The sequence below is a fragment of the Paenibacillus tundrae genome, assembly GCF_036884255.1.
GTDB lineage: Bacteria > Bacillota > Bacilli > Paenibacillales > Paenibacillaceae > Paenibacillus.
Map to the genome: position 1 here is coordinate 3,770,284 of NZ_CP145605.1, position 57,671 is coordinate 3,827,954.

Annotated in this window: 49 protein-coding genes and 1 riboswitch (2 of these 50 only partly in view); of the genes, 13 read left to right on the forward strand and 36 right to left on the reverse strand. The window is 43.8% G+C overall.

Translation table 11 applies throughout. The annotated features are described in order from the left end of the window. The 3 genes from V6W81_RS16860 to V6W81_RS16870 all read right to left on the reverse strand — a co-directional run. Window positions 1–2,570, reverse strand: partial view of a X2-like carbohydrate binding domain-containing protein gene (locus V6W81_RS16860; protein ID WP_338539833.1) — the 5' portion only. The gene continues 13 nt to the left of window position 1, outside the view; only the first 2,570 of its 2,583 coding nucleotides appear in the window; its start codon is at window positions 2,568–2,570; its stop codon lies beyond the left edge, outside the window. Between the two features lie 324 nt (window positions 2,571–2,894). Further along, a complete protein-coding gene (locus tag V6W81_RS16865) occupies window positions 2,895–3,920 on the reverse strand; it encodes an NAD(P)-dependent alcohol dehydrogenase (protein ID WP_338539834.1) in 1,026 nt (341 codons plus the stop codon). A gap of 150 nt (window positions 3,921–4,070) precedes the next feature. Beyond that, window positions 4,071–4,991 carry an ArsR/SmtB family transcription factor gene (locus V6W81_RS16870; RefSeq protein ID WP_338539835.1) on the reverse strand — a complete coding sequence of 307 codons (921 nt, stop codon included), beginning with the start codon at window positions 4,989–4,991 and terminating at the stop codon, window positions 4,071–4,073. A 228-nt stretch (window positions 4,992–5,219) separates the two neighbouring features. On the opposite strand from V6W81_RS16870, the gene V6W81_RS16875 reads away from it, so the two are divergent. Continuing rightward, window positions 5,220–6,710: a glycoside hydrolase family 43 protein gene (locus V6W81_RS16875; protein ID WP_338539836.1), complete on the forward strand. Its 1,491-nt coding sequence runs from the start codon at window positions 5,220–5,222 to the stop codon at window positions 6,708–6,710. A gap of 93 nt (window positions 6,711–6,803) precedes the next feature. Here V6W81_RS16875 and V6W81_RS16880 read toward each other — a convergent pair whose 3' ends face one another. Both V6W81_RS16880 and V6W81_RS16885 read right to left on the reverse strand, forming a co-directional pair. Then, window positions 6,804–7,181: a hypothetical protein gene (locus tag V6W81_RS16880; RefSeq protein ID WP_145048707.1), complete on the reverse strand. Its 378-nt coding sequence runs from the start codon at window positions 7,179–7,181 to the stop codon at window positions 6,804–6,806. A gap of 229 nt (window positions 7,182–7,410) precedes the next feature. Next, a complete protein-coding gene (locus tag V6W81_RS16885) occupies window positions 7,411–9,357 on the reverse strand; it encodes a glycoside hydrolase family 127 protein (RefSeq protein WP_338539837.1) in 1,947 nt (648 codons plus the stop codon). A gap of 116 nt (window positions 9,358–9,473) precedes the next feature. Between V6W81_RS16885 and V6W81_RS16890 the strand changes: the two genes are divergently transcribed. Then, a complete protein-coding gene (locus V6W81_RS16890; RefSeq protein ID WP_338539838.1) occupies window positions 9,474–10,343 on the forward strand; it encodes a helix-turn-helix transcriptional regulator in 870 nt (289 codons plus the stop codon). Window positions 10,344–10,530: 187 nt separating this feature from the next. Here the strand turns inward: V6W81_RS16890 and V6W81_RS16895 are convergent, their stop codons facing one another. From V6W81_RS16895 to V6W81_RS16930, 8 genes are all read right to left on the reverse strand, one after another. After that, on the reverse strand, window positions 10,531–11,385 hold the full coding sequence (locus V6W81_RS16895) for a cupredoxin domain-containing protein (protein WP_338539839.1): 855 nt from the start codon (window positions 11,383–11,385) through the stop codon (window positions 10,531–10,533). Window positions 11,386–11,613: 228 nt separating this feature from the next. Then, the gene (locus tag V6W81_RS16900) at window positions 11,614–13,713 is read right to left on the reverse strand and encodes a serine hydrolase domain-containing protein (RefSeq protein ID WP_338544015.1); all 2,100 of its coding nucleotides are present in this window, start codon (window positions 13,711–13,713) and stop codon (window positions 11,614–11,616) included. Window positions 13,714–14,041: 328 nt separating this feature from the next. Next, entirely contained in the window at window positions 14,042–14,974 is a 933-nt protein-coding gene (gene rbsB / locus V6W81_RS16905; protein WP_145048701.1) for a ribose ABC transporter substrate-binding protein RbsB, read from the reverse strand. Between the two features lie 14 nt (window positions 14,975–14,988). Beyond that, window positions 14,989–15,957 carry an ABC transporter permease subunit gene (locus tag V6W81_RS16910; protein ID WP_338539840.1) on the reverse strand — a complete coding sequence of 323 codons (969 nt, stop codon included), beginning with the start codon at window positions 15,955–15,957 and terminating at the stop codon, window positions 14,989–14,991. A gap of 1 nt (window position 15,958) precedes the next feature. Then, window positions 15,959–17,440 carry a sugar ABC transporter ATP-binding protein gene (locus tag V6W81_RS16915; protein WP_338539841.1) on the reverse strand — a complete coding sequence of 494 codons (1,482 nt, stop codon included), beginning with the start codon at window positions 17,438–17,440 and terminating at the stop codon, window positions 15,959–15,961. Between the two features lie 15 nt (window positions 17,441–17,455). After that, window positions 17,456–17,857, reverse strand: a complete 402-nt coding sequence (rbsD, locus tag V6W81_RS16920; protein ID WP_338539842.1) for a D-ribose pyranase — start codon at window positions 17,855–17,857, stop codon at window positions 17,456–17,458. Beyond that, window positions 17,857–18,735 (reverse strand): ribokinase, encoded by an 879-nt coding sequence (gene rbsK, locus V6W81_RS16925; protein WP_056690263.1) that lies wholly within the window; start codon window positions 18,733–18,735, stop codon window positions 17,857–17,859. The genes rbsD and rbsK overlap by 1 nt, the downstream gene beginning before the upstream one ends. After that, window positions 18,728–19,717, reverse strand: a complete 990-nt coding sequence (locus tag V6W81_RS16930; protein WP_338544016.1) for a LacI family DNA-binding transcriptional regulator — start codon at window positions 19,715–19,717, stop codon at window positions 18,728–18,730. The genes rbsK and V6W81_RS16930 overlap by 8 nt, the downstream gene beginning before the upstream one ends. A gap of 368 nt (window positions 19,718–20,085) precedes the next feature. On the opposite strand from V6W81_RS16930, the gene V6W81_RS16935 reads away from it, so the two are divergent. Both V6W81_RS16935 and V6W81_RS16940 read left to right on the forward strand, forming a co-directional pair. Then, complete coding sequence (locus V6W81_RS16935) at window positions 20,086–20,448, forward strand: TetR-like C-terminal domain-containing protein (protein WP_145048691.1); 363 nt, start codon at window positions 20,086–20,088, stop codon at window positions 20,446–20,448. Between the two features lie 142 nt (window positions 20,449–20,590). Continuing rightward, window positions 20,591–22,636: a methyl-accepting chemotaxis protein gene (locus tag V6W81_RS16940; RefSeq protein ID WP_338539843.1), complete on the forward strand. Its 2,046-nt coding sequence runs from the start codon at window positions 20,591–20,593 to the stop codon at window positions 22,634–22,636. Window positions 22,637–22,958: 322 nt separating this feature from the next. Here V6W81_RS16940 and V6W81_RS16945 read toward each other — a convergent pair whose 3' ends face one another. Further along, entirely contained in the window at window positions 22,959–26,138 is a 3,180-nt protein-coding gene (locus V6W81_RS16945) for a sugar-binding domain-containing protein (protein ID WP_338539844.1), read from the reverse strand. A 98-nt stretch (window positions 26,139–26,236) separates the two neighbouring features. Here V6W81_RS16945 and V6W81_RS16950 point away from each other — a divergent pair, with 98 nt between their 5' ends. Continuing rightward, window positions 26,237–27,091, forward strand: coding sequence for a helix-turn-helix domain-containing protein (locus V6W81_RS16950; protein WP_056690252.1), 855 nt, complete (start codon window positions 26,237–26,239; stop codon window positions 27,089–27,091). On the opposite strand, the gene V6W81_RS16955 is transcribed toward V6W81_RS16950, so the two are convergent. After that, complete coding sequence (locus V6W81_RS16955; protein WP_338539845.1) at window positions 27,075–27,593, reverse strand: GNAT family N-acetyltransferase; 519 nt, start codon at window positions 27,591–27,593, stop codon at window positions 27,075–27,077. The two genes, V6W81_RS16950 and V6W81_RS16955, sit on opposite strands and share 17 nt — an antisense overlap. A gap of 202 nt (window positions 27,594–27,795) precedes the next feature. Between V6W81_RS16955 and V6W81_RS16960 the strand changes: the two genes are divergently transcribed. Further along, window positions 27,796–28,428, forward strand: coding sequence for a class I SAM-dependent methyltransferase (locus V6W81_RS16960; protein ID WP_338539846.1), 633 nt, complete (start codon window positions 27,796–27,798; stop codon window positions 28,426–28,428). A gap of 123 nt (window positions 28,429–28,551) precedes the next feature. On the opposite strand, the gene ppsA is transcribed toward V6W81_RS16960, so the two are convergent. Both ppsA and V6W81_RS16970 read right to left on the reverse strand, forming a co-directional pair. Then, entirely contained in the window at window positions 28,552–31,149 is a 2,598-nt protein-coding gene (gene ppsA, locus V6W81_RS16965; protein ID WP_338539847.1) for a phosphoenolpyruvate synthase, read from the reverse strand. A 340-nt stretch (window positions 31,150–31,489) separates the two neighbouring features. Next, window positions 31,490–31,963, reverse strand: a complete 474-nt coding sequence (locus V6W81_RS16970) for an ASCH domain-containing protein (RefSeq protein ID WP_186380888.1) — start codon at window positions 31,961–31,963, stop codon at window positions 31,490–31,492. Between the two features lie 232 nt (window positions 31,964–32,195). Here V6W81_RS16970 and V6W81_RS16975 point away from each other — a divergent pair, with 232 nt between their 5' ends. Further along, complete coding sequence (locus V6W81_RS16975; RefSeq protein WP_338539848.1) at window positions 32,196–33,173, forward strand: DMT family transporter; 978 nt, start codon at window positions 32,196–32,198, stop codon at window positions 33,171–33,173. Between the two features lie 63 nt (window positions 33,174–33,236). On the opposite strand, the gene V6W81_RS16980 is transcribed toward V6W81_RS16975, so the two are convergent. The 3 genes from V6W81_RS16980 to V6W81_RS16990 all read right to left on the reverse strand — a co-directional run bounded on the left by V6W81_RS16980 (window position 33,237) and on the right by V6W81_RS16990 (window position 36,348). Beyond that, window positions 33,237–34,373 carry a serine hydrolase domain-containing protein gene (locus V6W81_RS16980; RefSeq protein ID WP_338539849.1) on the reverse strand — a complete coding sequence of 379 codons (1,137 nt, stop codon included), beginning with the start codon at window positions 34,371–34,373 and terminating at the stop codon, window positions 33,237–33,239. A 226-nt stretch (window positions 34,374–34,599) separates the two neighbouring features. Further along, on the reverse strand, window positions 34,600–34,788 hold the full coding sequence (locus V6W81_RS16985) for a hypothetical protein (protein WP_145047082.1): 189 nt from the start codon (window positions 34,786–34,788) through the stop codon (window positions 34,600–34,602). Between the two features lie 138 nt (window positions 34,789–34,926). After that, window positions 34,927–36,348 (reverse strand): glycoside hydrolase family 1 protein, encoded by a 1,422-nt coding sequence (locus tag V6W81_RS16990; RefSeq protein ID WP_338539850.1) that lies wholly within the window; start codon window positions 36,346–36,348, stop codon window positions 34,927–34,929. Between the two features lie 283 nt (window positions 36,349–36,631). Between V6W81_RS16990 and V6W81_RS16995 the strand changes: the two genes are divergently transcribed. Beyond that, the gene (locus tag V6W81_RS16995) at window positions 36,632–37,363 is read left to right on the forward strand and encodes a MurR/RpiR family transcriptional regulator (protein ID WP_338539851.1); all 732 of its coding nucleotides are present in this window, start codon (window positions 36,632–36,634) and stop codon (window positions 37,361–37,363) included. Window positions 37,364–37,398: 35 nt separating this feature from the next. Here V6W81_RS16995 and V6W81_RS17000 read toward each other — a convergent pair whose 3' ends face one another. From V6W81_RS17000 to V6W81_RS17010, 3 genes are read right to left on the reverse strand one after another with little or no spacing between them, the layout of a single operon-like run. Beyond that, window positions 37,399–38,067, reverse strand: coding sequence for a hypothetical protein (locus V6W81_RS17000; RefSeq protein ID WP_338539852.1), 669 nt, complete (start codon window positions 38,065–38,067; stop codon window positions 37,399–37,401). Between the two features lie 33 nt (window positions 38,068–38,100). Continuing rightward, the gene (locus tag V6W81_RS17005) at window positions 38,101–38,589 is read right to left on the reverse strand and encodes a hypothetical protein (protein ID WP_338539853.1); all 489 of its coding nucleotides are present in this window, start codon (window positions 38,587–38,589) and stop codon (window positions 38,101–38,103) included. A 1-nt stretch (window position 38,590) separates the two neighbouring features. Beyond that, a complete protein-coding gene (locus tag V6W81_RS17010) occupies window positions 38,591–39,205 on the reverse strand; it encodes a DUF1963 domain-containing protein (protein ID WP_338539854.1) in 615 nt (204 codons plus the stop codon). A gap of 254 nt (window positions 39,206–39,459) precedes the next feature. On the opposite strand from V6W81_RS17010, the gene V6W81_RS17015 reads away from it, so the two are divergent. Beyond that, complete coding sequence (locus tag V6W81_RS17015; protein ID WP_338539855.1) at window positions 39,460–40,131, forward strand: cyclase family protein; 672 nt, start codon at window positions 39,460–39,462, stop codon at window positions 40,129–40,131. Between the two features lie 56 nt (window positions 40,132–40,187). On the opposite strand, the gene V6W81_RS17020 is transcribed toward V6W81_RS17015, so the two are convergent. Next, a complete protein-coding gene (locus tag V6W81_RS17020) occupies window positions 40,188–41,060 on the reverse strand; it encodes a YitT family protein (RefSeq protein ID WP_056690207.1) in 873 nt (290 codons plus the stop codon). Window positions 41,061–41,203: 143 nt separating this feature from the next. Continuing rightward, complete coding sequence (locus V6W81_RS17025; RefSeq protein WP_056690205.1) at window positions 41,204–41,560, reverse strand: MerR family transcriptional regulator; 357 nt, start codon at window positions 41,558–41,560, stop codon at window positions 41,204–41,206. Window positions 41,561–41,672: 112 nt separating this feature from the next. Between V6W81_RS17025 and V6W81_RS17030 the strand changes: the two genes are divergently transcribed. Further along, complete coding sequence (locus V6W81_RS17030) at window positions 41,673–42,455, forward strand: SDR family NAD(P)-dependent oxidoreductase (RefSeq protein WP_338539856.1); 783 nt, start codon at window positions 41,673–41,675, stop codon at window positions 42,453–42,455. A gap of 124 nt (window positions 42,456–42,579) precedes the next feature. Here the strand turns inward: V6W81_RS17030 and nspC are convergent, their stop codons facing one another. The 3 genes from nspC to V6W81_RS17045 form a co-directional block, all read right to left on the reverse strand. Further along, on the reverse strand, window positions 42,580–43,707 hold the full coding sequence (gene nspC / locus V6W81_RS17035; protein WP_056690200.1) for a carboxynorspermidine decarboxylase: 1,128 nt from the start codon (window positions 43,705–43,707) through the stop codon (window positions 42,580–42,582). 1 nt (window position 43,708) lies between these two features. Further along, the gene (locus V6W81_RS17040; RefSeq protein WP_128101789.1) at window positions 43,709–44,947 is read right to left on the reverse strand and encodes a saccharopine dehydrogenase family protein; all 1,239 of its coding nucleotides are present in this window, start codon (window positions 44,945–44,947) and stop codon (window positions 43,709–43,711) included. A gap of 584 nt (window positions 44,948–45,531) precedes the next feature. Further along, entirely contained in the window at window positions 45,532–45,990 is a 459-nt protein-coding gene (locus tag V6W81_RS17045; RefSeq protein ID WP_338539857.1) for a nucleoside deaminase, read from the reverse strand. A gap of 650 nt (window positions 45,991–46,640) precedes the next feature. On the opposite strand from V6W81_RS17045, the gene V6W81_RS17050 reads away from it, so the two are divergent. Both V6W81_RS17050 and V6W81_RS17055 read left to right on the forward strand, forming a co-directional pair. Next, window positions 46,641–47,261 (forward strand): TetR/AcrR family transcriptional regulator, encoded by a 621-nt coding sequence (locus V6W81_RS17050; protein WP_145047102.1) that lies wholly within the window; start codon window positions 46,641–46,643, stop codon window positions 47,259–47,261. Between the two features lie 48 nt (window positions 47,262–47,309). Further along, window positions 47,310–49,640 (forward strand): MMPL family transporter, encoded by a 2,331-nt coding sequence (locus tag V6W81_RS17055; protein ID WP_338539858.1) that lies wholly within the window; start codon window positions 47,310–47,312, stop codon window positions 49,638–49,640. Between the two features lie 102 nt (window positions 49,641–49,742). Here the strand turns inward: V6W81_RS17055 and V6W81_RS17060 are convergent, their stop codons facing one another. Both V6W81_RS17060 and V6W81_RS17065 read right to left on the reverse strand, forming a co-directional pair. Beyond that, window positions 49,743–50,492, reverse strand: coding sequence for a gamma-glutamyl-gamma-aminobutyrate hydrolase family protein (locus V6W81_RS17060; protein ID WP_338539859.1), 750 nt, complete (start codon window positions 50,490–50,492; stop codon window positions 49,743–49,745). A 287-nt stretch (window positions 50,493–50,779) separates the two neighbouring features. Then, on the reverse strand, window positions 50,780–51,979 hold the full coding sequence (locus V6W81_RS17065) for an MFS transporter (protein WP_338539860.1): 1,200 nt from the start codon (window positions 51,977–51,979) through the stop codon (window positions 50,780–50,782). A 245-nt stretch (window positions 51,980–52,224) separates the two neighbouring features. Here V6W81_RS17065 and V6W81_RS17070 point away from each other — a divergent pair, with 245 nt between their 5' ends. Continuing rightward, window positions 52,225–53,082 carry a helix-turn-helix transcriptional regulator gene (locus V6W81_RS17070; RefSeq protein WP_338539861.1) on the forward strand — a complete coding sequence of 286 codons (858 nt, stop codon included), beginning with the start codon at window positions 52,225–52,227 and terminating at the stop codon, window positions 53,080–53,082. A gap of 201 nt (window positions 53,083–53,283) precedes the next feature. Here V6W81_RS17070 and V6W81_RS17075 read toward each other — a convergent pair whose 3' ends face one another. From V6W81_RS17075 to V6W81_RS17100, 6 genes are all read right to left on the reverse strand, one after another. Next, window positions 53,284–54,144: an HAD family hydrolase gene (locus V6W81_RS17075; RefSeq protein ID WP_338539862.1), complete on the reverse strand. Its 861-nt coding sequence runs from the start codon at window positions 54,142–54,144 to the stop codon at window positions 53,284–53,286. A gap of 116 nt (window positions 54,145–54,260) precedes the next feature. Next, the gene (locus V6W81_RS17080; protein WP_338539863.1) at window positions 54,261–54,575 is read right to left on the reverse strand and encodes a DMT family transporter; all 315 of its coding nucleotides are present in this window, start codon (window positions 54,573–54,575) and stop codon (window positions 54,261–54,263) included. Next, window positions 54,575–54,913 carry a DMT family transporter gene (locus V6W81_RS17085; protein WP_145047116.1) on the reverse strand — a complete coding sequence of 113 codons (339 nt, stop codon included), beginning with the start codon at window positions 54,911–54,913 and terminating at the stop codon, window positions 54,575–54,577. The genes V6W81_RS17080 and V6W81_RS17085 overlap by 1 nt, the downstream gene beginning before the upstream one ends. Window positions 54,914–55,007: 94 nt before the next feature. After that, window positions 55,008–55,108, reverse strand: a riboswitch (guanidine-I (ykkC/yxkD leader). 55 nt (window positions 55,109–55,163) lie between these two features. Beyond that, window positions 55,164–55,544, reverse strand: a complete 381-nt coding sequence (locus V6W81_RS17090) for a VOC family protein (RefSeq protein ID WP_338539864.1) — start codon at window positions 55,542–55,544, stop codon at window positions 55,164–55,166. Window positions 55,545–56,131: 587 nt separating this feature from the next. Continuing rightward, window positions 56,132–57,028, reverse strand: a complete 897-nt coding sequence (locus V6W81_RS17095) for an aldo/keto reductase (RefSeq protein ID WP_338539865.1) — start codon at window positions 57,026–57,028, stop codon at window positions 56,132–56,134. A gap of 79 nt (window positions 57,029–57,107) precedes the next feature. Further along, a protein-coding gene (locus V6W81_RS17100; RefSeq protein ID WP_338539866.1) for an SDR family NAD(P)-dependent oxidoreductase crosses the window boundary here: on the reverse strand, window positions 57,108–57,671 show its 3' portion. 210 nt of this gene lie beyond the right edge of the window; 564 of the gene's 774 nt are visible here — the last part of the coding sequence; the start codon falls outside the window, past its right edge — the gene reads right to left on this strand; it ends in the stop codon at window positions 57,108–57,110.

A 57,671-nucleotide genomic window follows, 5' to 3' on the forward strand; every position in this document is an offset into this window, starting at 1 on the left:
CCCCATACAAGCTCGTCGCCTACATAACCAGTAATCTGTTCATGGTTGGCAAACTGCGTGCCAGATGCCTTGAACGAGTAGTCATTAGACTGATTGTAATTCGACCAGTTATTTTTGGAGAAACGCGCTTGAATCTCTGCATTCTGACCTGCGTTCAACGTTCCGGCTGCACTTGTGAAGCCAACTTCCAGATAATGATCGGCTCCGGCAACCGGAGTTGCCAATTTGACGAATTTGCTTGTTACATTCGCACTGCCAACACTTGCCCAATCGGACCAGAAGGTCTGTGCCTCTTCCCCATCAATCGTATAGTAATACCGAAGCTTCACATCACTTAACTGAATTGCCGAATTACCTGAGTTGATTAATTTGAATTTGGGCGAAATTCCGTTGGTCGAAGAACTGGTATTGCCGTTAAATGCTTGAATGGTCAAGTCTCCAGTAGGCGGTACAATAACCGTACTGTCTACAACGTTCACGGTTAACACAGCATTATTTCCACCATTGAAGTGGAAGGTCAAGGAATTTTGACCGAGCGGCAGCGTTGTGAGATAGGATTGCTTCAACACCACCGTCGAGCCTGAAGCTGTATAATGCTGACCCGATACGAGTGTAGCATTCCCTTTTGTTATGCTTGTAAGCTGACGGCCATTCAGGTTAAGCGTAACGGAAACATCTTGCACTGCGTTCGTTGCTTTGTCAAATGTAGCATTCACAGGTGTGATGGTCGCATTGGAACTCGGCGTTGAATCCACAATTTTAACCTTTAACACCGGATCTTGCCCTTGATTAAAATCCAGTACAATCGAATGCTCTCCTACTGGCATCGTGGCAAGGTAAGCTTTATTTAGTAACAAGGTGTTTCCATTAAAGGTATAATCCGTTGTTGCGTTAAGCACAGTATTGCCTGCACGGACAGCAGTAAGCGTATTCCCATTGGCAGTCACCGTCACGGATTTGTCGTTTTGATTAGGTGTGTTTTTGTCAAACTCGACGGTTCCCGGTGAGATCGATGCACTCGGATTAGGATTGGTGACCTTTAGATCCGGCAGTTCATCCAATGTGATAACATAATCACTCTGATAAAGTGTGGTTAAGGTCGCTGGGTAATTAAATGCCGTGCTCATGAGGTGTTCGCCATACCAAGGGCAGAAGTACAGCCATCCCGCTCTCTCCTCTTTCAGATTTTGCACACTTGGAATCGTGTCGTTCTCTGTCATGGCAACCATTTTGCTACCATTCGTCAGATCCACAAGCTGATAGAAAATCGAAGTAATAGCGTCCTCATTCGGGACTCCAGACAAGCCGTCATACCGGTTATAGATCGTATTATATTTATCGTATCCAACCAGATCCACTTGATGATCGCCAGGATACCAAGCTGGAGATGTGCTATACACATAGCTGTTATAGGTCCAAATCAAGTTATGAAGATCGTACGTCTCCGTAAGCTCTGTGTAAATTAGATCCCACAGGTCTTTGTACACCTCTGCTCCTGCGGAAGCCCACCAGAACCATGCACCTTCCCCATTCAGACCACCGTTACCCTCAGCCTCATGATAAGGACGGAATATAACAGGCACATTGTTATCTTGGAGAATCAACAATTGTTCTGCCAGATCTTCGATTGTCATCATTACATATTGATATTCTTTCGTCCCTGGAATAACAGCATTGGCTGTATTAAAATTGGTTTCTGTCGGCTTGTACGTGGCTTCCTTCCAATCCACAAAATCTCCAAGCTGATACGTAATGAAATTACGTGGTACATTGATATGCCATGAAGCTGTTGCAATTCCACCTCGGTTATTAACCCAATCAATCATCCGATCCGTTGTGCCATCCTCCCAACCATAGAGCGGATTATAATTCATCAGATCGAAGCCGCGAATCGCTGGATATTTGCCAGTAAGATCATAAATCCATTCGAACTCTAGCTCTGTGTCTCCGTCATTCCCTCCTCCATAAATCTCCTGTTGACCTGAAATAATCTGGTTTCCGTATACCTCCGTTAAATAATTCATTAAAATTTGTGTTTCTGGTGTTGCCTCGGGATCGGTAAGAATCGGCTGTACATTTAATGGATCAAGATCCGCATGATCCACAGTAAAGGTATCAAAATATGCAAAGCCCCATCCAGACTTGATCTGGATTGTGTTGCTGCCTTTATTCAGCTTGTGAAAACCAAAGTCAAAGTCCGACCATGTTGTCGTGTACGGCAGCATATACGAACCCTTAGTCACACCGTTCACGTTTAAGTATTGAACTCTGCCATCCGCACTAAGCTCCTGCATGTATCGAGTAGAGATCGCGTACATGCCGGTCTCGGGAGCATTCACTGTAAAAGTTAACGTCCCTGAATTCTGCATCCAGACGAATCCGCTACCTGAATATCCAGGCTTGGGTTGTCCGTAAATCTCGGTGACTACTTGAAGATCCGAAGTGAGCTGAGCGTCTTCTGCTTCGATGGTGAAAAGTGCATTGTTTGCATGAACGGGCGCTGTCATCAATCCTAGTAGTAGAGCAAATGCCAGCATCATTGCGGTTGCCTTTCTAAGCCAATTTTCCATTTTCATCTTCCCTTCCGTTTGAGATATGATAATGAAATTTGTCAATGAACCCATTCATGATGGCGCTTTCAAAGTAAACATAGCATGTGCATCATTTTTTGTAAATATATGGTCATTGTAAATTTTCTTTCCCATTCATTGAGAAATAAAAAAGCCGCTAACATAGCGACTACGAGTATATCTATTATTTTACTTATCACCGAAACACCTCCAAAAAAATATCACGCAGGAGAAGTTCGGTACTTCTGTTATGACGAGCTATGCGCAGACCAATGGATGTATTTAAACTCAATAAAGCTTCGCTTCCATCGAAGTGTGAGCAGACTATTCTTTCATGATAATGATCGTTTTTCCTTTCACACGACCTGCTCCCATATCACGAAATGCCTGAGGTGCTTCACGTAATGGATACTGTTGATCGATGATCGGTATGACATGCCCGGATTCAACCAGCTCGATCCATTCACTCTGATCTTCGGCATTCGGTCTGTGCATAAGCACTGATATTTTCTTGTTTTCAAGCTTCGAAACGATTGGTGCCCACAATAGATTCATTACAATTCGCCCCATCGGGCCTCCAATCATTACATACCGACCGCCGCTACGCAGTGCTCGTTTCAAAGCTGTCACCTTACGATTCCCTATCACATCAAGAATTACGTCATACGTCATTCCCTGCGCAGTATAGTCTTCATTCCGGTAATCTATGACGTGATCCGAACCCAAAGCCTGTAACATCTCCAGCTTCTCACCGTGATCAACACAGGTCACTTCTGCACCGTGTAACTTGGCATATTGGAGAGCAAATGTTCCAACTCCACCCCCAGCCCCATTAATGAGAATTCGTTGCCCCTGTTGCAAAGTCCCGCGATTACGCAAACCCTGTAATGCAAGAACTGCCGCTTGAGGGATTGCTGCTGCCTGTACACAAGTGATTCCGGCAGGTATAGGCGTCAATGCCGTTTCACTGGCACACACATACTCCGCAAATCCACCCCAGTTACAGGCTGACAGATCGCCAAACACTCGATCACCAACTTGGAATTGCCCTGCTGCACCGCCAACCGCGACGACTGTCCCTGCTACGTCTGCACCAAGAATTGGATAACGGGGTTTGCGGACTGCGCCGATGCGTGTAACGAATGGTTGCCCCAGAAGGAGATCCCAGTCCCAAGAATTGATCGACGTTGCATGAACCTCAATTAACACTTCATGTTCCTTCGGAGTCGGAACGGTTACATCTTCCAAGCGCAAGACTTCCGGTGTACCGTACGTGTCATAGACTAATGCTTTCATTAGGTCTGGTACTCGCTTGCTGGATACTCCAATACGGCTCATATCTTCGCCCATGGTATCATTCTCCATTCGACAGATGTATGTGTTTGGATCACGCAAAGCCAACACTAGGATTAGAATGCCTCAACTCATCTAACCGAATTAACCATGCTTCTCCTGAATAACGGATACGTTGAATATATAGCGTGGTTTCACAAGGGTATATCAACCCTTATCTGCTCTAGGCTGTATCGTACGAATGATGATGTCTTGATTGTGGTTACCGAAGCCCGCTCCATACAGCGTCAAACCGCCCACATTTGTGGCATGCTCCTCCACGGAAAAACGAAGCGTCCAGAATAACTCCTCCAGCTTGATATCATTGATACCTACATCCGACAGCCATTCTCCATCTATTGTTGTGCCCTGATCATCCACTCGAATCGTCTTCAGTAGGCCATATTGGTTAACGTTTCTATGCCACCATGACGGCGTGTATTTTCCACGAGCAGCTCTCCCAAAGTCAGCAGGACTAGTCCATGTGCCAAGCTGCACCCCGTTAAATGAAAATGTGATATCCGAGGGCCAATCATCCCTTAAACCAGGCGCCTCCGAAGCAATTTCCATTGAGATCTCAATCGCACTGGGTGTATCCTCAGGCAGAAGATAATTAGGTGTTTTATATTCCACATACCCCCGACCAAACCACAGAATTGCTGCGTGAACACGCTCAGGATCAAGAAAATAGCGTGGATCATCCCATACGCCAATTTCTTTCTCATGCGTTCCCAGCCCACAGGTCGGATGTACTTCAAACGCTGTATAGTGACCCACTGAAATGCTTTGCTCTTTGATGTTTGCAAATGAACCCACCGAAGGCAATTCAATTTCAATTGCATCTTGTTTGAGAAAACACATTTTGTGTGTACCTCCGTTCAGTCGTACTCTATGACTGCCGATCAATTCCGCTTGCTCCAATTTACGAACATGCATCGTAACAATGGAAGGACTAAGCTCCAGCACATCAGCTAGATCTTTCACATTCATCTCTCCTTCAGAGAGATGGGACATTATTCTCCAGCGTACTTCGCTAGCCAGTGCTTCATACAGTGGCATGTATTTGGAATCTCCATTAGCTCTAATCATTCAGAATTTCTCCCAGTTCCAATTATTGAAATGCTATTTATGTTAATTTAACGGATTTTCATTGTTCCATCAAGACCATAATCATTGTAAATATTATTGCTATAGTGTTTAATTTTTGATGTGGAGATCATTCAAATATTGTTTTCACACTGTAAATTATGCCTGAGATCATTACCTGTTTAAGATGAATTCTTATAAATATGAATTTACAACGAGGTGCTCTAAAGAATGAAATATACTAATCCAGTCATCAAAGGTTTCTATCCTGATCCTAGCGTTTGCAAAGTTGCTGACACGTATTATCTCGTATGTAGCTCTTTCCAATATTTTCCTGGCGTTCCGCTTTTCGAAAGTAAAGATTTGATCAATTGGACACAGATCGGACATTGCTTAACACGGCCAAACCAGATTCAATTAGAGACGGTTAACAGCTCCGGTGGCGTATTTGCGCCAACCATCCGGCATAACAATGGCCGATTCTATATGACCACAACAAATGACACTACGCATCAGAATTTCTACGTATGGACGGACGATATCTATGGTGAGTGGTCTGATCCGATCTATGTCGATCAAGGTGGCATCGATCCAGATCTATACTTTGAGGATGGCAGAGCATTATTTATGAGTAATGGTACCGACGATAACGGCGTTGAAGGTATCATCCAATGTGAGATTGATATCGAAACTGGACGTAAACTAACTCCTGGGCGTATGATCTGGAATGGTACAGGCGGGCGCTATTTGGAGAGTCCCCATCTGTATAAAATAAACGGAACATACTATCTCATGGCTTCCGAAGGTGGAACCGAGTATGGCCATATGGTTACTTATGCGAGAGGGGATTCGCCATCAGGTCCATTTGAGGCTTACCCGCACAACCCTGTTCTGACCAATCGTAATTTGGGTGGTTATGAGCTTCAAGGCGCTGGGCATGGAGACCTTGTAGAGGATGAGAACGGCAATTGGTGGATGCTTCATCTTGGTTTCCGTCAAATCGGAAGATGGCAGACGTACCATCATCTTGGACGTGAAGTGTTTCTAACACCGGTAACATTTAATGAAGATGGTTGGTTTACCGCGGGGTATAAAGGCACCGTGCTTACGAGTTTTGAAACCGATCGAATCTCTGAGGCAACCGTTCAACAGGAGCGCAACGTCTATACGTTTGAAAATACCGATTGGAATCTAGACTGGTGTTATTTACGTCACCCTGCTAAGCAGCAGTATGAATTAGCTCGGAACAAGGTGATTCTAAGAGGTACAGATGTCACATTGGACACTCCATTGTCCCCTACTTTTATCGGCATACGTCAGAGAGATTTCAATGTAATGATCTCTTGTAATGTCACATTAACTGAAGGGGAAGCGGGTATTACGCTCTATATGGATGAAAATCATCATTATGATCTGGCTCTTCGCCAAGTCGATAACGGATATAGCGTTGTTAAACGTCTGAATGTTGGTGATATCAAGTCGATTGAACAGGAAGAGTATGTGGGGGTAAGCAATCAAGCTACGCTCACTATTCAATCCACTCCTGATCGTTATACTTTCATTATGAACTATGATGGTAAGGATATTTCGCTTGGAACGGCACAGACCAGATATCTATCATCCGAGGTGGCTGGCGGGTTCACAGGTGTGCTTATTGGTCTCTACGCTTCTAAGGTAGGATCTGTTGCTGAGTTCACTAACTTTACATGCACGTATACCTAAGTTGCGTTAGGAATAAACAAACCTACTGGAAAATAGAAATATAGTAAGCCTTGATTACAACACATATCGCTTAGGATTCGTGGGTGGCAGATGTTAGACGTCTGCTGCCTTTTTCGTTGACATGATCTGAATAGCTAGCTCAAAGGCTCTTATTCTTCTCTCTAACAACGTTTTTTGGGCACCGCCCACTTTGGCTTTAGCGTGCTGGGTCTCAAGAGAAGGGAATAAACCAGTTATTACATGTTGAGCTTCTCGTATTTCCTCATCAGTGTATGAATATGATTCGCCGTGCCACGTATGTTTAAGCATAGCTAATCCGATACGTAGCGCTGTGAGCCGTTTCTGTACTAAGGTTGTGTTTGTGCCCTTCTCCGTCATATTTATTAATGCATTTTCTGATTTATGAATGGTTGATTCAAAGGCTCTGATCGCTCCAGTCCGCTCTTCACTAGATATGTTCTCTAAACTCATACTGTACACTCCTCCCTTGTCTAGTGGTATGTTAATCATGATTATCTAACATGGCAGTCATGCATTACCGCCAATCAGATTCCACTAGTTATTCTATGCATCTAATTATCTTATCATATGAACAACAACAAACAGAGACCCTTAGTCACCAAGACTAAGGATCTCTACGTGTTATTTATTCATGAGGTCATTTGTTCTATGCATAATCGCTAACTCCTATAACATCCTTCTATGAATTACGTAACCAGACACTCATTTCCCCAGCCTCGCGGTTACCCCACAAATAATAAGGAATTGCGGTAAATCGAACCTTCTTCGGCTCAGCTGCCAATGGTTTGTACAATTCATTGGCCAACCATTCAGAGGTGTTCTCCCTTCTTGCCTCACCTTCAACAACGATACAGCCACCAAGTAAATCAGAAGCTTCGCGCTCAATTAATGAACTCTCTTCAGTAAGCGAAAGTGATGATAACAATACACCGTTATCTGCCTCCTCCACGCAATAGACAAGTGGTCCACGCTGAATAGCTACTTTGCCTGCGTTGGCTCTAATCTGTGGGTTAGCGGCAATTAACTTCGTCTCCACAGGTATCGACCACTCTACCACATCACCATCGTTCCAGATTCGACTGATTTGAGCATAGCCGTTCTTCACATCGTATACCTGCACCTCGCCGTTAATGCGAAGGACAGGCTGACCGCTCTGATGCCAGTTAGGAATTCTTAGCAACAGTGCAAAAGCAGTTCCACCCGCATGCTTCTCATTCAGTGATACGTTAAACTCCACCTTGCCCTGCCAAGGCAGCTCCGATCTCTGGCGAAGGGATACATCACACCCGTCTGCTGATGTGAATTGCAGATGACTACCAATGTATAAATGGACGTGAATCTCATTCTCTTCTGTAGATACATCGTAAATGTAATCATTCAGCGAGCTGAGTAAGCGTGCTACGTTGGGTGGACAGCAAGAGCAGCCAAACCATGCCTGACGAACGGGCTTAACATGCTGTTTATCCGGATTGCGCTTATTCGCCTCAGGCCATACTTCAAGTGGATTAACATAGAAAAAGTGCTTGCCATCCCGGGACATGCTGCCAAGTACGTTGTTATACAACGCCCGTTCCATAATATCCGCATACTCACTCTTTGCTTCAAGCTGAAGCATCCGCCGTGCCCAGAATATAAGCCCGATGGAAGCACAGGTCTCTGCATACACCGTATCATTCGGCAAGTCATAGTCAAAGGTGAAGGCTTCTCCTCGATGGGTTGACCCGACTCCACCCGTGATGTACATCTGCTTGCGTGTTGTATTCTCCCATAGCCGCTCACATGCAGCTTTCAAGCTATCGTCTTGTGTCAACCGAGCAAGATCAGCCATTGCTGTGTACATATAAACTGCACGCACGGAGTGGCCAACTGCGGTTGTCTGCTCACGTACAGGCAGGTGGGATTGGTACATCTCCAGATTAGGTTTATTATCTGACCAGGGACCTTTTCTACCGCGTCGCTCCCATTCTTCCTCAAAATAACTTGGAAGACTGCCACGTTGATCAATGAAATAACGACTGAGCTTCAAATACCGTTGCTCTCCCGTCGCATAGTATAACTTGACCAGAGCGAGTTCAATTTCCTGGTGCCCGCAATACCCCTGCTTCTGGCCAGCATCCAGCCCAAACAAACGATCGATCAGATCAGCAAAGCGGCATGCAATATCTAACAATCGACGTTTGCCAGTTGCTTCGGCATAGGCTACAGCGGCTTCAATCAGGTGTCCTGCACAATAGAGTTCGTGTTCATCATATAAATTCGTCCATTCTCTGCCCGGTTCCTTAATCGTGAAATACGTATTCACATATCCATCTTCTCGTTGGGCTTGGCCGATTAATTCAATGGCTTCATCCGCAATCTTCTCCAGCTTCGGATCAGGTTGAGAGCGTAGTGTGTAAGCAACCGCTTCCAACCATTTATATAGATCACTATCCTGGAACACCCATCCTCCAAATTCTCCCTCTTCGAGTCCAGCGGCGATGCGGAAATTACGAATAGCATAACTGGGTTCCGCTCCTTCTACACGGTCGTTTAATGCTTGCCATTGATACGGAATGACCGTATCTCTTACTAATGCAGAATAGTCTTCCCAGAATTTGTCCTCGATGCGTACATTTGTAGTATTCACTTCGTCATGCCTCCTATAGTAATTGACTCTCTATGTTCTTCATTATATGCTTGATAGAATCAGCTTAATAGGAATGGAATGAACCTTTTTCTATAAAAAATAACACAACATGAGGAGTGTTTCATCTGAGCGATAACACCTTAATCGAACTTGAATTGCCACCAATCCCTTATTTCCTCGGCGCAGGTCGAACAGCATATAGTACCGGAGATCACCATCCTCATCGAAGCAAGCTTGGCGTCTTCGATCTACTCATCGTTGCTGAAGGTGGCTTATTCATGGGCGAGGACGGTTCAGAGTGGCGCTTGTTGAGTGGGGATATGCTGCTGCTGCTGCCAGATGGCGAACATTATTCGTTTCAACCCTGCGCAGAACATACGTTATTTTACTGGATTCATTTTGAGCACGAAGCAAGGTATCGCACCCTGGCAACGGATGACACAAGTCTTAGTCCTGCGCTCAATGCGTCACGCCCTTTCGAAAATCCATACATGCTCCGGCTGCCTAAGTACCTACGCCTCCCAGATCCTCAGGCTGTGTACGACATTGTCGAGCAACTGCTGACTTTGCCGACGAACGCTACATTTTGGAGAGAGCAGCAACTGCTAGGCAACCTACTGAGCATACTTGAAGAGAGTGGCTCAAGAGAAACCGAATCGGTTGCAACCCGTCTGGCAGAACGCGCGGCTACCTACATTCAGGCTCATTACCGGAACAAAGTTACCAATGAAATGCTCGCAGAAGCCTTACATTTTCACCCCAATTATATTGTACGATGCATGAAATCCAGATACGGTTGCACCCCCTCGGACTATTTGCAGGAGATACGGCTCGATCGTGCTAGACGTTTGCTGGTGACCACCGATTGGTCCATTGACCGTGTTGCCGAAGAGGTAGGTTTTCGCTACTCCCCTTACTTCTCCGCGTGTTTCAAACGTAAGATGGGAATCTCTCCACTGCAATTCCGTAAGCAATATCTGAGATGACGGCAACCCTTACTTGAGATCATGAAATATGGATGTGACAAAGTTCCAGATTGGGCAGCCATGCAGCAAAAAAAGCCGCGTTTCCACGACTTTCTGTAGACTTCATTTTGGTTGATCACCATGTCTGAGATTAGGTGTTTCAGTTTACTTTTGAGGCTGAGTTTTGCAGATGCAATGATTGGTCGCTTTATACAACGGTGATGGTTCCATAGTACATATACATGCCACAATTAAAATGATACGTGCCAGGTTTCAAATCCTTTAACGTAATATAGTTGTCACCCTTCTCAAGATACACATCAAACCCTAAATCCGCGGATTCAATACTCTTAATACAAGTGTAGCCGGAGTGTTTAATAAAGTTAATCTGGGTTGGCACACCTGCTTGTACAACGATGTTATTTTGACTAAAACCGTTGGATTGTATATCAATTGGAATAACGTCATAGCTCACATTTTCTTGAACAAAGGTTTGTTCTTTCGTAGCTGCATGAACAGTAGGGTTCCGGCTATCTTGATATTGATTTAACAGAAGAACGCCAATCGAGACGATGCCGAAGGCAACAGTGACTACACCTGCTATAAACGATACACTTATTCCGTCCTTTTTGGGCGCTTTCGTTTCAGCTACACCTGACCCTATAATTTGCAGAACAACGCAGAAGATAAGGATAAACAAGATATCAACGAACAGTACCATGATATAACTGAAACCAAGCATAGAGCCCAGCATCGCTCCCATCATTCCACCCATAATACCTGCTAACATGCCATCCAACGAAGCGAGTACACTGATGGGCTTTCCTGCAAAATAACCCGTCCCGAGCCCCAATAAAATAGCGATCATTGAAGGTACTGCCAGATCGTGATTGAACAATACGCCTAGCTGAAATCCGAGACAAAGACTAGCCATCATACCTATACTCATGGCAATCATCATGCCAGGCATACCTGTGAGGTTCTCTTTTCGCTTATACGTGTTCAATATAATATATCCGGATAGACAAACAATGATGATGATGCTTAGTATGGAAAGTAACATATATGAACCTCCTGATATATAACATTTTAAATATATTCATACTACACATTGTAGTGTAATTGCTGGATCGAATACAATTCAAATTTTAAACATTCAATAATAATTCATAATCTTTCAAGCCATATCTTATAACACAAGATACGTTAAGAAAAAGAAGAACAAAAAAAGCCGCGTTTCCGCGACTTTCTGTAGGTTCAGATTGATTGATCACATACCTGAAACCAGGCGCTATTTTTTTAATGAGATTTCAAACGTCGAACCCGGCTCACCGGCAAACACAATGCTACCGTTGTCAGGCAACACAATTTCATTCTGACCGCTAACCACCGTGTGATTCACAGCTATACCTGCCTGGTTGTATACAGCAAACGCACCACTTGAAGGCATTTGAACCGTCATCGTTTTACCAGCAGCTGAGGCTGGTACCCTAAACCAACTGGAATGTCCATTTGCTTGAATGGTTGTCTTTGATTGATTTCCCGAATAGATCGGTCTCACAACCTCTTGACTGGCATAGACGTTTCCTCCTGCCGTAACATATTCAACACCATCTTCCATATAGAATTCAAAGTTCATCGTGTCACGACCAGCTAAGCCAGGAATTTGGAGTTGATTCACAGCTTGGTTCGCTCCAATGATTTTATTCGTATAGATATATCCTGGCCATTCGTTAAATGTATGAATGGGGATAACCGGAAGAGCAATGTTATACAGTGTTGATGTATGCTTCTCATTTACCAAGTAATATGTGTTGCCTTCTCGCTTCTGCCAAGCAGCTGCCACATCGTTAGGTAATTCATTTGTCTCTAACTTTTCAGCCTTGTATTCGGAAGAAGCAATCTGACCAAGACCAGGTACGGACTTATATGAGCGTGACCATAGATAAACTTTTCCATTGTCCTCATTAACGAACTGCAGCTTCTCCGTTCCCTCGTCATTAACAAATGAACCATCCGCAGTGTACGTATATTTCTGATCTGGATTGGTTGGAGCAGATGGAGTGGACACTGTTAATTGTCCGTTATCCTTCACATCCAACTTTATTACCAAATTGGCTCCGCCGCCATATATACCTGTATGACTCAACAACTCCTTCGGCATCGCTGCTGTTACAGGTGTGGAGAACGATTTCTCCGGCTTTTGCTCTGGAATGAGTTTCTTCTCTTCCAGCGCGCCCAGTAACAGTTCAGTCGCAAGTAGTTGATCTGTTGTGCTCGTGCCCCCCGAGGACGTTACAGCTGCTGCCATATTGAATTCGGGAAGCACAATTAACGATGAATGGTACGTTATGGTATTACCGCCTTTGGTAACTGCCTTGATCCCATAATCGTTGAACGGAAACAGATTAACACTGTCCCAACCTAGTCCATAGGCAATGGACGAATCGCTTTCTTCTGGCCATATACCCTTCTTGTATTCTTCTTGTTCCATCGCATCTACAGATTCACGTGAGAGAATACCTTCGACTTGTCCTGTGAAAATTCTCGAAAATTTCACTAGATCCTCCGCAGTCGAGTAGATACCTCCTGAAGCGATCATATTCGTGGTCTCTAATGGAAGTTGTTGTTTCGCATTCGTGGCAGAATAGGTTGCTGCCATTTGACTCAGATCCACCTGATCTTGAGGCGTCCGAGTATTATTCATATCCAGTGGCTCGGTGATGTAACGATGCATGAAAGTAGTAAAACTCATACCGCTAACCCTCTCCACCAGAATTTCAGCTAGTGTAAAACCATCGTTACTATACACGGAATAGGCGCCAGGATCTGCCTTCAGGTTTTGGTTAGCTAGTTGTTCCAGTAAAGTGTCATGTGCATACGTATCGTTATCTCCAAATAAAATGGCACTATTGCTCGACGTTCCAAGAAGCCCGGAAGAATGATTCAATAACATACGTGGTGTAATTTGCTGATAACGCTTGTCCTTCATTTTGAAATCCGGGATATAATGCACGATAGGTGTATCCAGATTCACCTTACCTTCATCGACGAGCTTCATTACAGCAGTCGTAAGCATCATTTTACTCGTTGACCCAATACCATACATCGTATCTGCCGTAAGAGGAATCTCTCCCTTGGGGTCGTTTACCCCTACTTGTCCAGAGAGTACGATCTTTCCCTCATCCATAAGCGCATACTGCACACTTGTTGTGCCATATGACTGGGTTAAAAGGTTAGCTTTCTCAATGACGGCTCTCTCCGTCGATCTGAAAGTAAGATTAGCGCTATTCCCCGTGTCCGAACTAGCTAAGGCATACGTGGGAGACAACATGGCAAGTACTAAGGTAATTGCCGTTATCGAAGTTCGTTTCTTACGTGACAATCTCATCATCTCCTGTTTTTCTGTGTCTAAGGATCATTGTGTTGGTACTGAATAAAGTGTAATGGGAGAAGATGTACTGATCGTGACGGCGATATGAACTGAACATGAATAAATCTGCACATTGGCTCTGTTGCAACGACTTCATGGTGTTCACTAAGGGTATTTTAGAATATTGCTTGTTGGAGAGTCTGTTGGGTTGGTTCAACTTGAAGTACCACTAAGTAATCTAAATAAAGAAAAAAAGTCGCAATAATGCGACTTTTAATCGATGGTGAATCTATCTACATCTCCATACTAATTATGATTTCAATTTCAATATAGAGAATAGAACTGTTTATTCATTTACATTTTCTTTCGTTACCAGCTTCAGTTCTGCTGGGATGGATTGCTCTACCTGTTTGCCGTCCAGCACATCCAGCGCTGCTTGCACTGCCAGACCACCAATCAACACAGGCTGCTGAGCAACTGTTGCTGTCAATTTACCGTCCTGAATGGATTTGATCGCATCATCATTACCATCGAATCCAATAACCGGGATGTCTTTACCTGAACTTTGAATTGCTTCAATCGCTCCAAGTGCCATCTCATCGTTATGGGCAAATACGGCTTGTACATCTGGATTACCTTGCAGCAGATTCTCCATAACATTCAACCCTTTGGAACGGTCAAAGTCTGCTGATTGCTTCGCCACCACGTCGAGTTTCTCATCAGCGACTTCATGGAAACCTTTGCCCCGCTCTCGTGTTGCGGAAGCACCTGGTACACCCTCAAGCTCAATTACTTTCGCGCCCTCACCAAGCTGTTCCACAAAGTATTCCGCTGCCATGCGTCCACCTTTGACATTATCCGAAGCCACCAAGGCTGCCACTTCACCTTTATCTGCGGAACGGTCGAGTGTAATCACTGGAACACCTACACTGTTCGCGGACTGAACCGCTGTAGAGATTGCCGCAGAATCGGCAGGGTTAATGAGCAATGCATCTACGCCTTGTTGAAGCAGATCGTCCACATCGTTCGTTTGTTTCGCCGAATCGTTCTGTGCATCAACGACGATCACTTGAATCCCCTGTTTTTGAGCTTCAGCCACGACCCCATCCTTCAGGGATACAAAGAATGGATTATTTAATGTGGAAATGGATAACCCAATTTTCTTTTGTCCTTTATTTCCGGCTGCGTCAGGCTTTGCCCAACCCGGAGGCTCCAAGGAGCAACCTGCCAGAATAATAATCATTAGCATGCTTATGAGTGTCAAAGTTATTTTTTTCATAGTCGCATCTCTCCTTATGCTGTTTTCTTGCGGTCTAGCAGGACTGCAATGGCAATGACAACACCCTTCACGACCATTTGGTAGAAGGAGTTAACTCCGAGCAAGTTCAATCCATTATTCAGTACACCGATAATCAGAACACCGATCAACGTACCAACAATGCGCCCTCTTCCTCCAGATAGGCTCGTACCACCGAGTACAACGGCTGCAATCGCATCCAACTCATAGGATGTACCCGCTGTTGGTTGTGCTGAATTCAACCGTGATGTCAGAATTGCCCCTGCCAGTGCTGCAAGCATACCGGCCAAGGAATAGATCATCACTTTAACACGTGTAACTTTGATACCTGAGATAATGGAGGCTTTCTCATTACCACCAATCGCATACGTTTTGCGACCAAAAGCTGTTTTATGCAGAATAATCCATAGAATCATAAACGTAATCAACATGGTGATGGCTGGTACCGGAATTCCCAACAAGTAACCTCGTCCAAACAATTGGAACAACAGGCTGTCACCAAGACCGGTAATTGGGTTACCGTTCGTGTAGACCAGTGTTAATCCTCTGAATATCGTCATCGTTGCCAATGTCGCGATAAACGGTGCCATCTTGCCTTTGGTTATCATGAGACCATTGACCATCCCCATGACACCGCCAAGTGCTACCCCGATAATGATGGACAAGATCGGATCCAAACCAGATAACATCATATTGGCAACAAAAGCACTGGATAAAGCGAGGATCGAGCCAACCGATAGATCAATTCCGCCGGTGAGAATAACAAATGTCATCCCAAAAGCAATCAGCGCATTAATCGAAACCTGGCGTAGTAGATTCAAGATATTAAGCGGTTCCAAGAAGCTAGGATTTAAGATTGAAACGATAAGAATGAGAATGATTAAGCCGAGTAACGGTCCTAATTTTTTTGTTACGTTCGAGAAACGGAAGCCGCTTTTGGCAGTTTTGTTGTCCATTGTTGTCATATCACTGTCCCCCTGTAGCCAATGTCATAATATTTTCCTGAGTGGCTTCTTCCTTAGACAGCACGCCACTAATGTGCCCTTCATGCACGACTGCAATTCGATCACTCATCCCGAGTACTTCGGGTAGCTCTGACGACACCATGATAATGGCGACGCCCCGGTCTGTCAGTTCATTCATGAGCTGATAGATCTCTCGCTTCGCTCCAACATCGACGCCTCGTGTAGGTTCATCCAGGATAAGCACACTTGGACCGATGCCGACCCATTTAGCGATAACCACCTTCTGCTGATTACCACCCGATAGATTGCGAGCGGCAGTTTCTGAAGATAGTGTTTTGATCTGCAATCGTTTGATCAGTGTATCCACGAATTCCTGTTCTTTTGCAGTCGAGATGAAGCCTTTGCTGGAGAAGCTGAACAGGTTCGGCAGTGCCATGTTCTCACGAATGGAGAAGTCGAGCACGAGACCCTCGTCCTTGCGATCTTCCGTAATAAAACCAATGCCATGTCTGACCGCATCTACAGGTTTGCGAATATTCACTTTTTTGCCGCGTATAATCACTTCACCATGATCCATCGTGTCGAGACCAAAGATCGTTCTCATAATTTCCGTTCGCCCAGAGCCCATAAGTCCTGAAAAGCCTAGAATTTCACCTGCTCTAACATGAAAGCTCACATCTTGAAATAATCCTTTGCTGCTCGCGTTTCTGACCTCCAAAACAATCTCACCATACGAGGGATTCCGAGATGGATAACGTTCCGTTAATTCTCGGCCGACCATTTTTCGAACGACTTCGTCAAAACTAGTCTGCGGAATCGATTGGGTATCTACGGTTCTACCATCACGCATAATCGTAATTCGGTCGCAGATTGTGAATATTTCCTCCATGCGGTGAGAGATGTAGACGATGGATACCCCATTTTTCTTCAGTGACGTTATGACTCCAAACAGCTTCTGAATCTCCCGCTCTGTGAGTGCCGCTGTCGGTTCGTCCATAATGATGACCTTCGCATCTGTCATTAGTGCCTTTGCGATTTCGATCATCTGTTGTTGACCAACAGAGCATTCGCCCGCAGGTCGATCAAGTGGAATGTCCACAGATAATTTGCTGAACTGCTCCTTGGCAAGCGCTTTCATTTGTCTCGTATTGAGCAACCCGAACGAGGAAGTGACCTCCTTACCGATAAAAAGGTTATCGAGCACCGTCATTTCAGGCCATACGTTCAGCTCCTGATGAATAAATGTGATGCCTAATTTCTCTGCCTCCTTCGGACTGGTGAAATATGTTTCCTTACCGTCTATCGTAATCGTGCCTTGATCCCGCCGATGAAGACCAATCAGAATATTCATGAGTGTAGATTTACCTGCTCCGTTCTCCCCCATTAGGGCGTGAACCTCACCTTCTTGCAGTTCAAAATCTACTCCGCTTAGCACCTGATTGGTACCAAACGCTTTGTGAATGTTGTGCATCTGAATATGCATAACGCAACCTCCTTTTTAACCAAAATGGACTCCTGCTTGTAAAATACAATTAGCATAAGGCGTAGCTTCACCGGTACGAATGACAGCCTTCACCTGCCCGGTTAACACCTTAAATTGTGCATGACTGATGGAAACAGCCACGTTGTCCTCTCCGAATCTGTCTATCATAAATTGCAGCGTCGTGGGGTTTCCCTCCCTAATCTCTTCAGCCACAATAACCTTTTCAATGACCATATCATCCGCAATCGTCTCTACGACTTCTCGAAAACTGGGGGTTCCCAGCTTCAGAGCGAGATCAATCTTACGTACTCCTTCCGGTACGGGAAGCCCGGCATCCGCAATCGCAATCAGATCCGTGTGACCGAGATCCGAGAGTATTTTGGAAATGTGACTATTGAGTATGCCATGTCTCTTCATTACAGACTCTCCTCCACTTCCGCTCGCGTTGGCATTCCGCCTTGAGCCCCGAACTTGGTCACAGACAATGAGGCAGCTCGATTAGCGAAGCGAATGCTATCTTGTAACGGCTTGCCTTCAGCCAGAGCGACTGCAAATGCGGCATTGAATGTATCTCCAGCGCCTGTTGTATCAACGGCCTTCACTTGGTACGTTGGCACAAGGACTTCCTTTTCACCATCATAATAACGGACTCCCTTGCTGCCTTCTGTAATAAACAATTTATTGGGATACTGCCGCAGCGACTCTGCCGGGCTGACACCTTGGAACAATATTTCTGCCTCATGTTCGTTCGGGGTAATGTAGGAGGCATTGTCAATGACCTCTTGCGATATCGTTCTTGCGGGTGCTGGATTCAATAACAGCGGAGTTCCAAACTTCGCGCACAGTGCACTAACGTGAACTACCGTTTCCTCAGGAATTTCTTGTTGGATCAATACGATATCAGCATTACGGATAACATCTACCGCCTCATCGACATAAGCGGGAGTCACTTCACGGTTCGCCGCCTCAACAACAACAATACTATTATCACCTTCCGCGAGAATGATATGAGCCGTTCCACTTTCTAAATGTGTAACCGGTTTCACATTTTGCGTATTTACACCATTTACTTCAAAGTTGTTCAAAATGTCCGTACCGAAAGTATCTTCACCTACCCGCCCAATCATATACACCTCTGCCCCCAATCTGGCAGCAGCAACAGCTTGATTTGCTCCTTTGCCGCCAGGGACTGTTTTGAAGCTCTCGCCAAGAACGGTTTCACCCGCTCCTGGTCTTCTTGAAGAAGTAACGACTAAATCCATAGAACTGCTACCAATCACGCAAATTTTAGCCATCTGTTCTCACCTTTCTCGTTGTCCCCCGCTCAATGAATCCAACAGGCAACTGTATGTTTTTATCCTCGATCGCATTTTGTTCCACAAGCTTGATAAGTAATCCCGCCGCTTCTCTACCCATCTCATATGCCGGTTGCCGAATGGTGGACAACGCTGGCGACAATAGACCACTCATCGGAATATCGTCAAACCCAATGACTTGTACTTCATCAGGAACTTTCCTTCCAATTCGCGCCGCCTCATGCAGTACGGCCATCGCGGCAATGTCATTACTCGCGATTACTCCATCCGTGTCGGCATATTTCTTAAATAACTCTTCTGCCCACACCCCTGCCTCGTTAAACGAAAATGAGGTTGTCTGGATAACCCGGTAATCAAGCCCTGCCGACCGAATGGATTCAATTGCTCCTTCAAAGCGATCCTGGGCTGGGCGAATATGTGTTGGTCCCTGCATAACCGTTATCCGGCTGCTACCCCGTCTGATGATCTCCTTGGCTGCTAGCCTTCCCCCTTCTCTACCGTCTGCATACACAGAAGGTCGATCTAATGAGGTTCTATCAAGAAACACCACAGGAATCTTCAGGTTTTCATATATTAAAGAATGAGGGTAGTTCGTTGAAGAGATTACACCAACCACGTTATTCTGAATGAACGTCTGGATGTAATCCTGCTCCTTCCGTTCATCCTCATCACTATTTCCGAATATCAGTCTATAATCCTGCTCCTGCATCCGATCCTCAACTCCACGAGCAAGCTGTGGAAAGTAAGGGTTTGCAATATCGGGCAGCAACAGGCCAATCAGTTTGGACTTGCGTTTATATAATGAGCGAGCCACTTCATTCGGGGAGAAGTTAAGGGCCTTCACGGCATCTTCCACTTTCTTGCGTGTATCCGCATGAACATATCCCCTGTCATTGATGACTCTTGATACGGTGGCTACTGATACGCCAGCCAGATTCGCTACGTCTTTGATCGTTTTCATCATCTGTTCTCCTTATGTGTAACCGGTTACAGACATAAATTATCACATTCTATTTCATTTGACAAGCATTTCATTACTTGAAATATATCCCAGTCGGTCGATCAAGTGTCTTAAACCATGTTTACTGAGGATGACTAGATCATTATCTGTTTACTCAAACTAAGCCAAATACCGCTACGAATTTAAAGCCAAAATGACAAGCTCGCGCTTAACACGACCCTGCCATTTTGGGATTTCACCTTATCCTTTACCCTTGTAACGCTCTTGCTTCCACAATGATATAATGCGACGACCGTTCCTGAATGAACCACTTCTCGTCTTGGCGAATATATACATCATGATAGTGCATTGAAGAAAACCTGAATCAAATGATCGCAGTAACAACGACAACGGGCACCAACGGAGAAACGATCGATCTCATCGAATCTTCATTTCTTCCAGTCATTCGTTATTTTGAAGAGAACCACACATTCTACTTCTCCATGCTCTCGAATAAAGGGATTCCCGCATTCCGCGACCGTATGCTGGAGCTTGCGACAACTCATATTAGCCTGAATATCCATATGGAAGGAGTCAATCTAAACTATAACAAAGAACTGCTTACTCAATTCATGGCCTCGGCGTTTGTCGGTATTATTGAATGGTGGATTCTGAATCATATGCCGATATCAGCAGATGATGTTGCACAGCAATTATGGGGTTTACTGAAGCGGAACGAAGTTATTAATTAGGGCTGTGCTATTCCTTATCCCGTTTTCATGAAAATTTTCAGCTATCTTTAAGTTTGAATTCATCGTACGCTCATCTGCATCATGCTTAATAGAGATTAAGCTTACATAAATTTTCATTACATAAGGATAAGGAGAAACACCTATGAAATTAAAGAAAAAACTTGGTACGGTCAGGAACCGTCTGGTATCCTCATTTTTGATTGTTTTGTTAATTCCCAGTCTGTTTATCGGCGGTTCCGCCTACTTTACCGCCAAACAGCAAGTAGATACACAACTTTCTACTATGACCGACACAGACATATCACTCGTTAGCAGCATGGTCAACCAATACATACAAGCTAAACAATCAGACGTGAGTCTATTATTCGAAACGATAACATCTACAGATCCTGAGACTGCACTTAAATCTTATATTAATAATCATACGGATGTTGAATCAGCTATTTTCGCGAACAGTGATGGACAGCATGTATACGCTTCTTCTAATCAGCCTGAACCGGATAACTATAAACCGCTTGAGAACGAATTCTACATCAAGGCTATTGCTGATCCAGAACAATTCGTGCTGACGGAACCGAACACTTCAGAGCAGTCGGGTAAGAGCGTTGTTACCTTAGCTAAAGCTTCCAGTGACAGCAAGTCCGTCGTTGGTATCACGCTGGATCTAAGTTCTCTGCAAGAGACTGTAGGTAAAATCAAAATTGGAGACAACGGTTTTGTCGTAATATTTAGTGCAAATGGCTCCATGATTGTTGCTCCTCCTTGGGGGGCTCAAGGTACACAAGCTGTCGAAGATGACGTAACGCAGTCTAATGGAGCGACTCAGGCCTCAGCCAACTCTTCCAATGATACAGAATTAGTCGATCCTCAACCCGTGGGAGAACCAGGAACAGCAATGTTTGATGGCGATTCTGGGCAAATTGAGCAAAGCTCACCTGAAGGAGAAACGCGAAAACTCATTTATATCACCAACCCACTAACAGGCTGGAAAATTGCAGGTGATCGCTCACCAATTGAGATCGTACAGGCGGCTAAGCCAATCTGGAACAATACTTTGATCGTCATCTCCTTGTTCGCCCTGCTAGGTATAGCAATGACAAGATTAATTGTGCGCTCTATCACCAAGCCCCTCCAAACCTTGAATGAAGTTTCGGGTAAAGTTAGTCGTGGAGATTTGAGTCACACCGTTGCGATTCCATCGCAAGACGAGCTTGGCCAGCTAGGTGATTCCTTCAATCTCATGGTAAGCTCCTTGAATTCCATAGTATCCGAGGTAAAGCATTCATCCGATCAGCTCGTCTCCTCCTCAGAGCAGTTATCTGCTAACGCTAGCCAAAGTGCGACGGCAACAGAGCACATTGCTGAAACGATTGAACATATGGCCGAAGGGTCAGACAGGCAGGTCGAGCTGGTTGAAGAAAGCTTGCAGACAATCCACCATATGGCGGAGCAGATCAGTCACATCGCCGCTAACGCCTCAGCAACTGTTACCGCCACAGAACAAGTTACGAAGAAATCAAGGGAAGGTGGACAGGCTATTACGGGAGCTGTTACGCAGATGGGAACCATTCATCATTCCGTTAACCGTGTGTCGGATGGCATTAACCATCTGGTTCAAATTTCGCTCGAGATTGGGCAGATTATCAAGGTCATTTCCGACATCTCCCGTCAGACCAATTTATTGGCTTTGAATGCATCTATAGAGGCTGCACGAGCAGGTGAGCACGGTAAAGGCTTTGCTGTCGTAGCCAGAGAAGTCGGTACACTCGCGGAGCAAGCAGCTAGTTCAGCGAAACAAGTCACGACATTAATTGGCAACATCAACGAAGGAATCCGACAAGCAGATCACTCTATGGTTGAGGCGGTGGGTGAAGTAACCAAGGGAATGAATGTGATGAATACGGCTGGTCAGCTCTTTGACGAAATCACCCTATCCGTTGATACGGTCAACACGAAAGTCAATGAGGTGTCCGCCATGGCCGATGAGATTGTTGAGGAGACGTCTCGCGTGGTAGTGAAAATCGAAGATATTTCAAAGGTTTCCCGGGATACGGCAGAAGGTGCTCAAACGGTATCTGCGGCAACAGAGCAGCAGCTTGCTTCAATGCAAGAGATTAGCTCATCTTCTACTTATCTGGCTCGTATGGCCTCACGCCTGCAAGAGATCACAGAAAAATTCAAAATTTAATTATGTGAATTAGTTTGGGAACCATACCAAACGTATACCGTTTTCGTAAAAACAACCCGGTACCGTAACAGGTACTGGGTTTGTTCTATATTGGACAAAGCTCGTAATCAAGCCGTAACTTCTCTTTCGTTTGCAGGTTGTGCAGTTTCACTACACCCCGTCGGATCTAGGGTCGTTAGAAATTTCAGGTGAACCTTGCTAACAATGGTGATCTGTTGACAAGCTCCTCTGTATCTGTAGTAGCGTTCCCATCCCACATACGCCATTTCTTCTCCATTTTCCCCACCGTTTGCTGAACTGTTGACTCATAGTCTCGTTCTAACTAGCTTCCATATACTTCAAATGCGCGGTGTCCCGCTCTAACCCCACTAGGCATTCCGTTATACACGATTCTTACATACCTTCCCTTCGCCTCAAAGCGGTCTACACGCGTCATTGCAGTCGATGTCTGACCGGTCTGATTCGAAACAACGCTCCATTGTTGACCATCACTTGAAACCTGAATCACATACAGGAAGTTACCTTCCTGATGAAACTCCACCTTCGTTCGTGTAACAGAATGTTCATGTAGCAGGTCAACCTGCCACCAGTGACCTGGCGCTTCATCTTCTGCTTGCCAATAGGTCTGACGCTTACCGTCGTTTCCGTACATTGCTTCATGACGATCGCCTTGGCTATCACTGGATGCGACCTGCATATGTGCAAGTTCATCATCTGAAATCGTCGAATCGGATGCTTCCTCGGCAGGTTGATCACTCTCAGCAAGTAATTGACGAAGCTGATGCAGCTCAATCCCTACTGTGGGTTCAAACGACTCCCCTGACACATAATTGATTAAACTTGTACGAAGCTGGGCTGCGACAGGTCGATGCTGTAGTTCATCTTCAATGTTGATGCCGCAGATCAATATCTTTCCCTGGCCAACGTGATATTCAGCAAGGTTCATCAGCTTGCGATTGTGATAGAAGTTGGGAATGACCTGAACAATTGGGTTGAATGGAATTCCTTCGTTCACTACAAGTGATACGGATTGATCTAACAAGTCTTGCCATGGATGCTCTGCATATTCTCTGGTCGGTAATCCGTTCAATGCAGGGTGATCCGTGTGAGCGATAATACCGCACGGTGCCTCCGTTGCAAAATGAGCCGGACTCCAGAACACGGGATAAAACTTCCCCGGGTTCGCATGTTGCAGCTTCTCTTTTTGCGCCAGAAACAGGACATGCCCTCCTGCTGTAAGATGCTGTTCCATCTCTTCATCCAGACTTCGTTTCACTATGACTGACTGCGGGAATTCACGATGCTTCTCTGGGGATTCATAAACCCAAAATGGCCATTCATTTCGCACATCGCTACCCAAAATTTCTAGTGAAATCGTTAATCTGTCACTCTTCTTGATGTACTGTGGTGCCAACGATACTATACTTCCTAGTGATTGGCCTGACCCATTCGAGATGATATCTGTTTGTAATGAGTCCTGGTCAAGAATGTGCCCATCACCACTCCTAATGACCCATTGGATGGAGGATGGCGGGATATCTGTTGCGGCAAAATGAGAAATATGGATCTCCGCATGGAATGGTTCCGTTTCAGTATAAATACGCTTCGGCATACGAAGCAGCAGCACTGTTGGTGCACAGAATTCGCGAAATTGATCTGGGTGTATCAAGCCTTTCGATTCCCAGAATGCATTTAGAATGCCAACCGTAGCCGTGCTCTGTCCTGGGAAGTCATGCAAGTCTAACAACTGGAACCCTCCAAGACACGGTGTGCGTAATGCAGCCTCGATCTCATCACGATATAATTGCAGGGCAAACATCCCCGTACCATCTACAAAGGAGCGAATATCCTCTGCTAATCCTCGTGTCTCCATGTCTGCGTGGATTGCCTCCAGGTTTACCGGACGTAGCACACCCGTGTATTTCGGTATTTCTTGCACGTCTGGATATACCGCGTACTGTCCCACTTCATGGGAGATGACGGGAACAGACCGTGCCGCTACGGCTTCTCGAAAATCAAGGTCTGTCGACAAGGCTAGCTTTTCAGGAAAATATTGTCCTCGAACACCAATGCCATCAACCGATTGGGCAATAAAAAGGTCATCTGCGGAATCAAGCGGTCGATCCCAATTCGTGGTGAGCGTGTACAATCGTCGATCATCGTTCACTTTCAGCTCTGCAACCATCTGATGCAACAGCTCAAAGTCACCATTCAGTTCATTGCCGTTACTATAAATGCAGAACGAAGGGTGGTTGCCGTACACTTCCACAATTCTACGAGCTTCTCGCGGTAAGTAGGTGTAATGCTCTGGATGCATACCAACAGCCATGTTCCACGTATCCATCCACATCGGAGATTCAACCTGCAAGTATATTCCCAATTGATCTGCTGCTTCAAATGCGACCTCCGGCGGGCACCAAGAGTGAAAACGAATGTGGTTTAATCCGTATTCCTTAGAAGTCTGAAAGATCTTCTGCCATGATCTAATGTCCATTGGAGGATGACCCGTATGTGGAAAAATGCAGCATTCCAAGGTTCCTCGCAAGAAGACTGCCCGACCATTCATTTTTAATATCCTGCCTTCACGATTGAAGTAGCGTAAACCAAAGGTTTGATGGGCTACGATGCGAACCGGGTTATGTCCATCTAATAAAATGGTTCCTTCAACCTTCATCTCATACAAGTTGGGCGTGAATTCGTCCCATAACAAAGGATCTTCACCCATAGGGTATTCATATTCAAAGTTCTGTGCGGATGAAGCGGGGATGTTCAATTGCTCTTTCCTCTCTTCCCCTACATGTGGAGCTGCTCCCTGCTTAATCGAAGCCCTTAAGTTTAATTGAAACTGAACCTCGGCATCTGTTGCATTATGACATGTGCCCTTTACGATAACAGAGCGCAGATCGGGACGAGGGTATATATGCACATTGTTGATCCAATAAGGCTCTAACGCGTGCAGCTCGATACGTCCAACGACGCCATTCCATATCGTTTGCGTTTCTTCCGTATAGGCACTCGAATGTGTACCCAGATTCTGTACATCTCGATTGTCGATCCGAAGCGTAAACCGGTTTACTGTTCCAGGTTGTATAAGCATACTCACATCATATTCATGAGGTGCTGACAGACTATCCTGCTGCCCAGCCAATTCCCCATTTACCCATAAGGTAGATTGAAACATTACGCGTTCAAGAAAAATAAAGAAGCGTCGATCGATCCAATCCGCAGGAATGTCGATTTCAGTTTCGTACCACGCTGCTCCGATGTAACGATATCGCTGACGTAGAGATCGGATTGACTCCCGATCCATTGTATCTCCCCATTTCTCAGCTTCACCTATTCCGTTAATGGTCAGTGTGCCTGGGAGTGATACGGTCTCGCCTGAACCTGGAACAAACGAATTGTACCACTGTTCTGATTCTCCGATATCCTCTGGGTCAAGCGTATATCTCCACGCTCCTGCAAGTTGAAGTATTCTCTTGTCCTTATGTTGCTCTGACATGCAGTTCACTCCTATTCCACATCTTAGTCAACGCTTTTATTCTAAGTAACTCTCGTATATTATTTTAGAATAAGGGCTACTCAGAAAGGAATGAGGATATGGCTAATAACCCTAACGATCCTGCTATGTTATTGACGAGGCAGCAGTATACACACCCTCCGGGAATTCTCGTATCCGATCATTACATCCAGCCCTATGGCTACGCTTGTTATCGAGAACAAGGAACCAAAGACTGGTTAATTATTTATACTCTATCAGGTCAAGGATGGATTAATAATGGAGGCAAAGGGTACTTAAGCTGTACACCGGGGACGTTAACCATGGTATCTCCTGGCACAATCCAGGATTACTTTACGGAAGAAGGGGAAGTCTGGGAGAAACTATGGGCTCACTTTATTCCCCGCCTAAGCTGGGCCGACTGGATGCCGACTAGCAATACAGACGGGCCTTTAATTCAACTTGATCTACTTAACGAGCATTCCCGACAAGCGATTGAATCAGCCTTGTGGAGAGTGATCTCCTATCGATTACACGGAGATGCTGCGTTGAGAGATGAGCTCACCTTAAATGCGCTTGAAGAAGTCATTTTGTTAGTCGCCAGCCAGAATCAGTCGCAGAAGACGTTAGACGCACGCGTACAGGAAGTACTCAACATCATAACTCAGGAATACACAGGACAACTCCTTATTGAGGATCTAGGTAAGCGCGTGTGTCTATCTCCTTCGCGATTATCTCATTTGTTCAAGGAACAAGTCGGCGATACCATTATGGGCACACTGATGAAGCATCGTTTGAAACAAGCCGAGAAGCTGTTAAAGTACACGCTTCGTCCCGTCACTGAGATTGCTCTATCTGTTGGTTTTCATTCACCCGATTATTTCTCGCGGCAATTTGCCACTCATTTTGGCGTCACTCCATCCAACTATCGGAAGGCGTCTAGGAATGTGTTTTGACCATAATAAAGTCCGTCTGCTTCTCATCCCCCATATAGAATGAATGGGATCCCTGTTGCACAAATCCCATTCTCTTGTAGAATGCGATCGCATTCTCATTTTTCTCCCATACACCAAGCCAGATGTTGTGTTTGTTTTGTTCGTTCGCAATTTCAATAGCTTTGTTGAGCAAATGTTTGCCTAGCCCATGCTTCTGGAATGCTTTTTTTACATAAATTCGTTCAATCTCCATCGCTTCTTCGCCCATACTTTCGGATTGAGCATCGTTCATATTAACTTTCAAGTATCCGGCAAGCTCTTCATGGAAATAGATGAAGTAGAACTGTGAAGAGCGGTTAGCCAGCTCCTTTTCTAATTGTGCCGCATTAAACGCTCGCTCCAAATACTCCCTCATATTCTCAGTTGAATTCTGATCTTTAAACGTATCATGGAACGTTTCAATACTGATATCTTTAAGTTGAAGCACTTCGTTAGGAGTGCACTTTGTAATTTTCACGCTCATGGATGAATTGCCCCTTACAAAAATAATGAAATTAAAATAAAACCTATGAAAGTTGTATCATCAATTTATATCAATTTTGTTGTAAATGCAACAAAATAAAAAAAGGGATTTACTATTTACAAAAAACGATACATATATTAGAGTTATTGAGGATTTCAAATATCTTTTATATACACATAATAAAAAAGGAGCTGACTGTGCTGTGGAATTCTGGGAATCCAGTTTTGTGGACAAACAAACGATGTGGGGATTCGAACCTACAGAATCGAGCATTCTAACCAAGGCGTTTTTCCTCGAAAATAACGTTAAAGACATCCTCATCCCAGGTGTTGGCTATGGCCGAAATGCCAAAACCTTCATTGATGCCGGAATCCAGGTCACTGGAATTGAAATTTCCGAAACCGCCATCCACTTAGCAAGGCAACAGGGACTTGATTTTCCGATTGCTCATGGCTCTGTAACCGACATGCCATTTGATGAGCATCTGTACGACGGTATATTTTGTTATGCGCTGATTCATCTATTGAACAGACAGGAACGAGAACAGTTTATTCGAAATTGTTACAAGCAATTAAAGCCTAATGGATACATGGTGTTTACAACCGTTTCCCCAAAAGCTCCGATGTATGGTCAAGGACAACAACTCGATCACAATTATTATGAGATCATGGAAGGGCTTAAGATGTTTTTCTATGATGATAAATCCATTCAAGAAGAATTCGGATCATATGGACAGATTGAAATCTCTGAAATAGCAGAGCCTAATAAAATCATGAAAAACAAACCTTCGATTCCATTTTTGCTTATTCGATGCAAGAAAGCTGAATTAGAATAATCATATATAGAAAAGTGATAGTTAAAAGGACGAACAACGTATGAACATACGTATCCGCCCTTTGTGTTAACAATAACTCAAAGCTTACGTAGCAGCTAGCCTCACTTCATTACCTGCTCGTGGTTAAGAAAGTATTTCGATGTAGCCTTCTGTTCCATTCACACGAATTCGTTGCCCGTCTTTGATCAATTGGGTTGCATTCTCTACACCAACAACTGCGGGTAACCCATATTCCCGTGCAATGACTGCACCATGCGTCATCAGTCCGCCTACTTCTGTCACTAGACCTTGTATAGAAACAAATAAAGGCGTCCAGCCAGGATCAGTAAACGAAGTCACTAAGATATCCCCAGCCTCCAGATCGATATCATTCATGTCCAAAATGACTCGTGCTCTTCCTTCGATTACACCTGAAGAAACAGGTAGACCTGCAATCGAACCCACGGGTAGATGTTCACGATTGTACTCCCCTGTAATGATCTCACCTTCAGATGTCATCACACGCGGAGGCGTAAGCTTTTCATATAATCGGTAGTCCTCTTTCCGTTGATCAATCATCTGCTGATCCAATTGGTTTGTGCGAACCACTTCGTGGAGCTCTTCATAAGCAAGATAATATATATCCTCTACATTCTGAATAAGCCCAGCTTGAACGAGTCGTTCAGCTTCTCTCAATAAAGCCTGCTTATAAATATAATAACGACTGACGATGCCGTACTTTGGATATTCGCGGTAACCGATGAACTTGCGGACGAGGTTGATCTTTTGCTTCGTTTCATGAGCTTTTTGCTCCCCGTCAGGTAATTGCTTCAAGCGATCTATTAACTCTTGTTCCTTCGCCATAGCTTCCTTCAGCCCTTGCTCAAATTTATGCTTACCTGCCTGTGGCTCAAAGTTCTTGATGTTACCCAAGATCATGGGAATCAGTGTTAATGGCTTTTCACTCCAACGAGTTCTTGTTATATCAATTTCCCCAGCACATCGCATGCCGTACTTGCTCAGAAACTGCTCAATTGCTTCCCGGCTTTCCCGTCCTCCATTCAGCTTAACGAGTTCATTTAGAAAGTTAGCATCTTCTGTTCGCTGCAAATAATGAATCACATCTGGATAAGGACGAATCACATCCGCGACATCCAACAACGCCAGACCCATCTCAGAAGTAATATTGCCCTCTACCGATAGCGTGAGCGTATCTGCTACATTCTTCTCACCTAGCCATTCATTCATGTTCTCATTAATCCATGTTGTCGCATTAATAGCAGCCATAAATACAGCCGTACTTTGCGGATCAAATAAATGCTTCTTCAGATCCTGCACATCTTCCAAAATAAAATCCAACAACTCTACTCCTGATTTATCTTGAATATTATGCTGTAGATTATCGATCGAAGTCTGACTTCGCCCTATCAATTCAGACACGATATTGGAATCTGGCTCGAATGGCGGCAGTGTATCTGTGTTACGTCTAGCAGGCGGTGCAGCTTCCTGATCCTTGGGTAGCACGGTTATAAAATCTCGCTCGATGATTGTCTTGAGCGCACCTACAATAAGTGGATCGGAGCTTAAATTATTCAATAAAGCTTGCCTGCCAGCTGTTGAAGACAGCATCGGTGCAATATCCACAAATAATCGGCCTCCGGCTTTACGCATCAGCGCAGGTGTAATCAACAGGTAAAAGGATAGGCCTAATGGTTTGATGGCATCGGTCATCATCTGCTGATGACCCACAGATAGATAGACGTGATTGTCGGCATCATCCACCTTAGGGATTGGGAACAACGTTGTGATGGGGCGACTCTGTACAATATAGAAGGTATCCTCAGCCAGACACCATTCAATATCTTGTGGGCAACCAAAGTAAGTCTCGATTTGTCTGCCGATGTGTGCCAGTTGTATCATTTGTTGATCCGATAGCGTTTGGTATCCCTGCTGATCATGCTCGATCTGCCGTGTTTCCGTTCCGCCATCTTCTAGGCCATAGATCGCCAGCTTTTTCGTGCTGATCATTTTATCGACAATGTGGTCTCCTTGGACTTTGTAATTGTCAGCGGAGACTATACCTGAGACCAGCGCTTCTCCTAGCCCAAAACTAGCGTCGATGGATATTACATTGCGATTGGATGTGACCGGATCAGCCGTGAACATAATTCCAGAAGCCTGTGGAAATATCATTCTCTGTACGACAACAGAGCAATACACATGCCTGTGATCATATCCATTTTGTATACGATAAAAGACTGCACGTTCGGTAAACAGTGACGCCCAGCATTTCCGAATGTGATGAAGGATTGCTTCTTGTCCAATGATGTTTAAGTACGTATCTTGTTGCCCAGCAAATGAAGCATGAGGTAAATCCTCAGCAGTAGCACTCGAACGTACCGCATAAGCTTGTTCCATGCCCTGCTTAGACAGGTGGCTTATAACTTCCTGTGTTACATCGGAAGGTATTGCTGTATCCATAATCGTTTGACGAAGCTTCAGACTTACTTCACCGATCTGTGTGCGATCCTGTAGAGTTAGCATCGCCAGTTGCTTCAGCAAAGTAGGATACGTATCGTTTTGTTCAAGCGCTAGTTGGAATGCACGTGTAGTCACACAAAATCCATCAGGAACATGAACTCCCTCTACTGTGGATAGCTTCCCTAGATTGAGCCCTTTACCACCAACAAGTATAAGCTGTGTTGCGTGCATTTCCTGAAAATCGAGAACGAATGAATTCATTCAGCCTCACTCCAATCCGCCTATTTTGAAAAAAAACATTTGACAAGAGTTAATCAGCATGATAAATTAATAATAGAAGATAGGTTTATTATGCTGATTAACAATTTTCAGAAATTTGTATTCCGATTATATCACCGGATTTATTTACATACAATAACCAAAAAGAACCTGATGTAGTCCATCAGGTTCTTTTTTATCGTTTATCATAGACTAGCCCTATTATTGCAAACACATGCTAGAACTCTAGTATGACACTATTGCATGCCTCGCCACTTGATATGTATACAAGTACCAATCTATTCATCTAGCAACGGTATCATTCGCAGTTCTACCACCGTACCTAAACCGCTGCCCTGTACACGTCCACAACCTTAAATGTCTGACAAACCAGCAGTATCTCTGGAGTAAACGTAAGACCGTACTGGCTCAATTGCCATGTGAAAAATTCAACATGCTCCTGATACCAATACGCATAGCTCAGATCACCCTCTCCTTCAGATCGAGCAAATTCATGGGTAACTTCATTCATTTTCACGACTTCAATCTGAGTCATTTGGATAATGGCTAACGGATTGTTATCTCCGTCTAATACAATATCGTACTGACCTACCTTTGGAATTTCCTCGTTTTCTAGCTCATATGCACAATGAGCAGAACACGTTCCCGTTTTCATGCCACTAACAACTAATCCGCCTAACTCATCTCCCATTGCCTTTGATCCGTCTCCAAACATCCACGCACTTGGAACATCCATGTTTAACTCGTTTTGTTTGGCAAACCTTTGCCAGTATTCCTGTATTATATTTGCTGACACTATACGTCCTCCTATAACCATAGACTCCATCGAATTCATAGAATTCATCTTATCTTAACATATTAATCTGATATTGATCATTTCAGGCTCCATCAAACCTTGATCTCCTGATTCGAAAATAGTTCTGAACTTACATTTAGCAATACAAGTCGTACGAATTATGATATGGTCAGTGATGGATATGAGATTAGTACAACCATATGTGCATGAAACTGCGAGGAGAAGATGGAACGTGATCGAGAGAGAGATAACAGAGAAACGAAGTAAATTTCAAGACCCATTGTTTGTCATGCTCATAGCAAGCCTATGCTGCTTGTTATGGGGGAGTGCTTACCCATCCATTAAACTTGGATATGTCGCTTTTAACATCTTGCCGGAGGACATCGCCTCCAAATACGTATTTGCTGGATATCGCTTTACATTAGCCGGTTTATTGCTTCTAGTCCTGTTTCGAACGGTGAGAAAACAGAGATTGAAGCTGACCGGGCGTGAGTGGGCTAGCCTTGGCGCACTCGGAGTCTTGCAAACCGGCCTGCAATATATGTTTTTCTACGTTGGGGTAGCCAATACAACCGGCGTAAAAGGCTCCATTATGAATGCAACAACAACGTTCTTCAGTGTTGTTCTGGCTCACTTTATCTATAAAAATGATAAGTTAAGTCAAAATAAAATTGTCGGCTGCGTGCTTGGTTTCGTCGGCGTAATTATTGTAAATTTTCATGCAGATCTGCTCACATTCTCCTTCTCACTTACAGGCGAAGGTTTCGTGATCATAGCTGCTCTAGTCTTCTCGGTGACCGCGATCTACGCGAAACGTTTGACGGCTACTATTGATGTCATGATCATTACAGGAATTAGTCTGTTCGTTGGAGGCGTTGTGCTGACTTTGCTTGGTCTATCACTTGGCGGCAGTGTTACCCACTTTACTCTAGCATCTACAGCGAATCTAATTTATCTGGCCTTATTATCTTCCGTGGCATTCTGTCTATGGAATCTGCTTCTTAAATACAACAAAGTTGGAAAAGTATCTGTGTATAACTTCCTCATTCCTGTATTTGGTGCATTACTATCTGCACTGTTCCTGGGGGAATCGGTTCTGGAACTGAAAAATCTGGTTGCATTACTTTTTGTATCACTCGGAATATACATGGTCAATCGGGTAGTCTCTGCCAAGGGGGATAAAGGGTTGGTCACTAACTATAAACCGTAAGATGTAAGATGCATAATCAACTATTAAGAGCCGCGAATTTTTATTTCGCGGCTCTTACATCATTTATGACAAACAAGAATATACAACATTCCGTAACCGCCGCTGAACGTAAGGCTCCTGACTGTTCAACAAATGCTGTGCATACATTACTGTCAGCTCGGAATCCGGATCAATAATTGCCATACAACCCGCAGCACCACTCCATCCGAATTCACCAATGGCACTAAGTGATCCACTGCCTGCTTTGGAGATGTGCGTACGTACACCTAGTCCGTAACCATACCCATCCATATGATCCCAGGAGTAGTCCCCTCGGGTCATTTCATTCAGGTGATCTGTCCGCATAAGCTCTACCGAAGCCCGGGAGAGAATTCGCACACCTTCCGGACTTGTGCCTCGACCTGTCAATGCATTCAAGAACAGAGCATAGTCGCTAACCGTGGACATCAGCCCTGCTCCACCGCTTTCCAGCTCTGTACCTACACGGAATCCATTGCCATCCATACGTACGGCTTGTCCAAGCTCATCATTGTAAGCATATTGCGGAATTAAACGGCGCTGTTGTTCTTCATTCAGATCGAATGCCGTGTCTTTCATGCCGAGCGGTTCGGTAATCGCATCTCGCAAATACGTACCAAACTTCTTACCACTAACAACCTCCACCAGAGCTCCCAGCACGTCGTGACACATACTGTAGTTCCAATGTGTGCCAGGCTCAAATAACAATGGTTCTTTGGCAAGCGCTTTCGCAAATTCACGTGTGCTTACGGTTCCGTTGCTACTCTGTACGATCTCCTGTATACTTGGGCAACCCACATCATATGACAATCCAGCAGTCATGGTAAACAAGTCGCGTACCGTTATCGCTCTGGTCGCTTGTTCCAGCCGAACTTCTCCATTCGCCATCGTTTTCTTCACTTTCATGTCTGCATACTCTGGCAAGTATTCTGATAACGGATCACTTAACAGCATATCGCCTCTCTCCACCAGTTGCAGCCCCGCAACACAGGTCATGATTTTGGTCATGGAATACAGATTAAAGATCGCTCCATCCCCGATTGGTGTTTGCTCCTCTAGATTGGCATACCCATTCCGATAACGGAAAACGGGTTCATTTCGATGCAAGACAAGCACCTCTGCCCACGGCACTCTCCAAGATGTGATACGATCAATAAATGAAGCAAGCGGTTTAAAGTCCATGTTTTCCCCGTCCTTGTATGTAGAATCTATGATCATTATAGATGATCCATTGCCGATGTGGTTTACGCGCACCCACATTCCACGCACTCTATTAATATACGACTCCATCAAAAGCAAAACAACCATTTTCAGCACAATACCAAGAACGGTTATCCTTGGACTTAATTCAATAACACAACAAATAAGCCAATCCCGAAGGATCAGCTTATTTGTTAGCTTTTTGAGCTTATGTGCGTCTGTTCTCAACAGATTTCATGCGGTTCTGGTCGTCAGACACTCGGTCATGACTGAATTCTTGACCTGCTTCCATCTCGCCATGTCCTGAAATGTTACGGGAGAATTGGGTGAACTGTCGTTTATGTTCATCCTGTTCATGCTTTTGCTTCAGAAGCTGTTGTGGATCCTGATTAGTCATGAGGTTACCTCCCCTAAATAAAATCATGTTTATTTCAACGCACTACATAAGTTTTCCATAAGAACGCAAAGCTTATGCATGAAGATTTGCATTTAACGATTGCATTCAACAATTCTACTCAACACACTGGTTAACGTATTATTCGAACAAACTACCGCCATTGGTCTGGATCACATCTTGGTACCAGTAAAATGACTTCTTACGATAACGTTCTAAAGTGCCTGAGCCGTCATCATGACGATCTACATAGATGAATCCATAGCGTTTCTTCAACTGAGCCGTAGTTGCACTGACTAGATCAATACATCCCCATGTTGCATAGCCCATTAGTTCAACACCGTCTTGAATTGCCTCAGCGACTTGAATCAAGTGCTGCTTGAGATAATCAATTCGATAATCATCTTCCACTGTTTTTTCACCGTTTGCATATGTGATCAAGTCATCTAATGCACCTAATCCATTCTCTACGATAAACAACGGTTTCTGATAACGATCATAGAACGCATTCATAATGTATCGCAAGCCTTGCGGGTCGATCTGCCAGCCCCAATCGCTCGCTTTCAAGTGTGGGTTAGGGACACCGCCAATTAAGTTACCTTCACCTTTAATTTGTTTGGCTGGATCAGCAGTTTCACAGCTACTCTGGTAATAACTAAACGATATAAAGTCGACAGTGTGTGTCAGAATTTCTTCGTCCCCAGGTTCAAAATGAATCGTAATGCCATTCTCTCTCAGATAACGTTTCATATAACCCGGATAATGCCCACGGACATGAACATCGGCAAAAAATGTATTTTGGTGGTCAGCCTCCATCACTCGAATGACATCATCAGGAGCTGGAGTCAGTGGGTATATCGGCATGGCGATAACCATACAACCAATTTTGAAATTCGGATTAATTTCATGGCCAATCTTCACTGCCAGTGCACTTGCAACAAATTCGTGGTGAACCGCTTGATACAACTCTTGTTTCGTCAGTTGATCCTTAGGGGTGCTGATCCCTCCACTAATAAACGGATGCTCCAGAATAGAATTAATCTCATTGAATGTTAACCAGTATTTCACCTTGTCTTTATATCTTGCAAATATAGTTCGCACATATCGTTCATAGAAACCAACCATTTTACGATTAATCCAACCATCATATTCTCTGGACAGGTGAAGAGGAGTTTCATAATGAGAAATGGTAACTAAAGGCTCAATGCCGTATTTGCGGCACTCATCAAAGAGATCATCATAAAATTGCAGCCCTTTTTCATTTGGCTCAAGCTCATCGCCCTTCGGGAAAATTCTAGACCACGCGATCGACGTTCGGAACACTTTAAAGCCCATCTCGGCAAGCAGTTTAATATCGTCTTTGTATCGGTGATAGAAGTCAATTCCGATCAGCTTCATATTGTCTTCCGTCGGTTCTGCTGTGGGAGGCGTCATGATCCCATTAGGCATAACATCTTGAATGGATAACCCTTTTCCGTCTTCTAGATAAGCACCTTCCAATTGGTTAGCCGATACAGACCCTCCCCACAGAAAATCAGCGGGAAATGTAAATGTTTGTTTCACTAATGTTCCACCCTCTCATGTTTAACCTGTTTAATCCTTAAAACCACACTACTTCAATGAAGCCGCTTTGTTAGGTCAGCGTATAATCCTATATCTTGCTCTTAACTCATGTTACTTATATTAATGATCAAAATATATACTTTGTGGCATTTAGTCCGAGTTAACAAAGATTCGCATTTGTTACATTGATGTAACACCTTGTTTTTATAACTTTGTTATATTACATTTAGAAAGGTGGCTTGCATTTTTGTACGTGCTTCAGAATCAAAGGAGGGTATATTTCATGTTTTCTAACGAGCAGATCTCTTCATATAATGACTTGGAATTATCAATATATAACTACATTTCACAGAACATGGAGAAGGTTGCTTACATGCGCATAAGAGAGCTGGCAGATGAGACGCATGTTTCTACTGCAACGATTCTGCGATTTTGTAGAAAAAACCAATGTGAGGGCTTTTCGGAGTTTAAAGTGAAGTTGAAAATGTTACTGGCTCAGCACAATAGAAAATCAACAAAAGCCTTGAAAAGTCCTCATCATGCTGTGTATGAATTTTTCGAACGTTCCCAGAATCCTGAATTGGAAGAGAAGATTAGAACAGCAGCACAATTGGTGTCCACAGCCAGCAGTGTCATTTTTATCGGTACGGGGAGTTCAGGGATTATGGCGGAATATGGCGCTAGATATTTCTCAAGCCTTGGCACGTTCTCGATGTATATTAATGATCCTCAGTTCCCTGTCCATGCCAAAATACGAGAGAACAGTGTTACGATTGCATTATCGACCTCGGGTGAAAATCCATTCATCCTACCCCATCTAACACAAATTAAGCAGGAGAAAAATAAAATTGTGAGTATTACGAATAATCGCCAATCCACTATAGCCAAAATCTCCGATACTAATATTCCCTATTATGTAAATGAGGAGTACTATGAATCAGCAAATATAACCACCCAATTCCCCGTACTCTTTCTATTGGAATGGATGGCTCGAGAGGTTTCCAAACATGAATGAGTCATAAATTTTGCTCAAGCAAGACTTTGTTCTACCTAATTTGCCCAGAGTTCTTCGATGCGCTCTACCAAGTTATTTAGTGTCTTCCCATCTGTTTGCTTCGTAAAATTTATCATCTCTTCCGTGTTCCCTTGGAACGCAGATAGTACATAGTTGTCGTCTACAACATAATACGTCGCATATCTAGTAAAAGAATAACTCCCCTTTTGTTCAGGGGCAGTCCCTCCTTTGATAGAAGTCACTATTTTCATACCAGGTTTCAGATCGGGTTCTACCCCCACGAAGTCAGCATTATAAAATAAGTTAATGTTCTCGTTAACCTCTTTTCCCACGATCACCTGGTGTACCTTAACCTCATATGAAACAAACGTTGGTTGATAAGGTTCTATGCCCTGACTCTTATCCTTCTCGGCAAAATCCCCCTCTGGTGTTCCTGGTTCTGTAGATAAAGTAGCTCGGAAATTCTCATTTTGTTTCAACACTTCAGCTATAATTACTGCATCGGATATCTCTAGAATTTGATCAAAGGGGACATCTATCGTCTGTACATACGCAGGACTACCTGCTGAAAGTGGATATTCTTCACGTAGTTCTTCTATTCTTTCATTGGTAAGACTTGCAACGAGTTGTTGATCCGTTGAGCAGCCCAATACAACAATTGTTAAGCTGCACAACAATGCCGCCATTAACGTGTTCGTTTTCATTATCCTTTTTCTCCATTTCAGTTTAGAAAATGTTCATGACCTGTTTCGCAGTATCCGCTCCATTATCCAGCCTATGAATATAGAGAACGACAATCCGAAAAGCAGGATTGGAAAGTTATAATACAGTGTATTAGTATACTGGTTCAGCCAGCCAAAGCGGTAGACTGCCGAATCGGGATCATTCGTGTAACCGTTCAGCTGTTCGCCTAAATTGTGAATGAATTGAACTTCCATGAAGATAAAGAGACCACACAACAAAATAGCTACAATAGGTATCAGAGCATACATCGGATCCGAGCGATCACGATGATCATTAAACCACCTTCTGGTTAACGTCATCGTCCACATACACAGGATAATAAATGTCAGTATGGATGGAAATAGAACGAGAAGACCCAGATTTCCGTTACCAGAAACTCCTCTACCCGGTTCATGCTGAATAGTTGAAATATGTACACCTCCGACCATCAGCACATTCCAGAGCAGAAAAAAAAGATACGGTTTATGAATTCGTTTCATCATCTTAGGTATCCTCCACTATAATATAACCTTCATGTTTAGTTTCCTTGAGGTAAACAAACATGGTTGGTGCTCCACCAGCATTGATATAAAAAGGCAACCAATTCGTATGCAGTTGAAGTAATAGATGATCATGTTCTTCTATTGGAGACCCTTGAATACATGCGGGAATACCTCCGAATTTATCGATGTCTATTTCTTCAAAGCTTGATGTATGTCCCTCTGTCACCTGCTTAACCTGGGGTATCCAGACACACTGTTCATCAGTGGTTGGTCCAGTTACATGCTCTCGAATAGATATGCAGCTTGGAATACTCCCCTCAGCCTGAATAATAACTGCATTCTCGCCCTCATATGGATATATAATATCCGGATCAAAAAACGTGTCTTGTCGGTCTTCAGGCTGTGTCACAAAAATGTATGCCATCCGGATGGAATTCACATCTTCATCCCATTCGTCTAATCGAACCTGCCCTATAAATTTCATAGGTCGATCATCCCATGCAGCACTGACAGGCCACTCTGGAGAGGTCAGCCAATCTGGCTGTCCACCAAATCTCGTCTGAAACGGTTCATATTCAGATACGGAAACAAAATGAGTTATTTTATATGCATACATAGATAGAATCAACTCCACATCATATAGTCAGATCTTACTATCTTAACAGTAGTTTAAATAAGAGAATAAGCACAAATGATACCGATGAAACATTTACGATGCAACCTTACTGTGTAATATCATTCATGAAATAAAGCCTCATCGCATAAAACGATAAATGGTGTAGCATATCAGACATGGTTCCGGTTGCATGTCCCTCTTCAGCCATTGCAATTTAGATCATATTATGTGGTTCATAAAGGAGCGATTGGAAGATGACACGAATGCTCTTGTCCTATCCTCTTAGCACGCATACTCCCATATATAACGGTAATCCTCCGGTAGAGATCCAGCAGCAGTCGAGTATAGATCAAGGTAATCTGTACAATCAGTTCATTATTACTTCCCTTAACCACAACGGTACGCATATTGACGGACCATGGCATTTCAATCCTCAGGGCAAAAAGTTAACGGAGATCCCGTTAGATAACTTCATCTTCAACCATCCTGTCGTGCTTGATATTCCCAAACAAGATGATGAGCTTATTACCAAAGCAGATCTTGAACCTTATGAACATCAAATTGCTGGTTCGGATCTAGTGTTGATTCGCACTGGTTTTGGCAATAAACGGTCAACAGACCCTACCCGATACAGCAATCATAACCCGGGTCTTGCAGCATCTGCTGCCCGTTACCTAATGGTCTTCGACTCGTTGCGGGCAGTTGGATTGGACGCGATCTCAGCTGGCGCGGCTAATCATCCAGATGAAGCCGTTGCTTTTCACCAAACGATATTAGGGAAAGACAGGATCGATGGCAAGTATATTCTCGTCATTGAGGACATGAATCTCAATCATGATCTGTCTAATATTAGCAAGGTATACGCTATCCCATTGTATATTGAAGGTGTGGACAGCAGTTTTGCAACGGTGTTTACCGAAACCTAATTGTATAAAAAAACGCGCTGAGAGAACTCTTCTCTCTAGCGCGTTTTTGATTCTTTCTAGTGAATATCCTTCTTCTTGAAATTCCCGCCTTTAACCTCGGCTACATCGTATACGACTACAAAAGCCGTAGGATCAATTTCATGAATGATATCTTTAATTTTACTCTCTTCCATCCGGTTGATGACACACGTAATTTCTTTGAATTGCTCATTAGAGTATCCACCATATGCGTCCGTATATGTTGCTCCACGTCCTAGACGATCACGAATGGTTTCGACCATAATCTCTGGTTGATTCGTAATAATTTTGAATGTCTTGGAACCGCTCAAGCCTTCTTCAACGATATGTATAACTTTAGAAGCAATAAAGTACGCAAGCCCTGACAGAATCGCCCCTTGCAGACCGAATACGGTAGACACGACGATAAACACAAACATGTTGAGGAACAGGATTAGGTCACTCGTTCCAAATGGGACTTTACGGGATAACAACACAGCCAACATGTCTATTCCATCTAATGCTCCGCCATTACGCAGTGCAAGACCCATACCAAAACCGATAATAATACCGCCAACAACGGTAACCAGCAAAGTATCGCCTTGAATAATCGTTGGCACATGGTGCATCATACTGGTGCTAACCGCAAGTGAAGCAATACCGATGACCGAATATAAAGCAAAACTCTTACCAATCTGCTTATAACCAAGCCATACAAAAGGAATGTTAATAAGCCCGATTAACATCCCGAGTGGTAGTCCGAACAATTGTGATCCTACGATGCTAAGACCGGTTACCCCGCCGTCCGAGACATTGTTCGGAATCAATATGGCTTCCAAGCCATATGCCGTGATAAATCCCCCGATAATGATTAACAATACTTTGGAGAGGATCTTTAGCTTGTTCGATTTTTGTATTCTGTTTTGATTCATTCCATTTCCCCCTTGATGAACAATGCACAACGTAAATTTTAGCAAACATAAAAAATAGTCTATAACAAAAATCACACTCTTGGCAATAGAAGGTCATTTAAAAAAAGCATGTTACGCTATCTATTGAATCCAAGCTCATTACATTATTTCCCGATAAATGATCGATATGCCACAATTTTAAGTTCCAGCATTTCGTTCGCGGCATGAAGGTTGTTCATCTGATCTTCAACGGCTCTCTTATGATTCTCCAGCAGCTTCAAACGTTCTGGAGCTGTGTGCTCACCTTCTTGAAATAACGAAGCATATTTTTTGATGACAGCGATCGGCATTTGTGTTTCTTTTAACTTGATGACGAATTGCAGCCACTTCACATGAGATTCATTATATCGCCTATCTCCACCGGCATCACGAAGTGGGATGATGATCTGCTCCTTTTCGTAATACCGCAACGTATGCGCACTGATCCCGAGCAATTCAGCGACTTCACCAATGGTATGCATGGTTGAACTCCTTTCCATTTTCTTGCTTGACTTAGAGTAAGCTCTAATCAGTATAATCAACTCGTAGTCACATCACAATAAAAATACTGAAATTAGATTCGGAGGAATTCTCATGAAATACACCGTAATTACTGGAGCAAGTTCAGGCATTGGATATGAAGCAGCTTTGGCATTTGCAGCACGTGGTAAACATCTGATTCTAGCTGCACGCAGAACCGCTGAGTTGGAACAGTTAAAATCCAAAATTGCTGAAATAGATAACACGTTAGACGTTGTCAATCGCACCGTAGATCTATCCATTGCCGCGGATGTACATGCTTTCTATGAAAGTTTGAACGGTTATTCCATCGAAACATGGATCAACAATGCTGGCTTTGGCAATTTTGCCTCCGTTGGTGAGCAACACTTGCCTAAAATTGAACAAATGCTTCATCTCAATATTGAAGCTCTTACGATTCTCTCCACTCTCTATGTTCGGGATTATGCCGAGACTCCAGGCACACAGATTATCAACATCTCTTCCGGAGGCGGCTATACGATTGTACCCGATGCGGTAACGTATTGTGCAACCAAGTTTTATGTCAGCGCCTTTACCGAAGGTTTGGCACAAGAGCTCAAAAGTAAACATGTGCCCATGCAAGCCAAAGTGCTCGCGCCTGCTGCTACAGAGACCGAGTTTGCTGAACGTGCCTTTGATCTAGATCAGTTCCAGTATGAAGGGCGTGTACCTAAGTTCCATACAGCCGAGCAGATGGCCGGATTTTTACTAGACCTGTACGACAGTGAATATGTCGTAGGGATCGTTAATGGACTAACGTATGAATTTGAACTGAAAGACCCCATGTTTCCTTATGCCACCCGAGCAGCAAGTAAACCCGTTGATTCAAACAACTAATACAAAAAAAAGAGCAGTTCCAGGTCACACGAGTGTGATTTGGGAACTGCTCTTTTTACTTATATAATTACAATATACATCGCTAGAGTAATAACGGTGATAACTTAGGATATATAATAACGTATTAAGCCAATCTTGTTTTGAAATCCTGGTATCCGAACTCTCGCACGATTTCACAATCGCCATCTTTTCGTTTGACTGCAATGGCTGGCAACGGCATGCCGTTAAAGGTATTGGTTTTTACCATGGAGTAGATCGCCATGTCCTCGAATACGAGGCGGTCACCTTCTTGCAAAGGTTGATCGAATGAGTAATCTCCAATGACGTCACCAGATAGGCAAGTTTGTCCACCCAGACGATACAGATGCGCCTTCTCGCCCACTTCTCCTGAACCGATCAGCGGCGGACGATACGGCATTTCCAGTACATCTGGCATATGACATGTAGCTGAAGTATCCAGAATAGCAATATCCATGCCGTTTTTGTGGAAGTCCAGCACGGAAGTCACCAGATATCCTGCATTTAGAGCAACGGCTTCTCCCGGCTCCAGATAAACTTCTAGACCATAGTCGTTCTGCATACGCTTAATGCAAGCTTCCAATCTTGGAATGTCATAGTCTTCACGTGTGATGTGATGTCCACCACCGAAGTTAATCCATTCCATCTGTGGCAGCCATTGACCGAACTTCTCTACAACTGCGTTCAGCGTTGTCTCCAGATCATCGGAGTTTTGCTGACACAATGTGTGGAAATGCAGTCCTGATACCCCTTCGAGCAGTTCTGCTCGGAAATCCTCTTGTTTAGCTCCAAAACGAGAACCCGGAGAACACGGATCATAGATCTCGTGTCCTTCTTGGGTTGAACATTCCGGGTTAATGCGCAAACCAACCTTGCGGCCAGCCTGAAGCGCCTTATCCTTAAATTTCGCAAGCTGCGAAAATGAGTTGAAAATGATGTGGTCACAGATCGAAATAATCTCGTCGATCTCTTCTGCACGGTAAGCTGGAGCAAAGACATGGTTTTCCTTGCCCATTTCTTCGTGACCCAAACGTGCTTCATACAGTCCACTTGCCGTCGCACCACTCAGGTATTCTCCAATGAGAGGATACATCGCAGTCATGGAGAACGCCTTTTGTGCAAGCACAATTTTGGCACCTGTACGCTGCATTACCCCGTTCAGGATTTTTAGGTTTTTCTCAATTAGGCTCTCGTCAACAACAAAGCACGGCGTCGGTAATTGCTCAAACCGCATTTTAACGAACAAGCTCCGATTCTTTTGCTTCTTCTGGCAGTTCATCAACCAATACCGGGTTGAAGTCTTCTACCCATGGGAGACCCCATTTGTTCAATTCTTCCATGAACGGATCTGGGTTGAACTCTTCGACGTTGAATACGCCTGGTTTATTCCATTTACCTGTCATAACCATTGCCGCACCGATCATTGCTGGAACGCCTGTTGTGTAAGAGATCGCTTGGGAACCAACTTCTTTGAAGCACTCTTGGTGATCACAGATGTTGTATACATAGTATGTTTTGTCTTGGCCATCTTTTTTACCTTTGAAAATGCAACCGATGTTCGTTTTACCCACTGTACGTGGTCCAAGGGATGCTGGATCTGGCAATACTGCTTTCAAGAATTGCAATGGAATGATTTGTTTGCCTTCATATTCAATCGGTTCGATTGAAGTCATGCCTACGTTTTCCAATGCTTTCAAGTGAGTCAGGTAGCTTTGGCCAAATGTCATGAAGAAACGGATACGTTTTAGACCAGGAATGTTTTTCGCCAAGGACTCCAATTCTTCATGGTACAACAGGTACATATCTTTTTCGCCAACTTCTTTGAAGTCATAAACACGTTTGATTTCCATTGGCTTCGTTTCGATCCATTCACCATTTTCCCAGTATCTTCCGTTAGCTGAAACTTCACGGATGTTGATCTCAGGGTTAAAGTTTGTTGCGAACGGGTAACCATGGTCACCGCCATTGCAGTCAAGGATGTCGATATATTCGATTTCATCGAAATAGTGTTTCAGGGCATATGCAGAGAATACGCCAGTTACGCCAGGGTCAAATCCGCTTCCAAGCAATGCAGTAATGCCTGCTTTTTCAAAGCGCTCTTTGTAATCCCACTGCCAGCTGTATTCGAATTTTGCTGTATCTTCTGGCTCATAGTTCGCTGTATCCATGTAGTTTGTTTTCGTTGCAAGACAAGCATCCATGATCGTCAGATCCTGATATGGCAAAGCCAGATTCATCACGATATCCGGTTTAACTTCGTTGATCAACGCGATCAACTCGTCAACATTGTCAGCATCCACTTGTGCTGTCGTAATTTTTGTTTTGCCGCCGTCCAGCTTCGCTTTAAGTTCGTCACATTTTGATTTTGTACGACTCGCGATGCAGATCTCCTCAAAAACTTCGCTATTTTGAACGCATTTGTGTACTGCCACAGAAGCAACGCCGCCGGCGCCGATGATTAGTGCTTTTCCCATTTTTCATTCTCCTATCCCCATATGTAGGTTCGTTTTTTTTGTACGATTCCATGCCATCACAGATTGTATTGTTTCATTATGCAACGTTCACCCGCTACTGATACAATAAAAAAAGCAAGGTGAAAAATGCCGCATATTTGCGCATCATCACACTTGCTTGTTGATATACATCATAAATAAGACGTGAAGACTCCTTGACCAAAAAAATTCACAAGAACTCCTTTGGCGGAAAGCTCCTTCATGTATATCAATATTGGATCAGAGTCTATATAGCAAATAATTCGCCTTTACCACTCTTATTGACCGTTTCACAAGTTGATGTGCAATTGCACTGGTTGTAAAGTAACCAACTTATAAAATTTGAGCTTTGAACTCAATCAATAAGGCAACATAAGTTGCCAATCGGCGTTTGACCCGGCTGTCCGTATGGCCTTAACTTCCTGGGGGAAGTGGTCAAATTTATCTGCTGGAAAGCTCTAATTCATATTGATAAATCAACTTTCCAAAATCACAGGTATTACACTATCAGACGTTTCCGAAAAAATCAAGGCATATTTAAAAATAAATTTTGAGAGTCTATTAAACTATACGTGGAATTGGTAACCCTCGAATACTTTCATCCCTTCTCGATTGAGTAATTCCTTTACAACCTCAGGGTGTTGAGGACTTTTCGCAAACACTTCTTCACATGAGATCATAATATTACTTCCAGCAATTTCAGCCAATTGATCATGGGATACACTATACACAAGTCTGCCGAGATTAGACCACACCATCGCTCCGGAGCACATTACGCATGGCTCACAACTCGTATACAAAGTGTATTCGCTTAAGTCAAATACGTGATGCTCTGAACAAAATTTTCTTATAAGTCCAATTTCGGCGTGATGAGTCGGATCACACAACGTATTAATTTTATTTTCACCTATCATCACGACCTCTTCATTCTTAACCAGAATTGCACCAAAAGGTTCGTTTCCCTCTTGGCGCGCTTGCTGTGCAATTTCAATAGCTTTATGCATAAAATATTCATCTGTTCTCATCTGTCTAACCTCCATGAACATTAATAATCCCATAACAACTAAGCTGATGTAGCATCTACCTCGATAACATCTGCCGAATACCTCTATTCTAGCATGATTGCTATTACAAGTATGATAAAATCCCTGCAAATTCAAATCAAATCAGTACATCCGAAGCGTTAAATTGAAACTCCCCCCATTTCGATTCAATTCATTGCCTTACTGCCAATAACAACATATTGTTCGCTCTTCTCTCTCTCATATTATCAGCCCTATCTTCCACTTGCACAGCAACTGAAATTTAAACCGTAATTAATTGAAGCGAATATTAATGAGGTAATCATGGATATTCATTCATCTCTGTCGAGTGATCCTGGTTACTTTCATTTTTGTCTAGACATAAATGAAATGCATATTTGAATTACGAAATATCACAGAAAGTGGATATTCATATCTTCATTCAACATCTACAAACTTGCTCATTGAGTAAATTTGCACATTGTGCAAGTTGTTGTTATGATAATTTCACAGCATTCTATTTGCTCACCTATATTCTCACAATTCTAAATTTTATTAGACATAAGGGGGAATTCTATTTACACGTTATAAAATAAATAAGCTAATTCCGCCAGCTTCGCTGGAGATGGAGATGAACGCATAAGCGACCGCTCATGATTAAACGAACTTTAAGACATCTAAAAAAAGAAGCGACCGAAAAGTCGCTTGCCAGCATTGCATTCGAACTTACCCTGGAACATGGGCTCGACGGTTTTACGGTCGAAGATATTGTGCAAAAAGCAGGTTATTCTCGCAGAACGTTTGCCAATTACTTCACTTGTAAGGAAGAAGCTGTTGCCAGAGGAGCTACATCGGTTCTGAATACGGCTGAACTAGAGCATTTGCTCACCGAGCTGCCCGAGCATGCGTCTCTACTCGATGTCCTCTACCAATTAATTAAAATGCAGCTTACTACAGAACTCATCGGAAGATTGCATCAACTCTTATTGTTATCTAAGACGTATCCCGTGCTGGAGCCACATTACCTCGGGGCAATGCACCAGATGCAGACGCAAGCGCAAGAAACGCTGCTGGATCTGTCTGATGGAAAGTACGATGAAATTTACACTTATCTTCTACTCAACTCGATCTATGGAACAATCCTTCCATTAATTGATGGAAGACTCAATGTGTTATTGCCAGGTCAGGCTGTAACGGATGATACCAAAGAAGGTGCAGTCACATTTGACCAGTTTTTAGAAACCGTTTTTGATCATTTGCGAAAAGGCTTCTAGCCTCCCATCATTCATATGCATCTATTCAAAGGAGTGTAAAAGAGAGAAATGTCTACGTTATTATACAAATTGGGAAAAACCGCTTTTCGCAAACCGTTATACTTCATTATTGGCTGGGTACTGATTCTGGGCATTGTTATTTCGATGATCAGCATCAATGGTGTACATATCAGCTCTGAGATGAAGATTGAAGGTACAGAGTCACAGAAAGTGTTGGATCAGTTAGCAAAAGAACTGCCAGCCGCTTCAGGCGGCCAAGGAAGTGTCGTTTTCAAAGCACCCGATAACGAACGTTTGGATACTCCTGAACGCCTTAGTGCGATTATGAAGGGTGTCAGTGAAGTGTACGGGTTAGAGCAGGTCATTAATCCTGCGGATTATGCAGCAGAAGCTAGCAGTGCCGGTGCATCTGCAGACATGTCTCAAATGTCTCAGGCTGCTGGTGCAGCAGCACAATCCGGGAACACAACACCACCTCCGTACGGACCATTAATGGTAGAAGGTGTTCCCGTTCCTGGTGTATTAATCTCTTCGGACGGCAGCACCGCTCTATTCCAGTTCCAATTCACCATTGAACAATCTGCCATTACACAGGATATATTCGATGCCGTTATTCAATCCGTTATGACGGTAGAGCAAGGAACTAATATCACCGTGCTCCCGGGTGAAACACTTAAAGCCGTATCCATCGGTGTTGGTTCGGCTGAGATCGTCGGCTTGGTTATCGCTATTATTGTTCTATTAATCACGCTGGGTTCCGTTGTTGCAGCAGGATTGCCTCTGATTACAGCTCTTCTTGGGGTGGCGATCGGAGTAGGCGGAGCGTTCTCTATCTCCAAATTCATTGAAATGCCTAGTGTCACTTCCGTTCTAGCTCTTATGGTTGGTCTGGCAGTCGGTATAGATTATGCTCTATTCATCGTCAATCGCCAGCGGCGAATGATTATCGATCAGCGTTTGAGTGCACAAGAAGCGACGGCAAGAGCAATCGGTACATCAGGCAGCGCCGTATTCTTTGCTGGTTTAACGGTTATCATTGCACTATGTGGTATGCTCGTGATTGGACTTGCCTTCTTATCTACAATGGCTCTTGTTGCGGCTGCGACTGTGCTAATTAACGTATTTGTTGCGTTGACCTTGTTGCCGGCTCTGCTGGGGCTTGTCGGGGAACGCATCTGTTCGACTAAAGCTCGCGAGAAAGGTGCACAGCCATCAAAAGCGGCTAATCATGGAATTGCTGACAGATGGGTTAAATTCGTTATCAAAAATCGTTGGGCTACTATTATTGCCATTGTCGTTATTCTTGGCTTTGCTGCTACACCAATCACTAAAATGGAAATGGGCATCCCTGGGGCATCCTCGGCGAACCTGGACACAACAGCAAGACAAAGTTATGATGCGATCTCCGAAGGATTCGGAGAAGGATTCAACGGTCCGCTTATTTTGGTTGCAGAACCTAACAACTCCTCAGCTCAGGTCACCCCTGAACTAGTTGGCAGCCTGATGATGGGTCTGCAAGGTCAGGACAATGTTGCTCAAGTCACGCCACTTGGCATGACAGAAGATCTGGCGATATTTAGTCTCATTCCGAAGACAGGTCCTAATGATGTGACCACCAAAGACCTAGTCAATGATCTACGTTCTGCCGATGCCAGTTTCGCACAGCAGAATGACGTAAAAATTGGAGTTACAGGTCTGACAGCGGTCAACATTGATATGTCGGCCAAACTGGCACAGGTATTCCCTATTTATGTAGGTATTATTATTCTACTCTCACTCATTATTCTATTACTTGTATTCCGTTCAATTATCGTTCCGATCAAAGCAACGATTGGCTTCCTGCTTAGTATTCTGGCTACATTCGGTATTACAACCGCGGTGTTCCAATGGGGCTGGCTGCATTCGCTCTTTGGCTTCGATACGGGCGGTCCGCTGCTGAGCTTCATGCCGATCATCGTAACAGGCATTTTGTATGGTCTAGCCATGGACTATCAAGTGTTCCTTGTCAGCTCGATGCGCGAATCATATGTGCATGGTCACAGAGGACGCGAATCGGTTGTTCATGGATACAATCAGGTCAGTCGTGTTGTCGTAGCGGCAGCGGTGATCATGGTTTCTGTGTTCGCAGGATTCATCTTCACAGATGATGTCATGATCAAACAGATCGGTTTTACGTTGGCCGTAGGTATCCTCATTGATGCCTTCATCATTCGTATGGGACTTGTTCCTGCCACTATGGCGATCTTCGGCGACAAAGCCTGGACGCTTCCTAAGTGGTTGGATCGTATCCTGCCGAATCTGGATGTGGAGGGTGAGAAGCTGATTGCAACACTGAATGCGAGTGATCAAGCACCTTCTCATACTGAATCCAAAAAATAAATGAATGAAGGGCTATGCCCATCATTTGTCTAATTCGAAGACCTCCTCTGATGGAATCATTGGAGGTCTTTTTTTATTTTACATCATCGCCAATCAACTGATCTAGGCAATGATGTCTCCGATATTCTGATTATAGCTAAGAGACTGGCATGAGGACACAAAGCTTGAGAATAACTTTTGACTATGCTCATCTACACGAAAACTATATTCTGGATGCCACTGTACAGCCATAACAAATGTACGCTCAGGCATAACTACAGCTTCCACTAATCCATCCTCAGCGACGGCTACAGCCGTTAATTGATCAGCTAAAACTTTGATCCCCTGATGATGATAACTATTCACTTTAATTGTATGAGTCTGAAGAATATCGTGTAGTAAATTATGTTTAGCGATATGTACCTCATGGACAAGATTCGTGTACGGCGGACTTTGCTTGTGCTGAACAGGTATCGGTACCTGCAGCCCAGTCGGAATATCCTGAATCAAAGACCCACCCAACATTACATTAAATAGCTGCAGTCCACGGCAAATCCCAAAGGCTGGTTTATCTAGCTGGGCGACCTTTTGAAAAAGAAGTGCCTCCATTCGATCCCGTTCATGACATAGCTCCCCGCACGTCTCCTCCATCTTTTCATGATAAAGCTCTGGATTGAGATCATGTCCGCCGGTGAATAAAAATCCGTCAAGTTCATGTGCTAGCCTTACAATAATATCGAGGTTAGTCGTCAGAGGTAACATCATTGGAATTCCGCCTGAACTCTCTATAGCGTACATATAATCCGGAAGCATCCAATAACTTTTTTTATCAGAATCATACAACGGCAGAACACCGATGATTGGCTTTTTCATTCTTTTTACCTCCTCATGTCATGGAACTTACTGCTGGAACCAAGAAAGCTTGTTATCATTCTATCAAATCTGCCCCCTTACAAGCTCACCAAAAGATTGCATTTTTCTACTACATGTCAGCTAAATAGGAATGTAAGAGTTAATATCAAGACGCATATGTTATTGAAAAAAGATATAAAACAACAGAAAACCATACAGTTTCGCTAAACAGCAGCAAATTTGTATGGTATCTCACGAACCTTATCCGTTATTTATTGCAGCAAAACATTCAACTTAGGTCGGTTCGTTTAGGCAGCATTCGTTGCCATTTCTCCATCTGGCTTCAATTGAATCGAGCGCTGGCATACTTTCGTAATTACAAAAGCTGACAGTGCCAGCACAATGGCAACCGGCGGCACCCAATTCACGCCACCCAGATTAACGGCGATTCCGCCGATCCCAGAGCCAAGCGCAATGCCAACATTGGCCGATACAGGCAGCAATGTGGATGCAAACGCTTTGGATTTTGGCGCGACTACGCCAGATACATCAAACAGATACAGTTGGGATGCGGCACTCATCGAGGATGACAGACAACCGATCAAGAATAGAAACGTAAGCCCCAGCCATAGATTCGATACAGTCAAACTCAGCCCTCCGAAGATAACCGCTTGAATAATAAAAAGCCAGTTCAGCTTGGGCAAGAAATCCCCTTTGGCTATTTTAGCTCCGATCCAGTTACTCAAAATACTGCAGGCTCCATAGATCAGAAGCACACCGCTGATCCAGCTTGTAGGCACCCCCATGGACTGGCTCAATAAAGGAGTAATATAAGTAAATGTCACGAAGATACAGCTATTGCCGAGCACTGGAATTAAGCAGGCCAGCAGAATACGAGGTTTCATAAATAAAACCATCTGGTCACTGAATGAACTGGTGATCGTTGTTGTTTGCCGCGGAAGAATACGGAACATCAATATGAACGGTATTACACCGATCCCTGCGGTAACTACAAAGGTCATCCACCAGTTCAGATGCTGTCCAATGAATGTCCCTAGTGGTACGCCAAATACATTAGCGATAGAAAACCCGCCTAAGATCCAAGCGATCGCTTCGCCCCTTCTCTCCTGCTGAACTGCATCGCTAGCAATGGAGATCGACAGCGAAACGGTAAGCCCACAAGCGACCGCTGATACAATACGAATAGCCATTAATGAATAGAATGTTGTGGCGAACACCGTTAGTAGGTTCAACGCGAGTACGATGCCAAAACCGATCAGAATGGAGTTTCTGCGTGACAGTTTGGACAATGATGCGACTGCAAACGGTGTCCCGATAGCGTAGGCAATCGCAAAGCCAGACACGAGCGCGCCAGCCGCTGCCAGCGATACTTTCATCGCATGCTCTATTTCTTTTAATACACCTACGATGACATATTCGGTCGTGCCTAATACGAAGCTCACTAGCGTAAGCGTTAATATAAGTAAAGTTTCTCTATTTCTAGTCATGAATAAGCCCTCACTATTCCTCTCTATTGTTGCGATTGTTGCCGACCTTTCTATGTCTCTTATATTTATTTTATGTCATACAATATACTTTCCCTTCCCCTCAGTTCGATATATAGTACATATGAATAGTCAAATTGTACTGTCAGATGAGGCTAGGCGACAATTAAGGTTGTTGTGGTCTTATTTATAAACATGATATATGTTGTCATTTTGCAGATAGATGTACTGAAGGGAAGACACGCTAAATGAATACACACTTAGAAACCGCCCAACGATATGATGATCAAGAATGTACTATTATTTACGTAGGTAAGCTTGCGGATCATCCCCATTGGAGCTTTCCTACACACAAGCATGACGATCTGCATGAGATTATTTATGTAATAGACGGTAAAGGCTCGTTCACAATCAACGGCACGAAGCATTCAGTTCAACAAGGCGATCTGCTTGTCTATAACAAAGGAACATTACATGAAGAGAAGTCTGATCCTGAGTTCCCGTTATCCACCTATTATTGCGGCTTTCGTTTCCATGATGGGATACATCCTGATAGAGATTGGGTTGTTTCCCCTGGCAGCGAACCTGTCATTCGCTCGAATCGCTATTCGGAGGAACTCTGTTCGTTAATGCAGACAATGTTCAATGAGTTTTCAATCCGTGAAGACGGTTACGAATATATCTCTCATCATGTGCTAAAAGCCATATTGGTCATTATTCATCGGATGTCACATCATCAGCGCACAGCGAGCGAGATCGTTCTAAGCAATAATCTTGCGGAAAGGGTTAAAGACTATCTGGATACCAACTACAGGCAACCCATTAAGTTAAAAGAACTGGCGGATCATTTTCACATTGACTTCTATTATCTGATTCATATGTATTCCAAACACTATGGTACGTCTCCTTATCATTACTTGATCCAGCGTAGAATGGGAGAAGCTACCCGGTTATTAGTCTCTACCAAGAAAAAGGTATGGGAAATTGCCAAGCTCGTTGGCTATGATAATCCAAACTACTTCACGATTCTGTTCACCAAAACAGTTGGTGAGTCTCCTCGTAGCTTTCGAAAACAAAATCAAAAGGATATGTTCGTCGAGAATTGATCCACGTAACGTAATAATCAAAAAAAACAGGTAGTCATTATGAACTGGCCACCTGTTATATGACACGCTGTTATAGACAAGCCCGACGATACGTTTCTGTTTAAAGCACACAAAGTCGCCAGTCGGCGACTTTGTGAACTGTTCAGTGGCTATGGTGATACATGTTACACCAGATAGGTTATCCGTATTTCCATAAAGCGTTTAAACGGAAATGAAACCATGCTTCACAAAACTTTTGTACAGCCCATCATTCTCTAGATCATCTGTAATATCGTCTGCAATCTCTTTCAAGCCAGGCTTGGCATTGCCCATCGCGATTCCCAATTTGCAAAATTCCAGCATCTCGACATCGTTCATCCCGTCTCCAATTCCAATCGTATGTTCCACGGGCAAACCAAGATGATGTAGCACATCTGCAATCGCAACAGCCTTATGAATGCCGGGCAGCATTAATTCTCCACTGTCTTCTCCGAAGATCGGGACTGTGCACTGAATAGCTTGGAATTTCCCTTCAAACCGCTGCTTAATCATTGCAAATGGAACCTTGCTCTCCAGGAAACACACTTTGTTGACATCTTCTTTGTTCCAATCCGTTTCCCCATAAGTGAGTTGAGTGATAAACGGGTGTGGTGATGCCTCCATTTGTTGCCGTGCCGCAGGATCATTCTCTATATCTCCATGCAACAATCTCTCCAGGTGAGTCTTCAGATTAGGGCTTGCGTACAAGGCCGAATTCGATTCAAGATAGAAATTAATTCCATGCTCAATGAAGAAATCAACCATATCGAGTACGTCTTCAGGAAGTACTTTTTTATGATAGAGGGTCTCTCCACCCACTTCCACATAACCTCCTCCTGCACCGATCAGCCCGTCAAATCCCAGATCCCAGATCTCATCATATATTTCAGCCTTCGAACGTCCTGTGCATAGAAACAATAAATGCCCGTTCTCTCTCGCCAAACGACAAGCAGCTTGGGCAGACTCCGGTACACTGCCATCATCCGTCACAAGTGTACCGTCGATATCAATAAATATAATTTTACGTTGCTGATCCTGACTCATGTTCTTGCTTTCCCCTCATGAAAGGCGATATATGTTGGAACACACTCCTAGGTTAAAACTATTTCATGAGTTGAGTGTATCGGCTGTAACGGGTTACAAGTCAAGCTATAAATCGTTTAGCTCACTAGCTTCAATCCTACTGCCGAGCCGAGCACCATCGTAATAAATACAATTCGTAGTGCATTTCGAGGTTCCCCATAGAAAATCATGCCTAAAATCGCTCCGCCAGAGGCTCCGATTCCCGTCCACACAGCATAAGCTGTTCCCATGGGAAGCGTCTCCATCGCCAGCGATAACAACCAGAAGCTCAGGCCAAAGCCTGCAATTAACAGAATCAATGAAATCAAATTTCGTTCTTTGTGCAGCTTATTAATCATAAGCACCCCGATCATCTCAAATATTCCGGCCATAACTAGAAATATCCAGCTCATTAATGATGCACCTCCTTCGTTTTCTCTTTGCTTAACATTTTAAGACCGATCACACCAAGCAAGAGCAATCCAATGAGTAACATTTTCCCCGTCTGCACCGCCGCACCGAATAGAACAATCTCTGCAAGCACGGTGCCGGCTGTACCCAGTCCAACAAATACAGCGTATACCGTTCCTACAGCAAGCGAACGTGAAGCTGCAATCATCAACGTAAAACTTATAATGATTGCGATCAGGGTTAGCCCCCATTCCAATACTCCACTCGCATGCTTCAAGCCAATCACCCAGCCTACCTCAAAAATGGCTGCTACAATCACGGATAACCAGGTTTTGTTCATTGTTGTCACACTCCTTCTTCATAAGCATTTGTAATAGAATTACATGCAATCAAAACAAAAAAAGCCTGGGAAACAAACTGCAGTTACGCAGTTTATCTCCCAGGCTTTTGTCCTTCCGTGACACAACCAAGCGGCTGTGAGTTTTCTCTCGGACCAGACCGACATCTCTGTCGCGGAACCCTAGAAAACTTTCATGTAATTCTATTGTCCAACCAATTATACACATTTCTTACTTATTAGCAATCAAAACTTATGCAGACATCCATTCAAGTAATTCAAGCCGATTACCAAACGGATCACTTAAATAAAACCTTTTTACCCCTTCATCTGTCCGTGCGTCATCATGAATTACTTGAATCTGTTTACGTTGCAGATCATCACGTAGCTCATCCAAATTCTGCACATGAAAGGCAGGATGAGCTTTTAAGGCAGGAACAAAAGCTTCTTGGACTCCAATGTGCACTTGATGAGCACCACATTGAAACCATACGCCACCACGTTTTTGTAGAGCTTCAGGTTTGGGAATTTCACGCCACCCTAATAACTGATTATAAAAATGACGAGCCTCTTTTTCACAACCTTCTGGAGCCGCTAGTTGCACGTGGTCAAGACCATAGAAATGATAAGACATCTAATCCCTCCTTGTGGTTTTGTTAGATGAAACTTAGTTTCATTATATAAGCTAACTTTATCGTAATTCTCAGTAAAAATCCAGTATTTTCTCATTTTCATATGGGATCTTATTTTGAAAATGTAGGTTGACTTTAGGGTTCAGGAATGGTTTGCATTTCTCCAGTTAGGGAGCGAAATAGTATCGCGACGGTGACAGAAGTTAAGTACAATTGATTTTTCTATTGTGAATTTTTCATATGTTGAAATAGTATAATTAAATTTTCCCTGAGCTACAAGATACTAAGGTTGTTGTTGCTGAGTTAATGTTGGTCACTGTTGGGCTATTGAGTGCCTATTAATTTCTATGAACTCTTCTGAGTTTTTTGAATGATTTTCTTTTCTGAATTTTTCATATATTGAAAATAAATAGTATCAACCAATAACGGCTTTCCATCGGATTCCAGTATCACTAAATAGAAATCAAAAACGTAAAAAAGCCGCCATCGGCGGCCTTTTCAACTTATATTAGGAGCATCCTGCCTCAACAATTTTCACGATATCGTTGCGTATCGAAGATCCTTTATTCTTATAGAACTATGTTGCCTCTTATATTTGTCCTGTCCAATCAGATCTTTCTACCTTTTTCCAATGCGCTCTAATCTCTTCATAGACATCTTGTGGCAATGCGCCTTTGGATACCAAATCCGCATTTTGCTGCCAACGGTTCGGCTTAGAGGTTCCGACAATTGCTGTATCCACACCCTCTGTGCTCAATGTGAAGCGTAAGGCCGTTTCAACTGCTTTCTGCACGTCAGTATCTTTGAGAAAATCATAGTCTAGTTCCTTCAAGCGCTTCCAATATACATAGGAATAATCCTTTTCCGGAAGCGACTCATGTGTCCACGCTGCGTTCGCGATCGGTCTTTTGGCGATTACCCCCATATTTCTTTTACGTGCCTCAGGTAAAGTCAGCTCAATCGCTTCTTGATCAGCAATATTTAGGGAGGTCTCCAGGCTGTCAAATGCCCCAGTCTCTATTGCGTACCGTGCATCCTTCGTATCCCCGCTATATCCAATAAATCTGGTTTTCCCTGCTTGCTTCGCACGCTGAAGAACTTCTATGACTGCCCCTTGCCGAAGCACCTCTTCAGAACAGCTATGTAGATGAATGACATCCACATAGTCCGTTTTCAGGCGCTTGAGACTCCGATCAATGGTTTGCTCCAGTACTTTGGCATCCCAATTCGGTCCATCGATACCGGCAGCATGTCCACATTTGGTAAATAGATAATAGTCATCTCGACGATGTGACAGCACCTCTCCGATCAATGCCTCACTATCCCCATAACATTCAGCGGTATCGATAATGTTAAGTCCTGCATCTAACGCACTGTTTAACAGTGTTGCCACATCTTGCTTAGAAACGTTCTGTCCAATCTCAGCTCCACCAAATCCAAGTGTACTCACTTGCATACCTGTATTCCCATATTCACGTCGTTCCATGGATGATTCCTCCTCCAAACTTCGTAATATCGTTAATGAAGACAAGCCTAACCAGAACTATTACCCGATCTAACTGGTTTTAAAACCCATAAATGGACATCCCACCATCCACTAAGAGCGTTTGCCCGGTAATATACCCTGCCGCATCGGATGCCAAAAATATAACCGGCCCCACTACCTCATGAAGTTCCCCCACGCGCTGAAGTGGTGTGCGATCGACGATCTCTTCAAGGTATTGAGGATCATTCAGCAGCTTCTCGGTCAGTGGTGTACGGAAATACCACGGGCCAACTGCATTGACACGAATTCCGTATTTCCCCCACTCCATCGCAAGCACCTTCGTCATATGTATCATGGCTGCCTTCGTCGATCCATACACAACACCAGTCCGTAGGGCTGTATGCCCGCCAACGGATGAGATATTTACGATTTTTCCACCGCCCTGATCCTTCATATGTTGACCAGCCATTTGTGACGCCATAAAAGCCGATTTCAGATTAGTCTGCATAATCGCTTCCCACTGCTCGTCCGTTACTTCGAGTGCAGGTGTGCGGATGTTCATGCCTGCATTATTAACAAGAATGTCCAACCTTCCCATCGCAGCAATGGCCTCTCTGAATGTCTCTTCGAGTTGCTGTCTGGA

Coding starts and splice junctions, on each gene's coding strand:
- V6W81_RS17045 (WP_338539857.1), bottom strand. CDS start 45,990: ATGAGAACAGATGAATATTTTATGCATAAAGCTATTGAAATTGCACAG.
- V6W81_RS16910 (WP_338539840.1), bottom strand. CDS start 15,957: ATGACAACAATGGACAACAAAACTGCCAAAAGCGGCTTCCGTTTCTCG.
- V6W81_RS16880 (WP_145048707.1), bottom strand. CDS start 7,181: ATGAGTTTAGAGAACATATCTAGTGAAGAGCGGACTGGAGCGATCAGA.
- V6W81_RS17055 (WP_338539858.1), top strand. CDS start 47,310: ATGTCTACGTTATTATACAAATTGGGAAAAACCGCTTTTCGCAAACCG.
- V6W81_RS17005 (WP_338539853.1), bottom strand. CDS start 38,589: ATGATGAAACGAATTCATAAACCGTATCTTTTTTTTCTGCTCTGGAAT.
- V6W81_RS16935 (WP_145048691.1), top strand. CDS start 20,086: ATGATCGCAGTAACAACGACAACGGGCACCAACGGAGAAACGATCGAT.
- V6W81_RS16900 (WP_338544015.1), bottom strand. CDS start 13,713: ATGAGATTGTCACGTAAGAAACGAACTTCGATAACGGCAATTACCTTA.
- V6W81_RS16980 (WP_338539849.1), bottom strand. CDS start 34,373: ATGGACTTTAAACCGCTTGCTTCATTTATTGATCGTATCACATCTTGG.
- V6W81_RS17025 (WP_056690205.1), bottom strand. CDS start 41,560: ATGCATACCATTGGTGAAGTCGCTGAATTGCTCGGGATCAGTGCGCAT.
- ppsA (WP_338539847.1), bottom strand. CDS start 31,149: ATGAATTCATTCGTTCTCGATTTTCAGGAAATGCACGCAACACAGCTT.
- V6W81_RS17050 (WP_145047102.1), top strand. CDS start 46,641: ATGATTAAACGAACTTTAAGACATCTAAAAAAAGAAGCGACCGAAAAG.
- V6W81_RS16865 (WP_338539834.1), bottom strand. CDS start 3,920: ATGGGCGAAGATATGAGCCGTATTGGAGTATCCAGCAAGCGAGTACCA.
- V6W81_RS17030 (WP_338539856.1), top strand. CDS start 41,673: ATGAAATACACCGTAATTACTGGAGCAAGTTCAGGCATTGGATATGAA.
- V6W81_RS17015 (WP_338539855.1), top strand. CDS start 39,460: ATGACACGAATGCTCTTGTCCTATCCTCTTAGCACGCATACTCCCATA.
- V6W81_RS16930 (WP_338544016.1), bottom strand. CDS start 19,717: ATGAAAACGATCAAAGACGTAGCGAATCTGGCTGGCGTATCAGTAGCC.
- rbsD (WP_338539842.1), bottom strand. CDS start 17,857: ATGAAGAGACATGGCATACTCAATAGTCACATTTCCAAAATACTCTCG.
- V6W81_RS17075 (WP_338539862.1), bottom strand. CDS start 54,144: ATGAGTCAGGATCAGCAACGTAAAATTATATTTATTGATATCGACGGT.
- V6W81_RS17070 (WP_338539861.1), top strand. CDS start 52,225: ATGAATACACACTTAGAAACCGCCCAACGATATGATGATCAAGAATGT.
- V6W81_RS16955 (WP_338539845.1), bottom strand. CDS start 27,593: ATGAGCGTGAAAATTACAAAGTGCACTCCTAACGAAGTGCTTCAACTT.
- V6W81_RS17095 (WP_338539865.1), bottom strand. CDS start 57,028: ATGGAACGACGTGAATATGGGAATACAGGTATGCAAGTGAGTACACTT.
- V6W81_RS17010 (WP_338539854.1), bottom strand. CDS start 39,205: ATGTATGCATATAAAATAACTCATTTTGTTTCCGTATCTGAATATGAA.
- V6W81_RS17040 (WP_128101789.1), bottom strand. CDS start 44,947: ATGGGAAAAGCACTAATCATCGGCGCCGGCGGCGTTGCTTCTGTGGCA.
- V6W81_RS16915 (WP_338539841.1), bottom strand. CDS start 17,440: ATGCATATTCAGATGCACAACATTCACAAAGCGTTTGGTACCAATCAG.
- rbsK (WP_056690263.1), bottom strand. CDS start 18,735: ATGGCTAAAATTTGCGTGATTGGTAGCAGTTCTATGGATTTAGTCGTT.
- V6W81_RS16985 (WP_145047082.1), bottom strand. CDS start 34,788: ATGACTAATCAGGATCCACAACAGCTTCTGAAGCAAAAGCATGAACAG.
- V6W81_RS17060 (WP_338539859.1), bottom strand. CDS start 50,492: ATGAAAAAGCCAATCATCGGTGTTCTGCCGTTGTATGATTCTGATAAA.
- V6W81_RS16945 (WP_338539844.1), bottom strand. CDS start 26,138: ATGTCAGAGCAACATAAGGACAAGAGAATACTTCAACTTGCAGGAGCG.
- V6W81_RS16875 (WP_338539836.1), top strand. CDS start 5,220: ATGAAATATACTAATCCAGTCATCAAAGGTTTCTATCCTGATCCTAGC.
- V6W81_RS17020 (WP_056690207.1), bottom strand. CDS start 41,060: ATGAATCAAAACAGAATACAAAAATCGAACAAGCTAAAGATCCTCTCC.
- V6W81_RS17065 (WP_338539860.1), bottom strand. CDS start 51,979: ATGACTAGAAATAGAGAAACTTTACTTATATTAACGCTTACGCTAGTG.
- V6W81_RS16950 (WP_056690252.1), top strand. CDS start 26,237: ATGGCTAATAACCCTAACGATCCTGCTATGTTATTGACGAGGCAGCAG.
- V6W81_RS17000 (WP_338539852.1), bottom strand. CDS start 38,067: ATGAAAACGAACACGTTAATGGCGGCATTGTTGTGCAGCTTAACAATT.
- V6W81_RS16995 (WP_338539851.1), top strand. CDS start 36,632: ATGTTTTCTAACGAGCAGATCTCTTCATATAATGACTTGGAATTATCA.
- V6W81_RS16895 (WP_338539839.1), bottom strand. CDS start 11,385: ATGTTACTTTCCATACTAAGCATCATCATCATTGTTTGTCTATCCGGA.
- rbsB (WP_145048701.1), bottom strand. CDS start 14,974: ATGAAAAAAATAACTTTGACACTCATAAGCATGCTAATGATTATTATT.
- nspC (WP_056690200.1), bottom strand. CDS start 43,707: ATGCGGTTTGAGCAATTACCGACGCCGTGCTTTGTTGTTGACGAGAGC.
- V6W81_RS17090 (WP_338539864.1), bottom strand. CDS start 55,544: ATGTCTTATCATTTCTATGGTCTTGACCACGTGCAACTAGCGGCTCCA.
- V6W81_RS17080 (WP_338539863.1), bottom strand. CDS start 54,575: ATGAGCTGGATATTTCTAGTTATGGCCGGAATATTTGAGATGATCGGG.
- V6W81_RS16940 (WP_338539843.1), top strand. CDS start 20,591: ATGAAATTAAAGAAAAAACTTGGTACGGTCAGGAACCGTCTGGTATCC.
- V6W81_RS16870 (WP_338539835.1), bottom strand. CDS start 4,991: ATGATTAGAGCTAATGGAGATTCCAAATACATGCCACTGTATGAAGCA.
- V6W81_RS17085 (WP_145047116.1), bottom strand. CDS start 54,913: ATGAACAAAACCTGGTTATCCGTGATTGTAGCAGCCATTTTTGAGGTA.